Genomic DNA, 47,755 nt, shown 5'->3' on the forward strand with positions numbered 1-47,755 from the left:
AGCCTTCGGGTCGCAAGACGGCTTTAAGCCCGAATCGGTGGAAGATTATTGGACAGATCGGACATCTGACGACCGAAAAGGATCGCATTCATGACGTTTTCTGTCATGAAATGACGCAAGGGAATATGTTGTTGCAATAACGCAACACGACTCGACCTGCGCAGGCGCCGCTGGCATAGCGCGGCCATGTCCTATCGCCTGATCCGTCCGCTCTTCTTCGCGCTCGATGCCGAGCGCGCCCATAATCTGTCGATCGCGCTGCTGCGGATGATGCCGACCCCGGCGCCGCTGAAGGCCGACCCGATGCTGGCGCAGACGGTAGCGGGCATTGCCTTTCCCAATCCGGTGGGTCTGGCAGCAGGCTATGACAAGGATGGCCGGGTCGCGCACAAGATGCATGGGCTGGGCTTCGGCTTTGCCGAACTGGGGACGCTGACGCCGCTGGCACAACCGGGCAATCCCCAGCCGCGCCTGTTCAGACTGGTCGAGGACAAGGCAGTGATCAACCGCTTCGGCTTCAACAATGGCGGCCAGGGCGCCGCCGCCGACCGTATCGCCCGCTATCGCCGGCCTGTAGGCGAAGGACCGGTGATCGGCATCAATATCGGCGCGAACAAGGAAGCGACGGCAGCCGGGCGCGCCAATGCCGATTATGCCACCGGCGTTACCTGCATGGCGCCGCTGGCCGATTATCTGACCGTCAATATCTCCTCGCCCAACACGCCGGGGCTGCGCGCGCTGCAGGGCCGGGCGGCGCTGGACGATCTGCTGGGCGCGGTGATGGCGGCACGGCCCGTCGGCGGCCCGCCGATCTTCCTGAAGGTGGCACCCGACCTGGAGCCGGCCGATATCGAGGATATTGCCGCCGCCTGCATCGACCACCGGATCGACGCGCTGATCGTGTCCAACACCACCATCACCCGCCCGGCGCTGCAATCGCCCCATGCGGGCGAGACCGGCGGCCTGTCGGGCGCGCCGCTGACCGACCTGTCGCTGGGCAAGCTGCGCGACTTCCGCCGGCTGCTGGGCGACCGGCTGCCGCTGATCGGCGTGGGTGGCATCGCCAATGCGGAGCAGGCCTATGCCCGCATTCGCGCCGGCGCCTCGCTGGTGCAGGTCTATAGCGCGCTGGTCTATGAAGGCCCCTATCTTGCCAGGCGGATCAATGATGGCCTGAAGGCCCTGATGGCGCGCGATGGCGTGCGGCATATCGGCGAGGTGGTGGGGATCGACGCCTGATCCGTCCTTCCCGGACATGATCGAAACAAGACGGGTTGCGAAACGAAATGCGAGCTTTAGGGTGCCGGCCATGACCTCCCGCCTGACCGGCCTGCTGGCCCCCTTCGCTCTGATTGCCCCCCTTGCCCTGGCGCCCGTAACCGCGCTGGCACGCGAGCCGGTGGCGTTGAATGCCACCGTGTCCGCCGCCGATCCGCGCGCGGCCGCGGCAGGGCAGGAAATATTGCGCAAGGGCGGCAGCGCCACCGATGCGGCGATCGCGATGATGCTGGCGCTGAACGTGGTCGAACCGCATAATAGCGGCATCGGTGGCGGCGGCTTCCTGATGCATCATGACGGCGCGAGCGGCGTGCTGGAATCGATCGACGGGCGCGAGACCGCGCCGGCCGCTGCCCGGCCCGACCGCTTCATGGGCCCCGACGGCAAGCCCCTGCCCTTCGTCCAGGCCTGGCCGGGCGGCTATTCGGTCGGCGTGCCGGGCAATCTGCGCATGGCGTGGGAAGCCCACAAGAAATGGGGCACGCTGCCCTGGGCCGACCTGTTCCAGCCGGCGATCCGGCTGGCCGACGACGGCTTCCAGCTGGGCGAGCGCACCGCCACGGCGCTGAAGGCGCTGCAGAATATCTGGGCCGATTTCCCCGATATCCGCAGCTATTACTGGGTCGACGGGCAATTGCCGGCGGTCGGCACGACGCTGAAGAACCCGCCGCTCGCCGCCCTGTTCAAGCGGATCGCGGCGGAAGGGCCGGACGCCTTCTATCTGGGCGAGAATGCGCAGGCGATCGCCAAGGCGGTCACCACTGCGCCCAGGAACCCGGTGCCAATGACGACCGACGATCTGGCCAATTACCAGGTCAAGGATCGCAAGCCGGTATGCGGCCATTATCGCGCCTATACGGTGTGCGGCATGGGCCCGGCTTCGGCCGGCGGCGTCACCGTGCTGCAGATACTGGGCATGGTCGAGCGCTTCCCGCTGGCGCAGTGGGGCAAGGATGACCCGCGCTCTTGGCACGTCATCGGCGAAGCGATGCAGCTGGCCTATGCCGACCGCGACACCTGGCTGGGCGACCCCGAGTTCGTCCATGTGCCGATCGCCGGGCTGATTGATCCCGCTTACCTCAAGCAGCGGTCGAGCGAGATCCGGCTGAACAAGGCGCTCAATTCCTATAAGCCCGGTCTGCCCGCCGGGGCGCAGCCGCGCACCAGCGCCCTGCCCCAGCCGGAAAGCGGCACCAGCCATTTCGTCGCGGTGGACCGCAATGGCGACATCGCCGCCTGGACATCGACGATCGAGAGCTTCTTCGGCAGCCAGCTGGTGGCCAATGGCGTGGTGTTGAACAATGAGCTGACCGATTTCAGCTTCACGCCCGAGAAGAATGGCGCGCCGGTCGCCAACCGGGTGGAACCGGGCAAGCGGCCGCTATCGTCCATGTCGCCGACCATCGTCTATGACGCAAAGGGCATGCCGATCTTCACCGTCGGCGCGGCCGGCGGCAAGACCATCATCATGCAGGTCGCCAAGGCGCTGATCGCCCATTTCGACTGGGGCCTGTCGGCGCAGGATTCGATCGCGCTGGGGTTGGAATTCTTCAATGGCGAGGGGCTGGTGCTGGAACAGGGCACGTCGCTGGAAGCGATGAAGGCGCCACTGGAAAAACTGGGCCACCGCGTCACCATCTCGCGCCTGGGCCTCAAGGCCAATGCCGCCGAGCGGACCGCCGACGGCCACTGGATCGGCGCCGCCGACCCGCGCAGCCCCGGCGTGTCGCTGCAGGAATGAGGCAGGCGATCATGGCGAGCGCAGCGTCGCGCTCGCCAGTCGCGCGTCAGGCGCCCTTCTTGAGGTCGAGCCCGGCGACGTTGAATTCGAACGGGAAGCGCTGGTCCTTGGGGCCGACGGCGAGGTCGACCTTCACGCTTTTCGCCTTGGCGATCGCCTCATAGGCATTTTGCGAGGGCATGATCTCGATCCCGTCCTTCGCTTCGGTCATGCGGCCCTTCCAGCGACGGGCCTTGCCGTCATCAGTGGTGGCATCGACCGCGCAGTCTGACAGGTCGCACTGGAAGGGCGCGCCGACCAGCTTCACCGTCACCGTCTTTTCGCCGTTGGACATGGGCTGGACCATCAGCACCGAGAAGGTGTCGGCGGCGGTCATGGTCTGCACGCTGTTGGCGCTGCCGATATAGGCGACCTTCTGGCTGGCGCCGGCGGTTTCATATTTCCAGACCTGGCCGATCTGGTCGCGCTGGGTCGGTTCCTTCTTGTCCCCGCCCGAACAGGCGGCCAGCAGGCCGAGCATGGCGAGGGGCATGATATGGCGCATTGTCGCATTCTCCTTGTCAGGCAAGAACGCGGGGATGCGCGGGAGTTTCCGTCAGGCGTAGCGGGCAGCGGTCTCGCGGATCAGGGCGATCATGTTGGGAATGCCCTGGGTGCGGTTGGAGCTGAGCTGGTTTTTGAGGTCGAAGGGGGCCAGCGCACCCTCGATATCGGTCGCGCCGATTTCGGCCGGGGTGCGGTCCTGCACGGTCAGCAGCACCAGCGCGATGATCCCCTTGGTGATGGCGGCATTGCTGTCGGCAAGGAAATGGAGTCGGCCGTCATCCAGCACCGTGGGATAGACCCAGACCGCCGCCGAGCAGCCCCGCACCAGCGTCATATCGGTCTTGAGTGCGTCGGGCATATCCTCCAGCCCCCGGCCGAGATCGATCAACAGGCGATAACGATCATCGGCGTCGAGAAATTCATATTCTTCCTGGAGGTCGGCCAGAACGGGCATCGGGGCGGGCTGATCGGTCATGCCGCCCATATAGGGGGAAAAGCGGTGCGGGAAAGCCGCTTTTCCCCGCCGGCGGATCAGAGATCGACGCCGGCGGCGATGGCTTCGAGCTTGCGGATGCGTTCCTTGAGGTCGGCGACCTCGATCCGGGCGGCGGCCGAGGGCGGGGCGGCTTCCTCGCTGCGGCGGCTCAATTCCGCCCGCTTGAGGTCGAGCCAACCATTCCAGCCGCGCAGCGACGCGAAGGCGACGATGGTGAGGCCGGCGAGGCCGGCGGTGGCCATGGTGAGGTAGAAGAGGGGATCCTGCATGATGTCCTCCCTGTGTCCTTTGCCGCGATCAGTCGCGGTCCTTGAGCTTCTCGAATTCGCGCTCCAGCGCGGTCGAACTGTCGGTGGCGAGCCGTTCCAGCACGGCGACCCGGTCCTTGAGCGCCTTCACTTCGGCGCGGAGGCGTTCGGCCTCCGGATCGGGACCACGCTGGATGAACTCCTCGCCCTTGTGGCGGCGCACGACACCATATTTGGCGCGGACGACGCTGGCGACGGCGGTAATCCCGACGATGGCGACGACCATTTGAAACGGATCCATATTTGTCCTCCCTTGGGCGTGCGGGGCGATCAGTTCGCCGGGCCGCGCAGCCGCTCGATTTCGCGATTGAGCTGATGGCTTTCGTCGGTGACGATCCGCTCGACCACGGCGAGCCGGTCCTTCATCGAGCCGATTTCGGCGCGCAGCTGGGCATTTTCCTGGCTGATCAGCTTGATGCGCTCGACCAGTTCCTCATTCTTCTGCGGATAGACCGCCTTGCCCCAGCTATTTTCCAGCGGGTAGCCGTGCCGGATGCGAAGCCAGGTGGTAAAAACCCAACCTGCAACACCCAGCGATCCGACGATGACCGCAGCAGGCGCAAGAACTTCAACTGGAACCATGATCTTTACTCCCCTTGCCTGGTCAGCGTCAGCGCAGCGCGTCGATATCGCGCGCGGTCCGGGCGGCGGGATCGGTGGCGATCCGTTCGAGGACTGCGATGCGTTCTTCGAGGCGGCTGATGCGGCCAGTCAGCTTTTCGTTTTCACTTGAAAGAAGGTCGATTTTTCGACCGGCGTCGGGATCTGTTCGATGAACGGTGCCCGTCCATTCATTTTCAACCGGATAACCATGGCGGGCACGGACCCAGGTGGTGAACATCCAGCCCAGCGTCGACATGGCGATGATGGCCAGAACGAAGGTCGGTCCTGCGAAATTCATGGCCTTGAACTCCCCGTTATTGCTGCCCTGTCCTGGCGATGTCTCAGCGCAGGCTGTCGATCTCGTCGGCGAGGCGCGTGTTGCGGCTGGTATAATAGACCTCGATGTCGGCGAGGCGGCGGTCGATGTCGCGGAACTTGGAGCGGACGTCGCGGGTGGAGCGCGCCGGATTGGTGCGCACGCCCTGCCAGAATTTCTCGTCGTCCCGATCCGAATAAAGGCCCTGGGGCTTGGCATCGGCGAAATAGGCGGCGGCGAAATAGGCGATCAGCGTCCAGGGGAAGGCGCCCATGAGGGTCACCAGCACCGCGCCGACCCGGACCCAGACCACGTCGATCCCGGTATAGTCGGCGATGCCGGAGCACACGCCCATCCACTTGCCATTCTGCTTGTCGAGATAGAATTTGGTGCGGCGGGCGCTCATGTCAGTTCCTCCGGTCGAAGTCGTAATTATCGTCCTGTGCCGGACGTTGCGGGCGGAAGTCGGGATTGTCGGCTGCGACGATCCGTTCGACCGTCTGCAGCCTGTCTTCGAGACGGCGGGCGAGCAGGTGGAGTTCATCCAGCAGCCGCTCATCCTCGTCGGTGATCTTGGGCGCCTGCTTCCACTTGGTGACATAGTGGAAGATCAGCCAGGGCATGCCGATGAACAGCATGCCGCAGACCATGATAGGCAAGAAGACGTCTTCCATGGGATCAGGCTCCCTTGTTCATGCTGGCCTTGAGCGCGGCGAGATCGGCATCGACCTTGTCGGCCGACTTCAGCTCCGCGATTTCCTCTTCCAGCGTCTTGGGCTGCGCGCCCAGGCCCATGGCATCGGCGCGGCCTTCGGCCATGTCGACGCGGCGTTCGAGCATGTCGAAGCGGGCAAAGGCTTCGTTGACCTTCTCGCCGGCATAGGCTTCACGCACCCGCAGGCGGTTCTGCGCGCTTTCCATGCGGCTGACCAGGCTGTTCTGGCGGGCACGCGCCTCGCGCAGCTTGCCCTGCAGCTTGGCGATATCCTCTTCCGAGGCCTTGAGCGCCTCGTCCAGCACCTCGATCTCGTGGGAGAGATGCTCGGCCATGTCGGCGGCCTTCTGACGTTCGACCAGGGCAGCCTTGGCGAGGTCCTCGCGGTCCTTGCTGAGGGCGAGCTGCGCCTTTTCGGTCCAGCCATCCTGCAGCGCCTGCAGCTTGCCGATGTGGCGACGCATTTCCTTCTGGTCGGCGATCGTGCGGGCGGCGGACGCGCGCACCTCGACCAGCGTCTCCTCCATTTCGAGGATGATCATGCGGATCATCTTCGCCGGGTCTTCGGCCTTGTCGAGCAGGTCGGTGACATTGGCGGCGATGATGTCTCGGGTGCGGGAGAAAATACCCATTTTAACGGTGCTCCTGGTCTTCTCTTCAAGGGGGCCGGGGCGGACGAGAGGGGGCATTTCCGCCCCGGCCTGGGTCGTGCGGCCTTACGCCAGATAGCGCAGGGTCGCGGGGGTATCCTGGGTCGCGAGGACCGGGGCTTCGCTGGCGCGGGCCGGGCCGACCGCCGAAAGGATCATGGTCGATCCGAACAGGACGGCGGCAATGGCGACCGACATCAGCTGACCGATTTCGCGAACGCTGTTGCTGTTCTTTTCCATCTTCAACACTCCTTGAACCTGGCCTTCTAAAGGTGCCGCCTGTCTGTGCAGCGGCTTCGTTCCCAACACTGCAGAGGCCGTGCCAATTTTCGAAAAGCGCAGAAAACAGCCATTTTCTGATGATTTGACACGGCTGCGCAAAGATTTCGCTTGCTGAAAGTTGGGAAATTTCCCCATATTTTGGTGCATGGAGAAAAATACCCAGTTTGTCGGCCAGTCGCTGGCCTTTCTCGACGCCGTCGAACTGGCCGGGCGGGCCGCCGAACTCAATCGCCCGGTGCTGGTGATCGGCGAACGCGGCACCGGCAAGGAGCTGATTGCCGAGCGCCTGCATCATCTGTCGCCGCGCTGGGGCGAACCGCTGATCGTGATGAACTGTGCCGCCCTGCCCGAGACGCTGATCGAGGCGGAACTGTTCGGCCATGAACAGGGCGCCTTCACCGGCGCCACCAAGGCACGGCCGGGCCGGTTCGAGGAAGCCGATGGCGGCACCTTGTTCCTGGACGAGCTGGGCACGCTATCGATGGCAGCGCAGGAGCGGCTGCTGCGGGTGATCGAATATGGCGAGGTGACGCGGATCGGATCGTCGCGGTCGGTGATGGTCGATGTCCGCATCGTCGCGGCGACCAACGAGGACCTGCCCGCCGCTGCCGATGCCGGGCGCTTCCGCCCCGACCTGCTCGACCGGCTGAGCTTCGAGGTCATCACCCTGCCGCCGCTGCGCGCGCGCGAAGGCGACATAACGGTATTGGCCGACCATTTCGGCCGGCGCATGGCGGCGGAACTGAACTGGCCGCAATGGCCGGGCTTCTCCGCCGCCTGCGCGGCCGAACTGGAAGGCTATGGCTGGCCGGGCAATGTGCGCGAACTGCGCAATGTGGTGGAGCGGGCGGTCTATCGCTGGCCCGAGCCGGGGCGGCCGATCTCGTCGATTGTGTTCGACCCCTTCGCCTCACCCTGGAAACCGCGCCCGCTGATGCCGGGAGCTGCGACACCGTCAGCGGAAAGCGCGACGCCGGCACCGGTGACCGCATCGGTGATGAACGGGCATGGCGATGTCACCGATCTCAAATCGGCGGTCGACGCGCATGAGGCAGCGATCGTGCGGGCGGCGCTGGAGCGGTTCCGCTATAATCAGCGCGCCACCGCCAAGGGGCTGGGCCTGACCTATGACCAGCTGCGCCACTGCATGAAGAAACATGGGCTGAGCGCGGGATAGGGCGGCACGGAGCCGCCCTACCGGACAGGTTCAGCGGGTCGGGACGGGTTCCGGGCCCGAATAATCATAGAAGCCCTTGCCGGTCTTGCGGCCATACCAACCGGCCTCGACATATTTGACCAGCAGCGGCGCCGGGCGATATTTGGGATCGCCGGTGGTGGTGAGGAAGACGTTGAGGATTTCGAGCGCGGTGTCGAGGCCGACGAAATCGAGCAGGGTCAGCGGCCCCATCGGATGGTTGAGGCCAAGCTTGCAGCCCTGGTCGATGTCGGTGACGCTGCCGACCCCCTCACCCAGCACGAACACCGCCTCGTTCAGCATCGGCAGCAGGATGCGGTTCACGACGAAGCCGGGCGCATCGAAGGCATGGACCGTGGTCTTGCCGATCTTCGCGGCGAAACCCTCGACCGCGGCGACCGTCTCGGGCGACGTGGCAAGGCCGCGAATGACCTCGACCAGCACCATCACCGGCACCGGATTGAAGAAATGGACGCCGACGAAGCGGCTGGCATCGGGCGCGGCCTGGGCGAGGCGGGTGATCGGGATGGACGAGGTGTTGGTAGCGAGGATGGCGCCGGGCGCCAGGATCTTGCCGACATTGGTGAAGATGGTGCGCTTGACCTCTTCGCGCTCGGTCGCGGCCTCGATCACCAGCTGGGCGCCGGCGAGCGGCGCGATCTCGCCGACCGGGGTGATGCGGGCAAGTGCGGCATCGGCGTCGGCCTGGCTGATCTTTTCCTTCTCGACCGCGCGGGCCAGCAGCTTGGCGATGCCGGCCTTGCCCTTTTCGGCGCGGGGCAGGTCGATGTCGGACAGGATCACGTCATAGCCGGCCTGGGCGGCGACCTGGGCAATGCCCGCCCCCATCTGGCCGGCGCCGATCACGCCTACGGTCTTGATGTCGGTCATGTCCCATTCTCCTCACCAAATGTTCGTTCCAGTCACCCCTACCGACAAGTAAGGCCGCGCGCCAAGCCCCTTCGCGGGCGGCGAACGGGCCATCGCGACGGATGGATGGTTCGCCCGCGCTATTTTCCGCCTTTGCGCGAACCGCACGCCATGCTTAATAGCCGCCCATGCCCCTTGCCGATCCCCTGCCAGCGCCCGCATCCGGACGGTTCATCGCCGCCGTGCATCATTTCCCGCTGCGCATCTATTTCGAGGATACGGACCTGTCGGGGCTGGTCTATCACGCCAATTATCTGCGCTATATGGAGCGCGCCCGGTCCGACATGCTGCGCATCGCCGGCATCGACCAGCGCGCCAATCATGAAGGCGGCGAAGGCGTCTATGCCGTCACCGACCTGAAACTCGCCTATCGCCGCCCCGCCCGGCTGGACGATGACCTGATGGTCGTCAGCCAGGTGATGGAGGTGCGGGCCGCCAGCTGCGTCATTCAGCAAAGAGTCATGCGCGGCGAGGACATATTGACCGACGGCGTCATCACCGTCGCCTATCTGACACCCCAGGGACGACCGCAGCGCCAGCCGCGCCCCTGGATCGAGATTTTCAGCCGTTTGATGCGAGGGGAAGACATCCACCCATGAACCTGTCCATGCCTGACGTCGGCGCCGCCGTTGGCGCCGCAGCCGACGCCGCCACCATTTCGCCGCTCGCCCTGTTCCTGCAGGCCGACATCGTCGTGAAGGGGGTGATGCTGGGCCTGTTGCTGGCCAGCATCTGGACCTGGGCGATCATCATCGGCTTCAGCTTCACTCTGCGCAAGGCGAGCAAGCAGAGCCGCGCGTTCGAGGCGGATTTCTGGAAGGCGGACGATATCGACCGTTTCTATGAAGCCCGCGGCAAGGCCGAGTTCCCGGCCGCCAAGGTGATGGCCGCCGGCGTCACCGAATGGCGCCGCTCCACCGCGCAGAAGGTGATCGACCGCGACGGCACGCGCGACCGGCTGGCGACCAGCATGTCGAGCACGATCGCGGCCGAGGTCGACCGGCTGTCGGACCGGCTGAACATCCTGGCGACGGTCGGTTCGGTCGCGCCGTTCGTCGGCCTGTTCGGCACCGTGTGGGGCATCATGCGCGCCTTCACCTCGATCGCCGCCGCGCAGAACAGCTCGCTCGCCGTCGTGGCGCCGGGCATTGCCGAGGCCTTGTTCGCGACCGCGATCGGCCTGTTCGCCGCCATCCCGGCGGTGATCGCCTACAACCGGTTCAGCCATGGCATCAACCGGATGGAATCGCGCCTCAACCGCTTCGCCGACGGCTTCTACGCGACGCTGAGCCGCGAGCTTGAGGCCCAGCGCTGATGGCGATGTCCGGTCCTCCGTCCGGTCGGCGCGGGCGCAATCGCGCGCCGATGGCGGATATCAACGTGACGCCGCTGGTCGACGTCATGCTGGTGCTGCTGATCATCTTCATGGTGACCGCGCCGCTGCTGGTGACCGGCGTGCCGGTCAACCTGCCCGAGACGCGCGCCAAGGGGCTGGACCAGGATGCCAAGCCGACCGTGGTGTCGATCGATCGCGACGGCGCCATCTATGTCGACGAGGATGTGGTCAGCGACGCCGACCTGCCCGACCGGCTGGCCGAGATCGTATCGGCCAATGCCGGCAAGCCCGACGCGCCGCAGATCTTCCTGCGAGCGGACACGGCGCTGGATTATGGCCGGGTGATGCGAGTGATGGGCGAGCTCAACCGGGCCGGCCTCAACAAGGTGGCGCTGGTCAGCACCGGCGGGCAGGACGGCGCCGACGATGTCAGCGCAGGTTCAGAATAGGGGCCATAGGTCAAACCGATGGAACGCGCGGAAAAAATCGGCCTTGGCGTTGCGACGGCAGGACATGTCCTGCTGTTCGGCCTGCTGTCGGCCGGGTTCCTGGCGACGCCCAATCCGCTGAAGCTGAACAGCCCGCCGATGGATGTCAGCCTGGTGGACGAGGTGGCGCTGCAATCGACCGCGCCGCGCATCTCGACCGAGCCGCCACCACCCAGCGTCGCGCCTGAAAAGGGCCCGACCGAGGACGCTGCGCCCGCCGCCCAGCCCGAACCTGCGCCGGTGCCCGAGCCGACGCCAGCACCGCCCAAACCCAAGCCGGTGCCGCCCAAGGAGGTCGCGAAGCCCGCGCCGACCAAGCCGAAGCCAACGCCGCCGAAGAAGGAAACGCCCAAGGCCGCGCCCAAGCCCAAGCCGGCCCCTGAAAAGCCGGCGGAAAAGCCCAGGGCGAAGCCGGCGCCGGAGAAGCCCAAGGCAGCGGCCGCCGCGCCGGCCAAGGCCAGCGCCAAGCCTGCACCCAAGGCCGCCAAGCCGGCCGCAGCATCGGGATCGGGCAAGGCCGCGGCCAAGCCCAAGGGATCGCTGTTGGGCAATGATTTCCTGAAAGGGATCGACACCAGCGCCGACGCGCCGCGCAAACCCGCCGCCGCGCCGCAGGCCGCCGCCATGGGACCGCAGCAGAAGGCGGCGCTGGATGCCGAGATCCGCCGGCAGTTGAAGCCCAACTGGCGCCCGCCGTCAGGCGCGGATGCCGACCAGCTGGTAACCCTGCTGGAAGTGCGGCTGGACAAGAATGGCGCGGTGATCGGCACGCCCGAAGTGATCGACCAACTGGGCGTCACCGCCAGCAACCGGCCCCAAGCCAAGCTGCATGCGGAGCGCGCGATCCAGGCGGTGAAGCTGGCCTCGCCCTTCCGCAATTTGCCGCCCGAATATTATGAACAATGGAAATGGCTGCGGCCACTCCGTTTTGACGCGAGGCTGACCCGATGACGACGACCCTGCTCCGCCGCCTGGCCGCGGCGACCGCCGCCCTGCTCGCCTTCACCGCCATGCCCGCGCTGGCGCAGCTGTCGGTCGACGTGACCGGCGATATCGACAGCAACCTCAAGATCGCGGTGCCCGCGCTGCCGGCGCAGCAGGATGTGGCGACCCCGGCCGGCACCGCCAATGAACTGGGCCGCAAGATCGCCGAAGTGATCGCCACCGACCTCAAGGGATCGGGCCTGTTCGATCCGTCCGGCCCGGCCGGCATGCCCGCGCTCGCTTTCCCGGAAGTGACCAACCCCGTCTATGACAAATGGGGTGCCTATCAGGCGCTGGTGCAGGGCTTTGTCCGCACCACCGGCGGCGAGGCCGACATTACCGTTGGCTGCTATCTCTATGACGTGGCGCTGAAGCAGGAACTGACGCGCCAGGGCTATGTCGTGGCGCCGCGCGACTGGCGCCGCGCCGCGCATAAATGCGCCGACGCCATCTATGCCCGGCTGTCGGGCGAGAGCCCCTTCTTCGATAGCCGCATCGCCTATATTGCCGAGAGCGGCCCCAAGGATAACCGCGTCAAGCGCCTCGCCATCATGGATTCCGATGGCGCCAACCACCGCTTCATCACCAATGGCCAGTCGATTGCCCTCACCCCGCGCTTCTCGCCCGACTACAAGTCGATCGTCTATGTGAGCTATCTGGGCAGCCGGGTGCGCATCTATGTCTATGACATCGGCACCGGGCAGCAGCGGCTGGTGACCGAAAGCAACAATACGACCTTCGCGCCGCGCTGGTCGCCCGATGGCCGCAACATCCTGTTCTCGATGGCGGTGTCGGGCAATACCGACATCTATCGCGTGTCGGCCCAGGGCGGCGCGCCGGTGCGCCTGACCAATTCGCCGGGCATCGATGTCGGCGGTTCCTATTCGCCCGATGGCCGCCAGATCGTGTTCGAAAGCGACCGGTCGGGCGGACAGCAAATCTATGTGATGAATGCCGACGGGTCGAACCAGCGCCGCATCAGCCATGGCGGTGGTCGCTATGCCACGCCCGAATGGAGCCCGCGCGGCGACCTGATTGCCTTCACCAAGCTGTCGGGCGATTTCAAGATCGCGGTGATGACGCCGAGCGGCGACAATGAGCGCATCCTGACCAATGGCTGGCAGGACGAGCAGCCGACCTGGTCGCCCAATGGCCGCGTGCTGCAATTCTTCCGCACCACGCCGGGCCGCCAGGGCAGCAGCCAGGTGTGGCAGGTCGACCTGACCGGCGTGAACGAACGGCGCATCCCGACGCCCCTCAGCGGGTCCGACCCGGCCTGGGGTCCGTTGCTGCCATAAGTTTTCCACAGCTTTTCGACGCGATAGGGAACCCTATCGTCTTGACAGCGTAACGATTTTTACCAACCATGCTGTTGCCCGTCCGGGTGGCAGCTTGGCGATATCCTTAGGAGACCCCGATGAAGATCACCCGGCCCCTGCTCATGGCAACCGCCGTCCTGGCCCTCGCCGCCTGTTCGAAGAAGCCGCCGGCCGAACTGCCGCCGGCGCCGGGTGGCAGCGACACGACCCAGACGGGCGGTCCGGTCGGCCAGACCGGCCCGGTCAAGGGCAGCCAGGAAGATTTCGTCGCGTCGGTTTCGTCCGACCGCATCTTCTTTGGCCTCGACCAATATGATGTCGATGCCGAGGATCAGGCGACGCTGCAGAGCCAGGCCGCCTGGCTGCAGCAGAACCCCAATGTCCGCATCACAATCGAAGGCCATGCCGACGAACGCGGCACCCGCGATTACAATATCGCGCTGGGCGACCGTCGCGCCAATGCTGCCAAAAATTATCTCGCATCGCTGGGCATTTCGCCCAGCCGCATCAACACCGTGAGCTATGGCAAGGAACGGCCGGCAGCTCTGGGTTCGGACGAGGCAAGCTGGGCGCAGAACCGCCGCGCAGTGACCGTTACCGTCCAATATTGATCCCCGTCGGGTCGCGACTGACGGCTATGGGCCCGCCGATTTCGATCGGCGGGCCCTTATCTTTTTGGGCCGACCGCGATCTTCGCTCCATCATTGCGAAATTCGTTTCCGATATGTGGGACGACCCTATATATGGGACGAAAACAGGAAGCGAAAAAACATATGCAAGATGGCGAAGAGAAGCAGGAACAGGGCGTTAAGGGCACGCAGACGCTGATGCGCGCGCTCGATATCATGGACGAGGTGATCGACGGGCCGATCCGTGCCGCCGATCTGGCCCGCAAGCTGGGCATGAGCAAGACCACCGCGCACCGGCTGGTGCAAGCGCTGAAATCGCGCGACTATCTGGCGGTGACGCGCAACGGCTTCGCGCTTGGCCCCAAGCTGTTGCAACTGGGCGTGCTGGCGACCGAACAGATCGACTATGTCCGTGTCGCCCGGCCGTTCATGGAATTGCTGTCGGAAAAGACCGGCTTCTGCGTGTTCGTGGGCAAGCGCGAGGGCGACTGGTCGCGCCATCTGGACCGGGTGACCGGCAACCAGCGGCTGCGCGTCGCGACCGCGCCGGGCGATCGTCGTCCGGTCGCCGAAACCGGCCTGGGCAAGGCACTGCTGCTGGACGAGGATGAAGCGACCTGGGAACGGCTTTATGTCGAGGCCAAGGGCGGCGAGGCCAGCCGGGCGCAGATCGACGCCTATATTGCCGAGATGCGCATCCACAAGGCGCGCGGCGAGGTGCTGCACGACAGCGAACTGGGCGATGGCGTGCGGTCGATCGCGGTGCCGGTGCGCGATGCCAAGGGGCAGATCTGCGTCGCCATCTCGATCGCGAGCGCGGCCCATTATCTGACCGACGATGTCCGCCCGGCGCTGGCCGAGCAGGTGATGAAGTCGGCCGAACAGATCAGCGCCGCGGTGGGCTTCAGCGGCCAGCGCTGAATTTCCTTTCGTCCCAAACAAGAAAATAGGCGCGGTCACCAATGGTAACCGCGCCTGCCACATAAAAATGGAGCCTGATTCACGCCTTCGGTGAAAGCGCGAAGCGCTTCCACCTCAGACGATCAGGCTCCAAGTTTGGGGAGGACTGGAAAATTACATCCGGTAGGTCACGCCGAAGGTGAAGGTGCGACCGATGCGGGTTTCGAACAGCGTGTCCTGACGCTGGCTGTCGATATAGAGGCGGTTCTGCTCGTCGGTCAGGTTCTGCGCCTCTACGATGATCTTCAGGCGATCGGTGACATTATAGCTGGCCGACGCATCCATGTAGAAGGTCTTGGCATTGCCCTGAAGGTCGCTGCCCGGCGAGGCCGGAATGCCGCGGATGAACTTGTCGCGGAAGTTGCCGGTGGTGCGGATCGAGAATTTGTCATCCTCATAATAGAGCGTGCCCGACGCGGTGTTAGGCGACAGGCCGACCAGGTCCGCCGTGGTCGTCACGGTCGGCACGCCGTTCACGCTGGCGAGGATATAATCGATCTTCGACGTGACGTGGGTGTAATTGGCCAGCACGCCGAAATTGCTGAAGAAGCCGTCGAGGAAGGTGAAGGGGATCTGGGCATTGAGCTCGATGCCCTTGAGCTTGCCGCCCGGCGTGTTGAACGGCTGCGACACGGTGAACAGCTCATCCGGCAAGGTGTTGCTGTTTTCCAGCAGGGCGTTGGGAAGGCCGAGCTGGTTGAACGGGATCTGGCTGTTCACATTCTGGATGAAGCTCTTGATGTCCTTGTAGAAGAAGGCGGCCGAGAGCAGCGAACCGGGGCGGAAATACCATTCGACCGCGACGTCGAAGGTGTTGGCTCGGATCGGGTCGAGGAACGGATTGTTGACATTGCCGACGCGGGTGACCGGATTGACGCCGCTGGTCGGGGTCAGCAGGCCGAGTTCCGGACGGGCCATGACCTTCGCGCCGGAGAAGCGGACTAGGACATTCTCGACCGGCTCGACGACGATGTTCGCCGAGGGCAGCCAATCATCATAGCTGTTGCTGGCGGCCGCGAACTGGCCGGTCAGACCCGTCGGCGAACTGGCCTGCGCCACGGCGATATAGCCCGACGACAGCATGTCGGTCTTGACGTAGCGCACGCCGACGTCACCGCGAATGCCGAAGCCGATCGCATCGCTGAGATCGAAATTGGCCATGAGATAGCTGCTCATGACCTCTTCGCGCACGCGGCTGCGACCACCACCACATTCCACGCCGCAATAGCGGACATCGTCAAAGCCGAAGGTGTCGGCCCATTTCTCGGGATCGATCGCCGCCCAGCTGGACGGGGCGCCATGGCCCCACAGCTTGTCGACGCCGGTGATGTTGGTGGTGATATCGGCCAGCGTCGTGCCGGCCGGCAGCGCACGCACCACGGTATCGGCATTATAGGGACGCAGGAAGGTCGAGAGGAAATTGCTGCGCCGATATTGCGCGCCGCCCTTGATCGAGAAGGCGTCGCTGACCGTCCATTTGAGGTTGATGTCGGCGGTCATGTTGTCGGTGGTGTTCTTCGACGGCTTGCCCTGATAGCTGAAGCCGCCCAGCACCGTGCCATCGGCGCGGCCCGGCGCATAGTTGAAGCTGGCGGGGTCATTGACGTCGATGCCGAAGCCCAAGGTCGGGGTGGTGCCGCCCTTGCTGTAGTCGATCGAGAAACCATCGGTGTCGATCGCGTCCATGAAGGTCTGGAGACGCTTCTTGCCGTCCCAGATGGAGCGGTTGAAGCCGACGATGCCGCTCAGTTCCAGACTGTCGTTGAGGCGACGGCGGAAGTTGAGGTTGGCCTGCTTGAAGGTCGAGACGAAATGATCGACCAGCCCTTCGGAACGGACGTCGACGCCGTCGAACACGCCCTGGACCAGCGAGCCATTTTCGTCGAACTCGATATCGCGCACGGACGTCATCGGCTGGCCGTTATTGGCGGCCGAGCGGGCGAAGGAGATGGCGGCGATATAATTGTCGCGCCGGGTCACCTCGAACCGCGAATAGAGCATGTCGAGCGAGATGTCGGTGTCGTCGTCGGGGTTGAACTGGAGGGTCAGCGACCCGCCGATCCGTTCCTGATTCTGTTCCGAATTGAGGTAGCGTGGAATGCGCGGCAGGAAGGCGCCGCTGCCCGGCGTATTGGGCAGGTCGTCGCGACGCAGATCATAGATGGCCTGATAGGCGGCGCTGGTGCTGGTGCGCGGATTGCCGGTCGAGCAATTGAGCGCATCGGCGCCCTTGGCAGCATTGTCGGCCGGGTTCTGCGGCGCAAAGCCGACCGGCGAGCAGAAACCGCCATTGGTATTGGCCGACAGGATGTCCACCGCCGAATAGCCGACTTCGCGGATATGGCGCTTCTGATAGGCGACCGAGCCGAGGATGCCGAAGCCGCTGTCGCCGAACTTCTTCGAGACCAGCAGCGAAGCACGCGGGTCGACCTCCTTCGACAGCTCGTTATAGACGCCGCGCGCGGTCATCGAGAGGACGAAATCCTCCTTCTGCTCCATCGGCTTGGGCGCGCTCAGATCGACCGTCGCGCCGAGCGAGCCTTCCTCGACATCGGCCGAGGGCGTCTTGCGCACCGACAGGGCCGAGAAGATTTCGGTCGGGAAGACGTTGAAGTCGAAGCTGCGGCCATTATTGCCGGCGCCGTAAATGTCCGACGAGCCGGTCTGCGACGTGCCTTCCATGCCGTTGATGCGGGTGCGGGTGAAGGCCGGGCCAAGGCCGCGGACCGAGATGTTGCGGCCTTCGCCGCCGTCGCCGCGCTGGAGCGCGATGCCCGGCACGCGCTGCATCGATTCGGCAAGGTTGGAGTCGGGAAACTTGCCGATATCTTCGGCGACGATCGAGTCGATCGCGGCGGCTTCCTGCCGCTTCATGCTGAGCGCGCTGTTGAGCGAGGCGCGGAAGCCGGTGACGACGATGTCGGCATTTTCCTGGTCGGGCTGTGCCTGCGGCGCCTGGTCCTGCGCAAAGGCCGGCGCGCCCGCCATCATGGCGACGGCCAGCGCGATCACCGACGAACGGCGCGCGGACGCAATACGGCTGTAATGCTCGATCATGACTTCCTCCCCAATGTGCCGGCCCTCGCCAGCATTCCCACTATGTGAAATTTTGTGTCACACTATATTATATTTCACGACATTTCCATAAAAATCATAATATGATCGCAAGTTCCACACTGTGGATCACCATGACGCTGATCGCATTGGATGCAGGGAGGGATTGACCGGAATTTTTTCCCTATATATGGATCATGCTATCAATTTATGAGACCGATCCCATCGTGATCGCGACCGGATTCCTGCTTCCGCCTCTGCACGGGCGGTTTTCTTGGGGGAGCGCGTCTTGGCGCGCTCCCCTATTTGTCTCGCTCAGGATGTTTGCGTCATGCCGCTCAGCACCAGCCTTGCCCTGATCCTGATGGCAGGATCCTCCATCGCCGCGCCGCAGTCCTTCGACCTGTCGTCGGGCAGCGCCACACGGCAGACGCCCTATCAGGCTGGCGGCCATGGCATGGAGCCGGGCAGCACGGACGATGATTTCCTGTTTTCGGTGGCCGTGCCCGACGGCACCTATCGGGTGACGCTGACGCTGGGTAACCGCAAGGCGGCTGGCGACACCACGGTCAAGGCGGAGGCACGGCGGCTGATGCTGCGCAATGTCGCGACCAAGAAGGGGCAGTTGGTCGAGCGGCAGTTCCTGGTCAATGTCCGCAGCCCTGCCCTACCGCCGCCGCCCGCCAATGCGCCGGGCGGAACGTCGGTGCGGATCACTGCCGGCGATGCGCGCGAATATACGTGGGACGACCGGCTGACGCTGGAATTTCTGGGCAAGCCGCAGGTCGCTTCGGTGACGATCGAGCCGGTGAGCGCTCCAACCCTTTTCCTCGCGGGCGATTCGACCGTCACCGACCAGGCGGCCGAGCCGGCGGCGAGTTGGGGCCAGATGTTCCCGGCGATGCTGGACGGCAATGTCGCGGTCGCCAACCATGCCAAGTCGGGTGCAACGCTCAAATCCTTCCTCACCGACCTGCGCTTCGACAAGCTGTTGTCGGCGGTTAAGCCGGGTGACTGGCTGTTCATCCAGTTCGGCCATAATGACCAGAAACAGGAATGGCCGCAAACCTATGCCGATGCGGCGAACACCTACCCCGCCTATCTGCGCGCCTATATCGCCGAGGCGCGGCGGCGCGGCGCCCATGCGGTGCTGGTGACCTCCCCCGAACGGCGCAATTTCGACGAGAGCGGCCGCATCAAGGATACGCTGGGCAGCTATGCCGATGCGGTGCGCAAGCTGGCGGCCGAGGAACGAGTGCCGCTGATCGACCTGAATGCCGACAGCCGGGCCATTTATGAGGCGCTGGGGCCGCAGATCGCGCCGACCGCCTTCAACGATGGCGGCAGGGACAAGACCCATCATGATAATTATGGCGCCTGGCTGCTGGCGAGCGCGGTGGCCGAGCGGATCAGGGCACAGATTCCCGAACTGGCGCCCCATATCGTCGCGGCACCCTTTGTGCCGGCCCAACCGCCGAGCGCGGCGCAGGTGGCGATCGTGCCGAGCCGAGCGCATAGCGATGTGCGTCCGGCAGGTAACTGAGCCATGTTGCGGATGAGCCGGCGCGAGATCAGCCTGGGCCTAGCGGTCGGCGCGCTGCTGGCGCCCGGCACCGCCTTTCCCTTTGCCGGTCATGCGGCGCGGCGGTTCGACGTGCGCGATCATGGTGCGCGCGGCGACGGCATCGCGATCGACAGCGATGCGATCAATGCGGCGATCCTGGCCGCGTCGCAGGCGGGTGGCGGCACGGTGCTGCTGCCGCGCGGCCGCTATCTCTGCTTCTCGATCCGGCTGAAAAGCCATGTCACCCTGGTGATCGGCGAAGGCGCGGTGATCGAGGCGGCCGATCCGGCGCGCCATGCCGGGCGCTATGACCTGCCCGAGACGGGGATCGACCAGCTTTACCAGGATTTCGGCCATAGCCATTGGCACAATAGCCTGATCTGGGGCGAGAATCTGGTCGATGTCGCGATTCTTGGCCCCGGCATGATCCACGGCCTGGGCCTGACCCGCGACGGACCGGGCGCACGCTGGAAGAAGCAGGCCGGCGAACGGCCGCTGTCGATGCGCGGGATGAGCGACGCACAGATTGCCGAGCTGGAGCCCGATGCCGCGAAGATGAATGGCCTTGGCAACAAGGCGATTGCGCTGAAGAACGGCCGCAACATTCATTTGAGCGGCTTTTCGATCCTGAAAGGCGGGCATTTCGCAATCATCGCGACCGGCACGCAGCAATTGCGCATCGACAATCTGGCAATCGACACCGAACGCGACGGTATCGACCTGGACTGCGTGCGCGACGTGGTGGTGGAACGCTGCCGGGTCAATTCGCCCAATGATGACGGCATCGTCGTCAAGAGCAGCTATGCGCTGGGCCGGGCGATCGCATCGGAGAATATCCTGATCCGCGACTGCGACGTGTCCGGTTATGACATGGGATCGATGCTGGACGGCACGAAGCGCAGCACGCAGCAGATCGCGCCCGACCAGGACCGGGTCACCGGCCGGATCAAGCTCGGCACCGAGAGCAATGGCGGATATCGCAATATCCGGATCGAGGATTGCCGCTTCACCCGCTGCCGTGGGCTGGCGCTGGAGACGGTCGATGGCGGGGTCATGGAGAATATCGTCGCGCGGCGGCTGACCATGCGCGAGGTGACAACGGCGCCGATCTTCCTGCGTATCGGCGACCGGCGCCGCGGGCCGGATGGCACCGGTATCGGCGCGATCAGCGGCGTGGAGATCAGCGAAGTGGATGCACGCGGGATCGACCACAGATTTGCCGCGAGCATTGCCGGCCTGCCGGACCATCCGGTGCGCGACGTGACGCTGCGCGACGTACATCTGGTCTATCAGGGCGGCGGCACCGCGCAGGATGCGGCGCGCAGGCCCGCCGAACTGGCCGATGCCTATCCCGAACCCAGCATGTTCGGCGTGCTGCCAAGCTGGGCGCTTTGGGCGCGCCATGCCGAGCGGCTGACGATCGAGCGCTTTACGGCCGAAACGGCGACGCCCGACGCGCGGCCGCCCGCGCTGTTCGACGATGTGGCGGGCCTGACGATCCGCAACAGCCCGATCCTGGCGCGCTGAAACGGACATCGTCCCACCCATTCTTAGCATTTGACGAACATGTGGGACGATGTTACCCAAATATCGGTTTCGAGTTCCATAATATGGTTCACAGGGGAGAGCCGATGTCCGTCCACGCCTTCAAGATGCAGCTCAAGCCCGGCGTGGTCGCGGAATATCGCAAGCGCCATGACGAGATCTGGCCCGAATTGTCGGCGCTGCTGACCGAGTCGGGCATATATGACTATTCGATCTTCCTGGACGAAGAGACGCTGAGCCTGTTCGCGGTGCTGAAGCTGCGCGAGGACAATAGCCGCGACAGCCTGCCCGAGCATCCGGTGATGAAGCGCTGGTGGGATTATATGGCGCCGCTGATGGAAGTGCAGCCGAGCAACCAGCCCAAGGAATGGCCGCTGTCGCTGCTGTTCCACATGGATTGAGTGCAGGAACAGGCTGACATCCATGCGTAGCTTCATCGCCGCCCTCGCCCTTGGCACCATGCTGGCCACGCCTGCGCTCGCGCAGCAGGCCAAGCCGACTGCCAACCTCTCCGCGCCGGTCAAGACGTTTGGCCGCGTGTCCTATGACGCGCGATCGCTAATGATCGACGGCAAGCGGATGGTGATCTGGTCGTCGGAATTCCATCATTTCCGCCTGCCCTCGCCCGATCTGTGGCGCGACATCCTCCAGAAGATGAAGGCCAGCGGCTTCAACAGCGTCGCCGTCTATTTCGACTGGGGTTTCCACAGCCCGAAAAAGGGCGTGTATGATTTCAGCGGCATCCGCGACATCGACCGGCTGCTGACCATGGCGGAGGAGGAAGGCCTCTACGTCATCACCCGCGCCGGTCCCTATGTGAATGCGGAATTGTCGCGCGGCGGCTTTCCCGGCTGGCTGGTCAACCAACGCGCCCGCGCCCGCACCGATGATCCCGACTATATGGCGGCGGCCGACGAATGGCTGACGAAGGTCAACGCGATCATCGCCAAGCACCAGATCAACAATGACCCGAGCCGCAAATATGGCGTGATCCTGCACCAGATCGAGAATGAGCTGGCGATGACCACGCCGGCCCAGCGGCGCTACATGGATCATCTCTATGCCAAGGCACGGGCCGACGGCATCACCGTGCCGCTGTTCCACAACGACCAGGGTCGCAACGGCTATTGGGCGCCCGAAAGCAGCAAGGTCGAGAAGGTCGTCCATGGCCCGAACGACATGTATGCGTTCGATGGCTATCCCGGCGGCACCTGTACCGTGGACGGCAAGCCGACGCGCGGGTCGGCCGCGCCCGACTGGGGCTATTATGGTCCCGGCGGGGCCAAGGGCGGCGCCTCCGCCTCGCCCGACACGCCTGGATTCCTGGCCGAATTCGGTGGCGGCTGGTTCGACTATTGGGGATCGAACGGCGGCTATGAGTGCAACGCGATCCAGCGTGGCAAGCGGTTCCAGCGCGTCTTCTATGGCACGAACCTGGCCAATGGCATCGGCATCCAGAGCTTCTACATGGGCTATGGCGGCACCAGCTGGGGCTGGCTGCCCGCGCCGGTGGTATTCAGCAGCTATGACTATGGCTCCGCCATTTCCGAGCCGCGCGAGGTGCGCGAAAAGGCGCTGGAGATGAAGCAGCTGGGCGGCCTGATCGCCTCCGTTCCCGACATGGCCGGCATGATCCCGGCCGGGACGCCGGAGATCAGCTCGCCCAATATCCAAATCTATCACAACAAGAGCCCGGAAACGGACGCGCGTTTCCTGATGGTGACGCACAAGCCGTCCAACGGGCAGACAAGCGACAGCTTCAGCTTCACCGCCGACCTGCCCGATGGCCGCTATAGCGTGCCGATGCAGCTCAATGGCTTCGACGCCAAATGGCTGGTCGCGGGCGTGACGCTGGGCGGGCAGCGGCTGGTCTATTCCAGTTCCGAACTCCAGTCGGCGCAGCAGATCGACGGCAACGACCTGATCCTGCTCTATGGCCGCGCCGGCGAGCCGGGCGAGACCGTGCTGCGCTACGCTTCCGCACCCAAGGTTACGGTAGTTGAGGGGCAGGCGAACAGCGCGTTCGATGCCGCCAAGGGCGACCTGAAGCTGGATTACGATCATCAGGGCCGCGCCGTGGTGCGGATCGAGGGGGGCGGGCGTCCGCCGCTGACCCTGATCCTGGCCGACGAGGCCGAGGGCGCGCGCTACTGGCGCGAGAAGGACATGCTGGTGCGCGGACCGGCGCTGGTGCGCAGCGCTGTCGCCAGGGGCGGCTCGCTGGCGCTGATCGGTGACACAAGTGCAGCCAGCCCGCTCGAAATCTGGGCGCCCAGGGCGGTCCGCTCGGTCAGCTGGAACGGCGCGAAGGTGACGACGAAGGCGACAGCCATCGGCAGCATCGCCGCGGTCCAGCCGCTCGCCGGCCCGGCCGATGTCGCGCTGCCGGCGCTCAACGACTGGCGCATGGCACAGGGTTCGCCCGAGGCGCAGCCCGGTTTCGACGACAGCAACTGGCAGGCGATCGACAACCGGTCCTATGCCAGCACCACCGCCAAGCCCGACGGCCAGCCCAATATGCTGATGGACGCCTATGGCTTCCATGACGGCGATGTCTGGTATCGCGGCCGCTTCACCGGGTCGCCTGATGCCAAGGCGCTCTCGCTTTATTATGGCGCGGGCGGATCGGGACTGGTGCAGGCCTGGGTCGACGGCAAGTTCCTGGGCGAAGGCGAGACGCCCGGCGGCCTGCCCCGACCGATCACCACCGGCACGGCGCGCTTCGCCCTGCCGGCGGAGGCGCAGGCGGCGGGCGAGCATGTCCTATCCGTCATGGTCCGCAACAATGGCCATAACTGGGATCTGGACAGCGACGATTTCCACAAGGAAGCGCGCGGCCTGGTGTCCGCATCGCTGGAGGGCGGCCCGAGCGGGCGCAGCTTCGCGGTGCCGATCAACTGGAAGATCCAGGGCAAGCAGGGCGGCGAGGATCTGCCCGATGTCGCCCGTGGTCCGGCCAATAATGGCGGCCTTTATGGCGAGCGGATGGGCTGGCACCTGCCCGGCTTCAACGACAGCGCATGGGCCAAGGCCAGCGTGCCCGCGACCCAGGCGGCGGCCGGGACGAGCTGGTATCGCACCAGCTTTGCCCTCAGCGTGCCCAAGGGACAGGACGCGACCATTGGCCTCAGCTTCGGCGACGCCAGCAAGCCGCGTTCGCCGGTCCGTTACCGTGTGCTGGTCTTCGTCAACGGCTGGAACATGGGGCAGTTCATCGCCCATGTCGGGCCGCAGCGGACCTTCCCCATTCCCGAAGGCATCCTGAACCACAGGGGCCAGAACCATGTCGCGCTGGCCGTCACGTCCGACGGTCAGCCGGGCGATGCGCTCGAAACCGTGCGCCTCGTCACCCTACGCAATGTGAAAGGCGGTCTGCCGGTGCAGATGGTGACCGCGCCAAACGCACCTTCAGACCTCAAGGAGACCAAGTAAGTGGCCGCTCTCACCCATGATGTACCGCGCCAGCAGGTCGTCGAATCCATCGACCGGCTGATGGACAATCTCGTCAATATCAAGGACGAGACAGGCGAATTCCTGCTCCATCTGGAAGATGGCCGCATCATCGACACCAAGGGCTGGGCCGGATGGGAATGGACCCATGGCGTCGGCCTGTTCGGCATGTGGCGCTATTTTGAACAGACCGGCGACCAGAAGGCGCTGGGCATCATCAAGCAATGGTTCGAGGATCGCTTTGCCGAAGGCACGCCGACCAAGAATATCAACACGATGGCCCCGTTCATCACGCTGGCCTATCTGTATGAATATGAGCCCGATCCGCGCTACATCCCCTATCTGGACGTCTGGGCCGAATGGCTGATGGCGGCCGATGGCCTGCCCAAGACCGAAGAAGGCGGGTTCCAGCACATCGTCTATAATGACGTGAATCCCGGCGAGATGTGGGACGACACGCTGATGATGTCGGTGCTGCCGCTGGCCAAGATCGGCCTGCTGCTCGATCGTCCGGCCTATGTCGAGGAAGCCAAGCGCCAGTTCCTGGTCCATATCAAATATCTCTATGATACCAAGACCGGCCTGTGGTTCCACGGCTGGGACTTCAACGGCCGCCACAATTTCGCCGAAGCGCTGTGGGCGCGCGGCAATTGCTGGGTGACGATCGCCATCCCCGAGATCATCGAGATCCTGGACCTGAAGGAAGGCGATTTCTTCCGCACCTTCCTGATCGACACGCTGGCCGCCCAGGTGAAGACCCTGGCCGAGACGCAGGACGCCGAAACCGGCCTGTGGCACACGCTGATCGTCGATCCGACAAGCTATCTGGAAGCATCGGCCACCGCCGGCTTTGCCTATGGCATCCTGAAGGCCGTGCGTAAGGGCTATCTGCCCCGCCATTATGAAGCGGTCGGCATCAAGGCGGTGCGCGGCGTGCTGGCGAACATCGACGAGACCGGCGAGCTGCAGCAGGTGAGCTTCGGCACGGCGATGGGCGACACGATGCAATTCTACAAGGACATCGCGCTCACCTCCATGCCCTATGGCCAGAGCCTGGCCATGTGCGCACTCGGCGAGTTCCTGCGCACCTATATCTGAGTCACGGGAAACGGGGATCGAGGGGTAAATGGAAGGACCGTTCGATCGCCGTTTCCTGCTGAAAGGTGCCGCCGGCATATCCATGCTGGCGGCACTGCCCGCCTTTGGCCGCGCCCTGCCTCAGGGCGTCGTCAATGTCCGCGATTTCGGCGCGAAGGGCGATGGTGGCCATATCGACAGCCCCGCGATCGACCGAGCGATCGCCTTTGCCGCGGAGCGCGGCGGCGGGACCGTCTATGTGCCCCCCGGCCGCTATGCCTGCTATACCATACACCTGAAGAGCAACATCACCCTGTGGCTGGACCGGGGCGCCACACTGCTGGCCGCGTCGGTGCCGCTGACCGGCCTTGCCAGCGGCGGCTATGATGCGGCCGAGCCGCAGGATCCGGCGATCGCCCCCTATCAGGATTATGGCCATAATCACTGGCGCAACAGCCTGATCCATGGCGAGGGGCTGCATGATATCGCGATCTGCGGCGACGGGCTGATCTGGGGCAAGGGGCTGAGCCGGGGGCATCCCGACACGGATCGGCCGGCCGCCGAACTGCCCGGCGTCGGTAACAAGGCGATCGCGCTCAAAAACTGCCGCAATGTCGCGCTGCGGGACTTTTCCATTCTGGAGGGCGGGCATTTCGCCCTGCTGGCCACCGGGGTCGACAATCTGCTGATCGACAACCTCACCGTCGACACCAACCGCGACGGCTTCGACATCGACTGCTGCCGCAATGTGCGGGTGAGCAACTGCACGCTCAATACTCCCTATGACGACGCGATCGTGCCCAAGTCCAGCTATGCGCTGGGCTATCCCCGCGCGACCGAGAATGTGACCATCACCAATTGCCATGTCAGTGGCTCCTATGTCGTCGGCACGCTGCTGGACGGGACGTTCCGGCCGCTGTCGCGCAATCGCGACACCTGGCTGCTGGGCCGGATCAAGTGCGGCACCGAAAGCAATGGCGGGTTCAAGAATATCACGATCAGCAATTGCGTGTTCGACCAATGCTGGGGGCTGGCGCTGGAAACGGTGGACGGCGCGGTGATGGAGGATGTGACGATCAGCAACATCGCCATGCGCGGCTGTCACAGCCCGGCCCTGTTCCTGCGGCTGGGTCGGCGGATGCGCGGGCCGGCCGGCGCGGCGGTGGGATCGATGCGGCGGGTGCTGATGGACAATATCACCTGCCAGAGCGGGTCGATGCTGCCGTCGATCATCGCGGGGGTGGCCGGTCATCCGGTCGAGGACGTCCAGATCAGCAATATCTTCATCGACCAGCCGGGCGGCGGCGACGCGGCGATGGCCGCGATCGACCCACCGGCGAAGGAAGAGGATTATCCCGATCCCGACCGGTTCGGCCCCCTGCCGGCAAGTGGCTTCTTCATCCGTCATGCGCGCAATCTGGACCTGAGCCATGTCGAGGTGCGGACGCGGGCGGCGGACGCGCGGCCGGCCTTCTGGCTGAAACATGTCGAGGGGTTTGACGGATCCTATCTGAAGATGCCGGGCGGCGCGGGTGCCTTCCAGCTGGAGCATGTGACCGGCTTTCGCAGCAGCGCGATCCGCGACCTGCCGGACCGGCGGATCGACACAACCAACATGGTGCGTTTCTGATGCGCTGGTGGCTGGCGCTGCTGCTGCTTGGCGCGACGCCGGCGCAGGCGGCGGACTGGGTGCGGTCGGTGGCGCAGCGGGGGGATTTCCCGCTGGTGGCCCAGGGGCAGGCGGCGCGGATCGTCTCCGACCCGGCCGACGACACCGTGGTGCGGATCGCCGCCGAGGATCTGAAGCAGGATATTGGCCGGGTCACCGGGGCCGCGGAGGGCGGCGCGGCGCAGGTGTGGATCGGCACGCTGGGGCATAGTGAAGCGATCGACCGGCTGGTGGCGGACAAGCGGATCGATGTCGCGAAGCTGAAGGGCGCGTGGGAGAGCTTCCTGATCCTGCCGGTCGAGCGGCCTGCACCCGGCGTGGCCCGCGCGCTGCTGATCATCGGCAGCGACCGGCGCGGCACCGCCTATGGCGCCTATGAACTGTCGCGCGCGATCGGCGTGTCGCCCTGGCACTGGTGGGCGGACGTCACGCCGCTGCATCGCGACGCGCTCTATGTCGCCAGGGATGCCCGGCGGTTCGGGCCGCCTTCGGTCAAATATCGCGGCATTTTCCTGAATGACGAGGATTGGGGGCTGGTGCCCTGGGCGGCGGGAAAGCATGCGCCCGGCGAGAAGCCGTTGGGGCCAAAGACTTATGCACAGATATTCGAGCTGCTGCTGCGGCTGAAGGCCAATCTGCTGTGGCCGGCGATGCACAAGGTGACGACGCCGTTCAATGCCGACCCGGCCAATGCGGCGCTGGCCGATCGCTATGCCATCATCATGGGGTCGAGCCATGCCGAGCCGATGCTGCGCAACAATGTCGGCGAATGGACCGCGCCGGCCGAGGATTTCGATTATCTGAAGAACCCCGACGGGGTACGGCGCTATTGGGACGCGCGGGTGCGCAGCAATGCCCGTTATGAGAGCATCTGGACGCTGGGAATGCGCGGCATCCATGACAGCGGCATGGTGGGGCCCAAGACGGTCGAGGAACGGCGCGCCACGCTGGAGGCCATCTTTGCCGACCAGCGGGCGATGCTGGCCAGGGCCGGTGCGGCGGACGCCCCGCAGGTCTTCACCCCCTATAAGGAAGTGCTGGACGTCTATCGCGCGGGCCTCAAGGTGCCCGACGATGTGACGCTGATGTGGCCGGACGATAATTTCGGCTATATCCGCCACTTCCCCGATGCCGCCGAGCGGGCGCGCAAGGGCGGATCGGGCGTCTATTATCACCTCTCCTATCTGGGTGCGCCGCTCTCCTACCTATGGTTATCCACAACCCCGCCGGCGCTGATCCGGGAGGAAATGGGCCGCGCCTGGGATGCCGGCGCACGGCAGGTCTGGGTCGCCAATGTCGGCGATTTGAAGCCGGCGGAGCTGGCCACCGACTATTTTCTGAGCCTCGCCTGGGCTGTGGATAAGGTGCGGGCAAAGCCTGTGGATAAGTTTGTGGAAGACTGGGCGGCGGAGAATGTCGATGCTGCGCAGGCGCCCGCCATTGCGGGGATTTTGCGCGATTATCACCGGCTGAATTTCGCCCGGCGGCCCGAGCATCTGCAGTGGAACCTGCCTGTGGATAAGTATCGGCAAAGCCCGCTGACGATCGACGAGGCGGATGCACGGCTGGCGGCGTTCGCGGCGATGGAGGCGGCGACGGCGAAAGTGGAGCCAACGATCCCGGCCGAGCGGCGCGACGCTTTCTACGAATTGCTGGCCTATCCGGTGCGGGCATCGGCGGCGGCCAACCGGCGTTTCTTCGCAGCCGAGGCGCATGACCGGCTGCGCGACAGCGACCTGGCCGAGGCAACGCGGCGCGGCAGGATCGCGCATGAAGCGGACAGCGAAATTGACAGGTTGACGACCTATTACAACCGCGAACTTGCGGGCGGAAAATGGCGCGGAATCATGGCGGTGGAGCCGGCGGACGGGCAATGGCGCAGCTATCGCCAGACGCCGGTGATCCTGCCGCCGATCGATGCGCTGGCGCCGCCGGCCGGGCCGGCAAAGGCGCAAGCGGCCGCCCCTGACCTGCCGCTGCTGACGCCGGACCGATTCGCCGGATGGACGCGCGTGGAGGGGCTGGGCCGTCATGGCACGATGCTGGCGCCCGGCCCCAAGGCCGGGGCGAGCCGCGCGACGGTCGACCTGCCGCCGGGTGAGTGGACCGCGCTTGTGGATATCCTGCCGACCTATGCCGATAGGGATGGCGACGCGCTGCACCTGACCATCGGCATCGACGGCGTGACGCAGGCGCTGGAGAGTCGGCGCGAGACCGGCAGTCGCGACTGGGCGATGGGAGTGCTGGACAATCGCGCGACCATGACGTTAACGCAACGACTGAGCGGCGGGCGCCATGTCGTGACGCTGGAGCGCGCCGATCCCGGCGTGCTGATCGAGGCAGTCCGCTTCGTGCCAGCGACCGCAGAAAAGGCGGATGGCGGCTTGCATTAGTCTCATATCGTGTGATAGCCGTTCACTATGTGGCATATATCTCATATGCCCGCGCGCGTCAGAACAAGAGCCCAAGCGCCGATCATTGCCCTAGGCGGAGGACCTGAATTGCCCGAGACTGCCCCATCCACCGCGCGTCCCGTCCGCCTGCAAAATTACCTCGCCTATGGCTCCAACGACGTGCTGGGCGCGGGATCGATGGCGGTCATTTCCGGCTGGGTGCTGATCTTCTATACGCAATTCTGTGGCCTTAGCGCCGGGCAGGCGGCGACCATCTTTGCCGTCGCGCGCATCCTGGATGCCTTCGCCTCGCCGATGATCGGCTATATTTCCGACCATTTCGGCGGCACCTGGCTGGGCCGCAAGTTCGGCCGCCGTCGCTTCTTCATCCTGGCGGCGATCCCGCTGCTGCCGAGCTTCGCGCTGATGTGGCTGCCGGGTCAGGGCTTCTGGTATTATCTGGTCAGCTATGTGCTGTTCGAGCTGGTCTATGCGATGGAGATCATTCCGTTCGAGACGCTGGCGGCGGAAATGTCGACCGACTATCGCACCAAGGCGAAGTTCGCCGGGTCGCGCATCCTGTTCGGCCAGGCATCGGCAATCCTGGCGGGCTTCCTGCCGCTGTGGCTGATCAACGCGCTGGGCCGCGACAGCGCCGACACCTTCTTCTACATGGGCATCATCTTTGCCGCCCTGTTCATGGTGACGGCGGGGCTGCTCTATTTGTTCAGCTGGGAACGGCATCTGCCCGGATCGGCCGAGGCGATCGGCCAGCACCCGGTCGGCGCGGGCGGGCCGGGACAGGCGTTGAAGGCGCTTTATCGCAACCTGTTTTCCACCATGCGCATCCGCGCCTTCCGCCTGCATCTGGGCATGTATCTGGGCGGCTATATCAGCCAGGACATCTTCAACGCGGCCTTCACCTTCTTCGTGATCTTCGCGCTGGCCGGATCGACGGCGATCGCGTCGGGCCTGCTGGGCACCATGTATATCGTCCAGTTCGTGGCGGTGATCATCGCCATCAACCTGGCGCTGCGGGCGTCGCCGGCCAAGGCCTATCAGGTCGCCGCCGCCGACTTCGCCGTCGGCTGCCTGACGCTGATCGGCCTGTGGTTTGCCGGCGTGCCGGCGACCAGCCCGTGGATCTGGCTGCCGATCATCCTGTGCGGCCTGGGCCGCGGCGCGCTCAACTATATTCCCTGGGCGACCTATAATTATATGGCCGATGTCGACGAGATCGTGACCGGCCAGCGCCGCGAGGGCAGCTTCGCCGGGGTCATGACCTTCGTCCGCAAGGCGACGCAGGCAGCGGCCGTCGCTGGCGTGGGCTTCATCATGCAGGCCGGCGGCTTCGTGTCGGGCGCGGCGGAACAGAGCCATGGCGCGATCCTGACCATGGCGCTGCTGCTGGGCGTGGGCACGGTCGGCTGCCTGGGGCTGGGCATCTGGGTTTCGACCAAGTTCCGCCTGAGCCCGGCGACGCACGACATATTGATGCGCGAGATCGAGCATCTGCGCAGCGGTGCGCGCACGCCGACGTCGCCGGTCGCGGCCGAAGTGGTCGAGGATCTGTCGGGCTGGCGCTATGACCAGCTGTGGGGCCGCAACCCGGTCGCGCAATAAGGGCCGGTCGGACAATAAGGGAGAGGGACATGGGCAAGAGGATGCTATTGGGTGCGGCGCTGCTGGCGATGGTCGCCGCGACGCCGGCGCAGGCCCAATATTGGTCGCGCAGCTGGATGGCGGCGCCCTTGGTCAACCGCGCCCCGCCCGAGAAGCATCCCGATCTCAACGACCGCACCGTCCGCCAGGTCGTGCGCCTGTCGAGCGGCGGGCAGCGCATCCGCATCCGCCTGTCGAACGAGATGTCGGTCAATCCGCTGCTGGTGGGCAGCGTGCATGTCGCGCTGGCCGGCGAGAATGGGGCGATCGTGCCGGGCAGCGACCATGTCGTGACCTTCAACCAGGCGCAGGGCGCGACCATCCCCGCGCGCGCGCCGCTGCTGAGCGATCCCATCGACCTCGCGGTCAAGCCGCTGACCCGCATCACCATTTCCATCCATCTGCCGCAGGGCGCGGCGGATGCGACCGTCCACAGCTATTCGGCGGCGACGACCTGGACCGCGCCGGGCGACCAGACCGGGGCGGAGACGCTGACCAGCCCGACCGTCATCGGGCCGCGCGTGGTGATTTCGGCGGTCGAGGTCGACAATGCCAAGCGCGGCACGGCGATCGTGACGCTGGGCGATTCCATCACCGATGGCGTGCGCGCCACTCCCGACAGCAACCGTCGCTGGCCCGACCTGCTGGCCGAACGGCTGCAGAAGGCGGGCCGCAAGAGCGTCGGCGTCGCCAATGCCGGGATCAGCGCCAATCGGCTGCTGAGCGAGGCGGACGGCTATAATGCGCTGGCGCGGTTCGACGGCGACGTGCTGGCGGTGCCGGGCGTCACCCATGTCGTCATCCTGGAAGGGGTGAATGATCTGGGCGGCGCGGCGCGCGACAAGCGTCCGATGCTGACGCCGCAGACGGTGATCGGCGCCTATCGCCAGATGATCGCGCGGGCGCATGACCGCAATATCAAGGTCATTCTGGCGACCATCCTGCCATACAAGGGCGCAGGCTATTGGAGCGCCGAAGGGGATGCGGTGCGTATCGCCGTCAACGACTGGATCCGCACGACCAAGGAGGCCGACGGCTTTGTCGACCTGGCCAAGGCGGTGGCCGACCCGGCCGATCCGTCGCGCATGGCCAAGCCCTATGATGTCGGCGACGCGCTGCACCCCAATGACGAAGGCTTCCGCGTCATGGCCGATGCGTTCGACCTGAGGCTGTTCAAATGATCGCGTCGCTGCTGTTGATGGCCGCCGCCGCGAGCGGGCCGGTGGCACCCAAGCCGCTACTGCGCGATCCGGTGCATGATGGCGCGGCTGATGCGTCGACCGTCTATGACCGCAAGAGCGGCGAATGGGTGATGTTCTACACCAATCGCCGCGCCGACCTGCCCATGGAGGACGCCAAGGATGTCCGCTGGGTCCATGGCACGGCGATCGGCACGGCGCGGTCGAAGGACGGTGCCAAATGGCGCTACAGCGGCACCGCGACGATCCCGACCAGTTGCACCGGCGAGACGCTGTGGGCGCCCGAAGTGCAGTGGCTGGAAGGCCAGTGGCATATGTGGCTGACGGTGGTGCCGGGCGTCTATCGCGACTGGAATGCGCCGCGCTTCATCGTCCATCTGACCAGCCCGGACCTCAAGAGCTGGACCTGTGGCGAGCGGCTCGACCTTGGCTCCGATCGGGTGATCGATGCCAGTGTCCTCGCCCTGCCGGGCGGGAGCTATCGGCTGTTCTTCAACGACGAGCGGATGAACAAGGCAATCCGCACCGCCGACAGCAGCGACCTCATCCACTGGAGCGTCAAGGACCGGCTGACCGACACGCCGGGCGAAGGGCCCAAGGCGTTTCGCTGGAAGGGCAAATATTGGCTGATCTCCGACGCGTGGAAGGGGCTGCTGGTGATGCGCTCCGACGACGGGACGCACTGGACGCGCCAGCCGGACTATATATTGGCGACGCCGGGCAAGGCGCCGACCGACCGGGCCAAGGGCCAGCATCCCGACATCATCGTGTCGGGCGACCGGGCCTATATCATCTATTTCGTCCATCAGGAGGGCGAGGACGAGGCGAAGGCCAATCCCGACTGGAAGCGCCGGTCGGTGCTGCAGATCGCCGAACTGACCGAGAAGGACGGGATCGTCAGCGTCGATCGCGATGCGCCGGCGCATATACGACTAAAGCCCTGATCGCCGCGATTTTCCTTGTCCGTAAAAGCGGCTAGGAAGATCGGCGATGCAGAAAGCCGCGAAGAAGAAGCCGCCCACGATCCGCGAGGTCGCCGCCCGTGCCGGCGTGTCGATGATGACCGCGTCACGCGCGATCAACGGCAAGGCGCTGGTCAGCGCCAAGTCGCAACAGGCGGTCGAGCAGGCGGTCAAGGATCTGGGCTATGTGCCCAATGCGTCGGCGCGCGCGCTGGTGGGCAGCGCCGACCGGCGGGTGGCCTTGCTGCACAGCAATTCGACGACGTCGGCCTATCTGGGCGAGCTGCTGCTCGGCGCGCTGGGCGAGGCGCCGCAGCGCCATCTGCATCTGGTGGTCGAGCAATGCGCGCCCGGCGCCTTTGCCAAGGAGATCGTCGATCAGGTGTCGAAAGCGCATGTTGCCGGCGTCATCCTGCCGCCGCCGCTGTGCGACTGGGCCGAACTGGTCGAGGCGTTGCAGGCGCGTGACATCGCCGTGGTCGGCATCGCGCCCGATGGCGATGTGCCCGGCATGCTGGCGGTGGGGACCGACGACCGCCATGCCGCCTATGACCTAACCCGGCACCTTATCGACCTGGGCCATCGGCAGATCGGCTTCATCTCCGGCAATATCCGCCACCGCGCCAGCGCCCGGCGCCTGCAGGGCTTTCGCGACTGCCTGGCCGACCGGGGGATAAGGCTGGACGAGCGCTGGATCGTGCCGGGCGACTTTTCCTATCGATCGGGGCTGGACGCAGCCGAGCAATTGCTGAGCCTCGACACGCCGCCGAGCGCCATCTTCGCCTGCAATGACGATATGGCGGCCGCCGCGATCACGGTAGCGCATCAGCGGCGGATCAACGTGCCGGGCGACATCACCATCTGCGGTTTCGACGACACGCCGCTGGCGAGCGCGATCTGGCCGGCGCTGACGACGATCCGCCAGCCGATCCGCGACATGGCGCGCGAGGCGATCGGCCTGCTGGGCGCCCATTTCAGCAGCCAGGACGATGGCGCCGGCGAAGAGGCGCTGGGCCGGGTGAAGCTGGATTATCAGCTGATCCGGCGCCAGTCGGATGCCGTGCCCTCACGACATTAGAATTGCCGGAAGGTGACAGCGAAGTTTACAGGAAGCCGACCTGCCTGAGCCAAGCTTCGCACAGGCGCGGCCAGAGCGAGACCGGCTGATCCTGCGTGTCGAGCGCGAAGCCATGGGGGGCGTCGGCGAAGATGTGCAGTTCCGCGCTGCCGCCCGCATCCTGCCAGGCGCGATCCAGGCGATGGGCGTTTTCGACCGGCACCACCGGATCATTTCCGGCATAGACGATGAAGGCCGGCGGCGGGCCGGGCAATAGTTGCGCGTCGGGCTGAAGCGCGTCGTAGAGCGCCTGCTTTTCCACCGGCGGCAGCGGCGGCTTGTCGGCGACGATGGTGCGCCCTTTGGCATTGGTGGAGATGGGCGCATAGCCGATCACCATGACATCGGGCCGCTGTGGCGCGACATCGCCCCAGTCCGCCGGATAATGCGCGGCGAGGCAGGTGGCGAGATGGCCGCCCGAGGAGAGGCCGACGACGCCGACGCCATCGGGCGCCAGGCCGGAGGCGCGGATCATGCGCATCGCGGCAAGCGCATCGTCGAGCGGCGCGGACGGGCCGGTGCCGGCATGGGGGAAGCGGTGGACGAGGACGAAGGCATGATAGCCGAGCGACGTCAGCCATTGCGCGACCTGAACCCCTTCGCGTCCGGCCATCAGCGCGACATAGCCGCCGCCGCCCAGGATGAGCATGGCGCGGCCATTGGGCCGGTCCGGCGCATAGCCGAGCAGCACCGGGCGATCGACGGCGGTGACGACCGCCTGTTCGGGCGCGGCATTGGCGTCTTCCAGCGCGAAGGCGCCGCTTGGCGCATCGCGCAGCGGCCAGACCAGATCAGCAGCGAGCATCGGATACTCCCATCGGGCAGCCATGGGTGGGATAGGCCTCGCCATCCAGTTCCACGGCCTCGCGCACGACCTCCAGCCGATCGCCGGCGTCGCGCATTTCGTAAAATTTGGCGATCGCCCGCTTGAACGGGCGGTGGAGGACCAGCATCAGCTTGCCATCGAAGCTGTGGAACAGCATGCCATGGCCGCTGTCCTGCATGATGAGCGGGCCAAGCTGTTCCCACGGGCCGGCGAGCGTGCCGGATGTGGAGCGGGCCTGCGCCTGGACATAGCCGCCCTTCCCCCAGCTCGACCAGAGCATCAGCAGGGTGCCGTTTTTGGTGCGATAGAGTTCGGGACCGTCGGTGACATAGCCCATGTCCCCTTCGGGCTGTTTCTGGCCAATCACCCAGTCGGCCTCATTGGCGCGGAACAGCAATTGCGGCTTGCCGGCGGGCGAGAGATCGTCCTTCAGCGGCAGCGCCTCCATCGTGCCGACGCCCATCTGCAGCCATTCATGGGCATAGACCATCCAGGGCTTTCCGGCCGGATCGACATACAGGCTGCCGTCGAGCGTCATGGCATCAGGTCCGGTGACCGGCTCACCCTTGTGGATAAGTTGGTAAGGACCATCGACGCGATCGGACACCGCCAGCAAGGTGGCGCGGCGATAATTGGGGCGCTTGCCGCTGGCCGGGATTGCCGCCTTGTCATTGTGGAAGGTGGCGAAGAGATAATAGCGCCCCTTCCAGCGATGCACCTCCGGCGCCCAGCCGCCGTCATTGGCCCAGCTGTCCTTCGGCAGGGCGAAGACCAGCCTGGGTGTCTGCCAATGGGCGAGGTCGGTGCTGGCATAGGCCATGATGCCGATGCGCGGATCGCCGGTGACGGCCGGGTCATTCTTCGAGAAGAGCCAGTAGGTTCGGCTCGCCTGTTCCGCCACGACGAAGGGGTCATGGATGCGCAGATGCGAGGTCAGCAGCGGCGCATCGGCCGCCGCCACCGGGGCGGCGAGCGTCAGCAGCAGGGCGGCGAGCCAGCGGCGCATCAGCTGGCCAGCCTGTTGCCATAGCCGATGATGAGGGTGGCGAGGATCAGCAGGCCGACGCCGCTCCACACCATGCGGCGGACCGCCGGCGCAGCATCCTTCCACTCGCGGAAGGCAAAGCCCCAGCAGGTACCGAAGATGATGATCGAGGCCATGTGCAGCGTCCAGCTGGAGAAGCCGAAGCGGCCCATCTGGCTTTCACCCATGGTGTAGAAGAAGAACTGGAAATACCAGGCCGTACCCGCCACCGCGCAGAGCAGGAAATTGAGCAGCAGCTTCGGGCGCTGGCCCGAGGCATCGGGCGCGCCGGCCCACTGGCCCGCCGACTTGTTCCTGGCGATCAGCCAGCCGCACCAGAGCGCGTTGGTGATGAGGCCGCCGAACATGACGAGGCAGAGGGTGGGAAGACCGGTCCAGAGCGGACCAGTGCCGGCGGCGGCCGAGAGCGCCTTGACCGGCTCACCGGCGGCAAGGCCGAAGGCGAAACAGCTCGACATGATGCCGGAAAAGATGGCGACGGCGATGCCCTTTTTGAAATCGAACTCGGCGACGACGGCCGCCTTCTGCTCTGTCGAGAGCGCGGCATCCTTGCGGGCGCCGGCGCGGGCGACGACGACGATGCCGAGCACGGTGACGGCAAGGCCCAGCAGGACGATCTGGCCATGCAAGGTGCCGGCAATCTCCGTCATGAAGCTGCCGTCGAAGATCGGCGGGATCAGCGTGCCGAAGACGGTGCAGAGGCCCAGCACCACCGCCATGCCGAGCGAGAGGCCGAGATAGCGCATGGTAAGGCCATAGGTGAGGCCGCCAAAGCCCCAGAGAAAGCCGAAGAAGATGCACCAGCCGACCACGGATGAGGGCACCTGTGCCATCACGCCCATCAGGTCGTTGGTCTGGACCGAGGCGAAGAACCAGGGCGCGATCACCCAGGAGAAGATGCCGCCGGTGAGCCAGAAAATCTCCCAGTTCCAGCGCTTCACGCCACGGAAGGGGACATAGAAGCTGGCCGAGGCGAAGCCGCCGAGCCAGTGGAAGAGAACGCCGAGCAGGGGATTGGGGGTCATAGCGCAAGTCCCAGACGATAGAGGCGATTGGCGTTGCCGGCGAACATGGCGCGGCGATCGGCTTCGGGGAAATCCGACACGATGGCGTGATAGGATTCCATATAACGGTCGATCGGGCCGAACAGCTTGTCGGTCGGCGTGTCGCTGGCAAAGGCACAACGATCGACGCCGAACATGTCGATCGCCTCATGCACCAGCGGCGCGATGCCCGCCATGGTCCAGTCGCGGCGGATGAAGCCCATGCCGGACAGCTTGACCGCGACATGAGGCAGCGCGGCGAGCGCCTTCATGCCCCGGCGCCAGTCGTTGAGGCCATCCGGATCGGTCAGCACCGGCATGCCCATATGGTTGATGATGACCGGGATGTCGGGATGCCGCTCGATCAGCGGGACGAGGCCGGGCATCTGCCCCGGATAGCATTGCAGGTCGAAGGAGAGGCCATGTTTGGCGAGCAGGCCATAGCCCGCCTGCCATTGCGGATCGACGGTGAGGTCGACCGGGCCATAGGTGCGCTGGGGATCGGCATGCCAGTTGACGATATGGCGGATGCCCCTGACGCGGGGATGGGCGGCCTGGGCGGCCAGCAGCGCATCGACATCCGGGTCGTTGAGGGCGGCGAAGGCAACGAAGCCGGTAGGGAGGCCGTCGACGGCGGCAAGCGTGTCGAGCCACTGGGTCTCGCGCAGCGCGCTGTCCGCGGCCGCGCCGGCATCGACATGGACGGCGCCGATGACGTTCCAGCGGGCGAGGTCTTCGCGATAGTCGGCCACGCCATAATTGCGGGCGATCGGCTCCACGCTGCCATTGGGGCCATCGTCCGAAAAGGGCGGGCTCAGCCAATCGTAGCGAATATGATGGAGATCCCACAGATGGATATGGGCATCGACAAAGGGGATCATGCGTCCTCTCCCATGAACAGTTCAGCAGCCTCTTTTCCGTTCGGGCCGAGCGTGGCGAAGGCTTCGACTTCGCTCAGCCTGCCCTTCGACAGGCTCAGGGCGAACGGGGGAGACTGGCGTAAATCGCGGCGCGCCGGGCTCTTGAATGGCCGGTCGCGCCGCGGATAGGCTTGGATCAGAAGGTGGTGCGGCCGCCCGAGGTGTCGAAGGTCGACGCCGTGGTGAAGCTGCATTCCTCGCTGGCCATGAAGCAGACCATGGCGGCCGATTCCTCGACCAGGCCAAGCCGGCCCATCGGGATCTTCGAGCGCATATAGTCGACCTGGCTCTGCGGCAGCTGTTCCAGGATCGGGCTTTCGAAGGTGGCCGGGGTCAGGGCATTGGCGATCACGCCCTTGCCCGCCAGTTCCTTGCCGATGCTCTTGGTGAGGCCGATGACGCCGGCCTTGCTGGCCGAATAGGCGCTGGCGTTGGGATTGCCTTCCTTGCCTGCGACCGAGGCGAGGTTGACGATCCGGCCATAGCCGTTTTCGAGCATGAAGGGCACGACTTCGCGGTTGCAGTAGAAGAGGCCGTTCAGGTTGATGTCGATCACTCGCTGCCAGCTGTCGACCGGATAGTCCCACACCGTGGCGGTCGCGCCAGTGATGCCGGCCGAGCAGACGAGGACGTCGATCTTGCCCAGCGCATCCGCGCTGGCCTTGGCGGCGGCGGCGACGGCGGCCTGATCGGAGACGTCGAGCGCAACCACATGGGTCGCGCCGACTTCTTGGCTAGCAGCGGCGAGGGCGTCGGCATTCAGATCCCACAGGACCACCTTGCCGCCTTCTTCGACGATGCGCTTGGCAACCAGCTTGCCCAGGCCCGATGCGCCACCGGTGACGATGGCGCAGCGACCTTCATAGCGTCCGGAAAAGACGCTCATCCGAGCACCTCGTCACCCAGGTGGCGCCATTCCACGACATTCTGCTTCTGGCTGCCGAGCTTGGCGATGCCCAGTTCCATGACGTCGCCGGCCTTGAGGTAGACGGCTTCGGGCTTCTTGCCCTCGCCCACGCCCGGAGGGGTGCCGGTGATCATCAGGTCACCGGGGTAGAGGGTGATATATTCGCTGACATAGGAGATGAGCTGGGCGACGTTGAAGATCATCGTCCTGGTGTTGCCGGTCTGCATCCGATCGCCATTGACGTCGAGATACATGTCGAGATCCTGCGGGTTGCCGATTTCGTCGGCGGTCACCAGCCAGGGGCCGACCGGGCAGAAGGTGTCATGGCCCTTGCCCTTGCTCCACTGGGTGCCGCGCTGCTTCTGGTTGAAGCGTTCCGACACGTCGTTGACGAGGACATAGCCCGCGACCTTCGACAGCGCGTCTTCTTCCGACACGAAGCGGCAGGTTTCGCCGATGACGACGCCCAGTTCGACTTCCCAGTCGCCATGGGTCGAACCCTTGGGCAGCATCACTTCGTCATTGGGGCCATTGAGCGACGACAGCGCCTTCATGAACATCATCGGCTCGGTCGGGATCGGCAGGTTGGATTCGATCGCATGGTCCTCATAGTTGAGGCCGATGGCGACGATCTTGCCGATGCCCTTGACCGGCACGCCATAGCGCGGGTCGCCATCGACGACGGGGAGCGAGTCCACGTCGACGCCCTTGGCGGCGGCGAGGCTCTCGATCGTCAGGTCGGCGACGACGCCGGACAGGTCGCGAATCTTGCCCTCGGCATCGATCACGCCGGGCTTTTCCTGGCCACGCTGGCCGAAACGAACAAATTTCATGGGATCAGTCTTTCTCTGTTCAGGCGATCAGTGGGTATAGGGACGGTGCATCGCGATGTCGGGGTTCAGGTCAACGCCGAAGCCCGGCTTGTCGAGCGCGGTCACCTTCATGCGGCCATTTTCGGGCACCGGTTCACCCAGCAATTGCGGGTGGAACATCGGCACCACCTCCGTCGGCCCCGGATGCATCATCAGGAACTCGGCGAAGGGCGAGTTGTGGCGGGTGATGACGAAATGATAGCTGTAGACCGACGAGCCATGCGGCACGACCATCTTGCCATGGGCGTCGGCGAGCGCGCTGATCTTGAGCAATTCGGTCACGCCGCCGCACCAGCCGACGTCGGGCTGGATGACGTCGCAGCAATCCATTTCCATCAGCATGCGGAAGCCCCAGCGGGTCGCTTCATGCTCGCCGGTGGTGACCAGCATGCCCTTGGGCACGTTGCGCTTGAGTTGCTGGTAGCCCCAATAATCGTCCGGGCTGATCGCTTCCTCGATCCACTTGAGACCCAGCTCATGCGCGGCGATGGCAAGGCGGGTGGCATAGTCGACGTCAAGCGCCATCCAGCAGTCCCACATCAGCCAGAAATCATCGCCGACCTTGGAACGCATGTCGGCCAGTTCGGCGATATTCTTCTTGAGGCCCTCAATGCCTTCGGCCGGGCCATGGTGCAGCGCCATCTTGCCGCCGATGAAGCCGAATTCCTTCGCCTTGTCCGGGCGCGCGCCGGTGGCGTAGAATTGCAGTTCGTCGCGGACCGCGCCGCCGAGCAGATGATAGACCGGTTCCTGGCGCAGCTTGCCGAGCAGATCCCAGAGCGCGAGGTCGACGCCGGAGATGGCGTTGATGACCAGGCCCTTGCGGCCATAATATTGGGTCGAGAAATACATCTGGTCCCAGATCTTCTCATAGTCGGTCGGCGACCGGCCTTCGAGGAAGCGGGCGAGATGCTTTTCGACGATATAGGCGGCGGGCTCGCCACCGGTCGTCACGGCGAAACCGACGGTGCCGTCTTCCGCCTCGATCTCCACCACCAAGGTGCCGAGCACATTGATGCCGAAGCTCTGCCGCGACTGGCGATATTCGGGATATTTCGACATCGGCGTCGCGATGTGATCGTCGATCCAGTGGCCTTCGCCCTGGTCATGATAATCGGCACCGCCGCCGCGCACGGTGAAGGCGCGGACATGCTTGATCTTCGGCAACGTCACGATGGGCACGCTGAAACTCCCTTGGGCCAGACCCATCGCAAGGGGATGGGCAATAACACTTCCACCATATGGACAAAATGCGCACAACGTGGGGCAATTGAGGGGAAGAATCGCGTCCAGCCTCTCCTACACCCTTGTTTTTCTCATTTTGTGGGATAGAGTGTTAGTAGATGAGACAAAATACGTCAAACCCGGAATCGGGTCCGCGAGAGGAAAAGTCGAAGACGCAGGGGTCGCAGACCCTTCAGCGCGGGCTGGACCTGCTCGACCAGGTGATCGACGGGCCGGTGAAGCTCGCCGACCTGTCCGAGCGCATGGGCCTGACGCGCTCCACCACCCATCGCCTGGCCAATGCGCTGGTCGAGCGCGGTTTCCTGACCTTCCTGCCGCGCGAGGGCTATCAGCTTGGCCCCAAGCTGCTGCAGCTCGGCTTCCTGGCGCAGAGCCAGGCCGACGTGGTGCAGATTGCCCGCCCCCATCTGGAAGCGCTGGCCGCCGCGAGCGAGGATGTGGTGCATCTGGGCCGGCTGGACGGCGACCAGGCGCTCTATCTGGACAAGATTCCCGGCCGCCGCCGGGTCGAGATTTCGAGCCGGATCGGCGATCGCCATCCGCTGACATCGACGGGCCTGGGCAAGGCGCTGATGCTGGACGACCCGGAGGCGGGCTGGACCCGGCTGCTGGAAAGCGAGCGGGAGAACGGCACCCATGATGCCGACCCGGCCACATGGCTGGAGCGGATGCGCGGCTATGTCGCGGCGGGGCGCGCGTTCGACCTGGAAGAGAATGAGGACCAGATACGCTGCGTCGCCGCGCCGATCCGCGATGCGTCGGGCGCGATCGTCGCCGCAATCAGCCTGTCGAGCGCCGCCCAATATATGGACGATGAGCGCATGGCATCGCTGAGCGACGAGGTCCGTGCCGCCGCGCAGAAGGTCAGCGCCGACCTGGGCTGGACCCCCGGCGTCAAATCCCCCCGCCGCCCGGTGCGGCGCTAATCCAAGGAAATGCTCGCATGAAGCTGCTTGAAGGCAAGACCGTCCTCGTCACCGGCGCATCGACCGGCATCGGCCGGGCGGCCGCCATCGGCGCCGCCCAGCATGGCGCCGACGTCGTCATCAACTATGCCCATAGCGACGGCCCGGCCGCCAGCTGTGTCGCCGAGATCGAGGCGCTGGGCCAGCGCGCGATCGCGGTGAAGGGCGATGTCGCCGATCCGCAGACCGCGCAGGACTTCGTCGCCAAGGCGGTCGAGGCGTTCGGCAAGGTCGACGTGATGGTCAGCAATGCCGGCATCTGCCCGTTCCACGGCTTCCTCGACATGCCGGTCGACGTGGTGGAGCGGACCTTCAAGGTCAATCTGCACGGCGCCTATTTCATGGTGCAGGCGGCCGCGCAGCAGATGGTGAAGCAGGGCCATGGCGGGTCGATCGTCGCGGTCTCCTCCATCTCCGCACTGGTCGGCGGCGAATTTCAGACGCACTACACCCCGACCAAGGCCGGCGTGCATTCGCTGATGCAGTCGACGGCGATTGCACTGGGCAAATATGGCATCCGCTGCAACAGCGTGCTGCCCGGCACCATCCTGACCGAGATCAACAAGGATGACCTGGCCGATGTCGAGAAGCGCGAATATATGGAAAAGCGCACGCCGCTCGGCCGCCTGGGCGCACCCGAAGACCTGGCCGGGCCGATCGTCTTCCTGGCGTCGGACATGGCCGCCTATGTCACCGGCGCAGCGCTGCTGGTCGACGGCGGCATGTATGTGAACCTGCAATAAGATATTGAGCGCCGTCATTCCCGCGAAAGCGGGGATGACGGTATTCAGGAAACAGGACATCGCCGATGAGGATCGCCACCAAAGCCGCCGCCGCCCTCGCCCTGCTGGCCACGCCCCTGCCGGCGCTGGCGACGCAGCCGGGCGACACGATCCTGATCGCCAGCGATTCGACCGCGGCCAATTACAAGAAGGGCAATTATCCCCAGACCGGCTGGGGCATGATGCTGGGCTGCGGCCTGGCGCCCGAGGTGCGGGTGTCCAACCATGCGATGGGCGGCCGGTCGACCCGTACCTTCATCGAGGAAGGGCGCTGGATCAAACTCATGAGCGAGCTGATGCCCGGCGACACGGTGCTGATCCAGTTCGGCCATAATGACGCCTATCGCGCCAAGCCGCAGCGCTGGGCGCCGGCGCAGACCGACTATCGCAACAATCTGCTGCGCTTCATCTGGGACGTGCGCGGCGCGGGCGGCACGCCGGTGCTGGTGACGCCGGTGACGCGGCGCAGCTTTGGCGCCGATGGCAAGGCCAAGGCCGACTTCGCCGAATATTCCGCCGTGATGCGCGAACTGGCGGCGAGCGCCCATGTGCCGATCATCGATCTGGAAGCGCTGTCGCGCGCCTGGGTCGACCGGGCCGGGCCGGACAAGGCGAAAGCCTATTTCCTCCACTACAAGGCGGAGGACAAGATGCCCGGCTTCCCCAAGGGGATCGACGACGATACCCATTTCAGCGAACTGGGCGCGCGCAATGTCGCCGATCTGGTCGCCGGCGGCCTCAAGGCGCTGAACCTGCCGATTTCGGCCAAAGTGCTGACGAGCCGGCCGGCGCTCAAGCGGACCACGCCGCTGGGAAGGACCGAATGCCAATGACCATGCTTGACCGTCGCGGCCTGTTGACCGGTGCTGCCGTTGCTGCCGCGCTTGCGCCGATGGGCGACGCGCTGGCGCAGAGCTTTCCGCTGTCCCAGGGGTTTGTCCGCTTTCCGATCTGGCCGGGCAAGGCGCCGGGCAGCGAGCATGTGACGGTGAAGGAAGTGGAGACGCTGCGCCGGCCCGACAGCGGGCCGGACGATGGCGTGTTCGCCCATATCGTCACCCCGACCCTGACCCTGTTGCGGCCGGCAAAGCCCAATGGCGCGGCGATCATGCTGATCCCCGGCGGCGGATACAGCCGGGTGGCGATCGGCCATGAGGGCTATTCGATCGCGCGCCGCTTTGCCGAGGCGGGCTATGTCTGCTTCGTGCTGCTCTATCGCCTGCCCGCCGATGGCTGGGCCGCCGGGGCCGAAGCGCCGCTGCAGGATGCGCAGCGCGCGCTGCGGCTGGTGCGCAGCCTGGCGGGCAAGGAGAAGTTCGACGCCAATCGGGTCGGCGTGATCGGCTTTTCGGCCGGCGGGCATCTGGCCGCCTGGCTGACCAGCCGGACGCCGGTGGAAAGCTACAAGCCGGTCGATGCCGCCGATCGCGAGCCGATCAAGGCCGCCGTCGCCGCCTATATGTATCCGGTGATCCAGATGGAGGGGCCGTTCGTCCACAAGGGGTCGCGCACGCAATTGCTGGGCGAGAATCCTTCGCCCGAACGGATGCGTGCCTATTCGCTGGACCAGGATGTGAGCGCGCAGACGCCGCCGGTGTTCCTGGCCCATGCGATCGACGATCCGGCGGTGCCGGTCGACAACAGCATCGCCATGCTGGCGGCGCTGCGGGCGCAGAAGATCCCGACCGAATGCCATTTGTTCGAAAATGGCGGCCATGGCTTCGGCATCACGGCCCAGGCCAAATCAGCCGCGCCCTGGCCCGATCTGTTCCTGGCCTTTGCCAAGAGGCATGGCGTGTGACCCAGCATAAGGTTGCCCTGTTCGTCACCTGCCTGGTCGACATGATGCGCCCGCGCATCGGCTTTGCCGCGATCCGCGCGCTGGAGGCGGCGGGCTGCGACGTGATCGTGCCCGAGGGCCAGACCTGTTGCGGCCAGCCGGCGCTCAACAGCGGCGACACCGATCATGCGATCGCGCTGGCGAAACAGACGATCGTCGCGCTGGAACCCTATGAAGCGGTGGTGGTGCCGTCGGGGTCGTGCGGCGGCACGATCCGTTGCCATTATCCAGAGCTGTTCGAGCATGATCCCGCATGGCTGCCGCGTGCGCAGGCGGTGGCGGCCAAGACATGGGAGATCATGGCCTATCTGGACGAGATATGCGGGTGGAAGCCCGAGGGCGTGCAGATGGAGGCCAAGGCGACCTATCATGACAGTTGCTCGGGGCTGCGCGAGCTGGGCGTCAAGGCGCAGCCGCGCCGGTTGCTGAAGCCGATCGCCGGGCTGGAGCTGACGCCGCTGGCGGGCGAGGAGACCTGTTGCGGTTTCGGCGGCACCTTCTGCGTCAAATATCCCGCGATTTCCAACGCGATCGTCGGCGAGAAGGCGGACGCGATCGAGGCGACCGGCGCCGACCTGCTGCTGGCCGGCGACCTCGGCTGCCTGATGAACATGGCGGGCAAGCTCAACCGCCAGGGCAGCAAGGTGCGGGCGTTCCACGCGATCGAACTGATCGCCGGCATGGGCGATGGCCCGGCGATCGGGGAAGAGGCATGAGCGGCGCACCGGCCGAAGCGACCAGTTTCAAGGACCGCGCCGACGCGGCGCTGGCCGACCGCATCCTGAAGGTCGCGGTCGAGCGGACGGCAGGCACGGCCGAGGCCAAGCGCGCGGTCGCGGTCGACGCCTTTCCCGATTTCCAGGCAGCGCGCACCCGTGCGGCGGCGATCAAGGACCATGTCGTCGCCCATCTGGGCCATTATCTGGAGCAGTTCGAGGCGAACGCCATCGCCGCCGGGGCGAAGGTCCATTGGGCGCGCACCGCCGACGAGGCCTGCGACATCGTCATCGCCCTGTGCAAGGCGGCGAAGGCCAAGAGCGTCGCCCGCTCCAAGTCGATGCTGGGCGAGGAGATCGGCCTGCCCCATGCGCTGGCCGAAGCGGGCATCGGCCGGGTCGAGACCGACCTTGCCGAACATATCATCCAGCTGGCCGACGAGCGGCCCTCACACATCATCTGGCCGGCGATGCACAAGACCCGCGAGCAGGTGTCCGCCCTGTTCAAGGCGAAGCATCGCACGCCGCATGAGGAAGAGACGATCGCCGCTATGGCGGAAAGCGCGCGGCGCGAGCTGCGCACGCAGATGCTGGGCGCGGATGTCGGCATTTCCGGCGCCAATTTCCTGATCGCCGACACCGGCGCGATCTGCACTGTCACCAATGAGGGTAATGCCGAGCTGTCGCTCGTCCCGCCGCGCGTCCATATCGTGACCGCCGGGATCGAGAAGATCGTGCCCAGCATGCCCCATGCCGTGCATATGCTGCGGATGCTGGCGCGGTCGGCGACCGGCGCGGCGTTGACCCAGTACACGACCTTCTACACCGGCCCCAAGCGCCCCGGCGACCGGGACGGGCCGGAAGAGATGCATATCGTGCTGGTCGACAATGGCCGCACCCAGATGCGCGAGGAAGGGCTGGCCGAGATGCTGCGCTGCATCCGCTGTGGCGCCTGCATGAACCATTGCGTGGTGTTCCGGCAGATTGGCGGCCATGCCTATGGCGGCACCTATCCGGGGCCGATGGGCGCGGTGCTGACCCCGGTGCTGGACGGGCTGAAGCAGAGCCGCGATCTGCCCAATGCCTGCACCATGAACGGCAAGTGCCAGGAAGTGTGTCCGGTGCGCATCCCGCTGCCGACGCTGCTGCGCGGCTGGCGGGAGAAGAGCTGGCGCGAGGGGCTGGAGCCGCAATCCTTGCGCGCGGGGCTGGGCCTATGGGCCTGGGTCGCGACCCGGCCACGGCTCTATCGGATCGGCACCAGCATGGCGGTGCGGGCGATGCGGCTACTGGGCAGCAAGGGCTGGATCAGCAAGTTGCCTCTGGCGGGCGGCTGGACCCGCTATCGCGACATGCCCAAGCCGGCGGCGCAGACCTTCATGGAGCAATATCGCAAGGAAAACGGCCGATGAATGCGCGCGAAGCCATCCTCAGTCGGCTGAAAGATGACAGCGACATTGACATAGCGGCGGAGGCTGCGGCGCTGCTCGGCACGCCGGAACGGCCGGCGGTCGATGTCGCCCATGTCGAGGCGGAATTTCTGGCGCGGCTGGCGCTGCCCAGCGTCAGCGCCAGTCATGACGTTATCGAAACGATATCGGATCTGCCCGCTGCGGTCGCGCGCTATCTGGACGCGCAGGGCGAGGCGCGCGCGCTGTGCCTGCCGCCCGACCCGCGCCTGTCGGGCTGCGACTGGAGCGGCTTTGCCCTGCATCAGGGCGCCGCGCCCGACGAAGCGGCGGCGCTGGCGATCGCGCGCAAGGGGATTGCCGAGACCGGGTCGCTGGTCTTCGAGACCAGCCCGCAGGCGCCGATGCTGCCCAATTTCCTGACCCTGCACCATCTGGTGCTGCTGCGCGTGGCGGACATCGCCCCCTGGCTGGAGGAAGCGCCGCTGGCCGGGCCGCAGCCGCGCGCCCATTATTGGGTCACCGGCGTGTCGGGTACGACCGATATCGAGGGTACCTATGTGCGCGGCGCCCATGGCCCTCGTTTCCTGCACGTCATCCTGTTACGCGGCGACTTTCCTCATATGTCGGAACAATAGTCCACATTCCGGGAAAACAGGCTTACATTCGCCGCCTGCGCCGTTATAAGCTTCCGCAAAGTTTAGATGGAGATTTCCG

Annotated in this window: 48 protein-coding genes; 28 read left to right on the forward strand and 20 right to left on the reverse strand. The window is 65.4% G+C overall.

What is annotated here, in order from left to right; genetic code table 11:
- The first annotated feature begins 186 nt into the window (after positions 1–186).
- Positions 187–1,239: a quinone-dependent dihydroorotate dehydrogenase gene (locus tag ACUCV3_RS24780; protein WP_482241288.1), complete on the forward strand. Its 1,053-nt coding sequence runs from the start codon at positions 187–189 to the stop codon at positions 1,237–1,239.
- Positions 1,240–1,309: 70 nt separating this feature from the next.
- Positions 1,310–3,019, forward strand: a complete 1,710-nt coding sequence (ggt, locus tag ACUCV3_RS24785; RefSeq protein ID WP_482241289.1) for a gamma-glutamyltransferase — start codon at positions 1,310–1,312, stop codon at positions 3,017–3,019.
- A 46-nt stretch (positions 3,020–3,065) separates the two neighbouring features.
- Here ggt and ACUCV3_RS24790 read toward each other — a convergent pair whose 3' ends face one another.
- From ACUCV3_RS24790 to ACUCV3_RS24835, 10 genes are all read right to left on the reverse strand, one after another.
- Positions 3,066–3,563, reverse strand: a complete 498-nt coding sequence (locus ACUCV3_RS24790; protein ID WP_482241290.1) for a hypothetical protein — start codon at positions 3,561–3,563, stop codon at positions 3,066–3,068.
- Between the two features lie 51 nt (positions 3,564–3,614).
- Positions 3,615–4,049: a SufE family protein gene (locus ACUCV3_RS24795; RefSeq protein WP_482241291.1), complete on the reverse strand. Its 435-nt coding sequence runs from the start codon at positions 4,047–4,049 to the stop codon at positions 3,615–3,617.
- A gap of 47 nt (positions 4,050–4,096) precedes the next feature.
- Complete coding sequence (locus ACUCV3_RS24800) at positions 4,097–4,330, reverse strand: hypothetical protein (protein ID WP_010339237.1); 234 nt, start codon at positions 4,328–4,330, stop codon at positions 4,097–4,099.
- Between the two features lie 28 nt (positions 4,331–4,358).
- Positions 4,359–4,610 (reverse strand): hypothetical protein, encoded by a 252-nt coding sequence (locus ACUCV3_RS24805; protein WP_037519415.1) that lies wholly within the window; start codon positions 4,608–4,610, stop codon positions 4,359–4,361.
- 29 nt (positions 4,611–4,639) lie between these two features.
- A complete protein-coding gene (locus tag ACUCV3_RS24810; RefSeq protein ID WP_037508090.1) occupies positions 4,640–4,951 on the reverse strand; it encodes a hypothetical protein in 312 nt (103 codons plus the stop codon).
- Between the two features lie 28 nt (positions 4,952–4,979).
- The gene (locus ACUCV3_RS24815; RefSeq protein ID WP_004209379.1) at positions 4,980–5,270 is read right to left on the reverse strand and encodes a hypothetical protein; all 291 of its coding nucleotides are present in this window, start codon (positions 5,268–5,270) and stop codon (positions 4,980–4,982) included.
- Positions 5,271–5,313: 43 nt separating this feature from the next.
- Positions 5,314–5,694: an envelope stress response membrane protein PspC gene (pspC, locus tag ACUCV3_RS24820; RefSeq protein WP_004209378.1), complete on the reverse strand. Its 381-nt coding sequence runs from the start codon at positions 5,692–5,694 to the stop codon at positions 5,314–5,316.
- Position 5,695: 1 nt separating this feature from the next.
- Positions 5,696–5,962, reverse strand: a complete 267-nt coding sequence (pspB, locus tag ACUCV3_RS24825) for an envelope stress response membrane protein PspB (RefSeq protein ID WP_004209376.1) — start codon at positions 5,960–5,962, stop codon at positions 5,696–5,698.
- 4 nt (positions 5,963–5,966) lie between these two features.
- Entirely contained in the window at positions 5,967–6,635 is a 669-nt protein-coding gene (gene pspA / locus ACUCV3_RS24830) for a phage shock protein PspA (RefSeq protein WP_004209375.1), read from the reverse strand.
- Positions 6,636–6,719: 84 nt separating this feature from the next.
- Positions 6,720–6,893 (reverse strand): hypothetical protein, encoded by a 174-nt coding sequence (locus ACUCV3_RS24835; protein WP_007708701.1) that lies wholly within the window; start codon positions 6,891–6,893, stop codon positions 6,720–6,722.
- A gap of 187 nt (positions 6,894–7,080) precedes the next feature.
- Between ACUCV3_RS24835 and pspF the strand changes: the two genes are divergently transcribed.
- Positions 7,081–8,112 carry a phage shock protein operon transcriptional activator gene (pspF, locus tag ACUCV3_RS24840; RefSeq protein WP_482241292.1) on the forward strand — a complete coding sequence of 344 codons (1,032 nt, stop codon included), beginning with the start codon at positions 7,081–7,083 and terminating at the stop codon, positions 8,110–8,112.
- 30 nt (positions 8,113–8,142) lie between these two features.
- Here pspF and ACUCV3_RS24845 read toward each other — a convergent pair whose 3' ends face one another.
- Complete coding sequence (locus tag ACUCV3_RS24845; RefSeq protein ID WP_169862395.1) at positions 8,143–9,021, reverse strand: 3-hydroxybutyryl-CoA dehydrogenase; 879 nt, start codon at positions 9,019–9,021, stop codon at positions 8,143–8,145.
- A 167-nt stretch (positions 9,022–9,188) separates the two neighbouring features.
- Here ACUCV3_RS24845 and ACUCV3_RS24850 point away from each other — a divergent pair, with 167 nt between their 5' ends.
- From ACUCV3_RS24850 to ACUCV3_RS24880, 7 genes are all read left to right on the forward strand, one after another.
- Positions 9,189–9,659, forward strand: a complete 471-nt coding sequence (locus ACUCV3_RS24850; RefSeq protein ID WP_004209371.1) for a YbgC/FadM family acyl-CoA thioesterase — start codon at positions 9,189–9,191, stop codon at positions 9,657–9,659.
- Positions 9,656–10,375 (forward strand): protein TolQ, encoded by a 720-nt coding sequence (tolQ, locus tag ACUCV3_RS24855; protein ID WP_004209370.1) that lies wholly within the window; start codon positions 9,656–9,658, stop codon positions 10,373–10,375. The genes ACUCV3_RS24850 and tolQ overlap by 4 nt, the downstream gene beginning before the upstream one ends.
- Positions 10,375–10,845: a protein TolR gene (tolR, locus tag ACUCV3_RS24860; protein ID WP_004209369.1), complete on the forward strand. Its 471-nt coding sequence runs from the start codon at positions 10,375–10,377 to the stop codon at positions 10,843–10,845. Before tolQ ends, tolR begins: the two co-directional genes overlap by 1 nt.
- 18 nt (positions 10,846–10,863) lie before the next feature.
- A complete protein-coding gene (locus ACUCV3_RS24865) occupies positions 10,864–11,835 on the forward strand; it encodes a cell envelope biogenesis protein TolA (RefSeq protein ID WP_482241293.1) in 972 nt (323 codons plus the stop codon).
- Entirely contained in the window at positions 11,832–13,166 is a 1,335-nt protein-coding gene (gene tolB, locus ACUCV3_RS24870) for a Tol-Pal system beta propeller repeat protein TolB (RefSeq protein ID WP_037519409.1), read from the forward strand. Before ACUCV3_RS24865 ends, tolB begins: the two co-directional genes overlap by 4 nt.
- Before the next feature lie 119 nt (positions 13,167–13,285).
- Positions 13,286–13,798, forward strand: coding sequence for a peptidoglycan-associated lipoprotein Pal (gene pal / locus ACUCV3_RS24875; protein ID WP_004209366.1), 513 nt, complete (start codon positions 13,286–13,288; stop codon positions 13,796–13,798).
- Positions 13,799–13,960: 162 nt separating this feature from the next.
- Entirely contained in the window at positions 13,961–14,737 is a 777-nt protein-coding gene (locus tag ACUCV3_RS24880) for an IclR family transcriptional regulator (protein WP_004209365.1), read from the forward strand.
- Between the two features lie 153 nt (positions 14,738–14,890).
- Here ACUCV3_RS24880 and ACUCV3_RS24885 read toward each other — a convergent pair whose 3' ends face one another.
- Positions 14,891–17,833 (reverse strand): TonB-dependent receptor, encoded by a 2,943-nt coding sequence (locus tag ACUCV3_RS24885; RefSeq protein ID WP_010339245.1) that lies wholly within the window; start codon positions 17,831–17,833, stop codon positions 14,891–14,893.
- A 328-nt stretch (positions 17,834–18,161) separates the two neighbouring features.
- Between ACUCV3_RS24885 and ACUCV3_RS24890 the strand changes: the two genes are divergently transcribed.
- From ACUCV3_RS24890 to ACUCV3_RS24940, 11 genes are all read left to right on the forward strand, one after another.
- The gene (locus tag ACUCV3_RS24890; protein WP_482241294.1) at positions 18,162–19,373 is read left to right on the forward strand and encodes a rhamnogalacturonan acetylesterase; all 1,212 of its coding nucleotides are present in this window, start codon (positions 18,162–18,164) and stop codon (positions 19,371–19,373) included.
- 12 nt (positions 19,374–19,385) lie between these two features.
- Entirely contained in the window at positions 19,386–20,921 is a 1,536-nt protein-coding gene (locus ACUCV3_RS24895; RefSeq protein WP_482241307.1) for a rhamnogalacturonidase, read from the forward strand.
- Between the two features lie 104 nt (positions 20,922–21,025).
- Entirely contained in the window at positions 21,026–21,340 is a 315-nt protein-coding gene (locus ACUCV3_RS24900) for an L-rhamnose mutarotase (RefSeq protein ID WP_270091855.1), read from the forward strand.
- A gap of 22 nt (positions 21,341–21,362) precedes the next feature.
- Positions 21,363–24,371 (forward strand): glycoside hydrolase family 35 protein, encoded by a 3,009-nt coding sequence (locus ACUCV3_RS24905; protein WP_482241295.1) that lies wholly within the window; start codon positions 21,363–21,365, stop codon positions 24,369–24,371.
- Positions 24,372–25,487, forward strand: coding sequence for a beta-galactosidase BglB (gene bglB / locus ACUCV3_RS24910; protein ID WP_017500975.1), 1,116 nt, complete (start codon positions 24,372–24,374; stop codon positions 25,485–25,487).
- A 28-nt stretch (positions 25,488–25,515) separates the two neighbouring features.
- Positions 25,516–27,096, forward strand: a complete 1,581-nt coding sequence (locus tag ACUCV3_RS24915; RefSeq protein WP_482241296.1) for a rhamnogalacturonidase — start codon at positions 25,516–25,518, stop codon at positions 27,094–27,096.
- On the forward strand, positions 27,096–29,528 hold the full coding sequence (locus ACUCV3_RS24920) for a glycosyl hydrolase 115 family protein (protein WP_482241297.1): 2,433 nt from the start codon (positions 27,096–27,098) through the stop codon (positions 29,526–29,528). Before ACUCV3_RS24915 ends, ACUCV3_RS24920 begins: the two co-directional genes overlap by 1 nt.
- A 108-nt stretch (positions 29,529–29,636) precedes the next feature.
- Positions 29,637–31,151, forward strand: coding sequence for an MFS transporter (locus tag ACUCV3_RS24925; RefSeq protein WP_017500972.1), 1,515 nt, complete (start codon positions 29,637–29,639; stop codon positions 31,149–31,151).
- 29 nt (positions 31,152–31,180) lie between these two features.
- Complete coding sequence (locus ACUCV3_RS24930; RefSeq protein ID WP_482241298.1) at positions 31,181–32,371, forward strand: SGNH/GDSL hydrolase family protein; 1,191 nt, start codon at positions 31,181–31,183, stop codon at positions 32,369–32,371.
- On the forward strand, positions 32,368–33,333 hold the full coding sequence (locus ACUCV3_RS24935) for a glycoside hydrolase family protein (protein WP_278394187.1): 966 nt from the start codon (positions 32,368–32,370) through the stop codon (positions 33,331–33,333). The genes ACUCV3_RS24930 and ACUCV3_RS24935 overlap by 4 nt, the downstream gene beginning before the upstream one ends.
- Positions 33,334–33,379: 46 nt before the next feature.
- Positions 33,380–34,429, forward strand: coding sequence for a LacI family DNA-binding transcriptional regulator (locus tag ACUCV3_RS24940; RefSeq protein ID WP_004209352.1), 1,050 nt, complete (start codon positions 33,380–33,382; stop codon positions 34,427–34,429).
- Between the two features lie 25 nt (positions 34,430–34,454).
- Here ACUCV3_RS24940 and ACUCV3_RS24945 read toward each other — a convergent pair whose 3' ends face one another.
- From ACUCV3_RS24945 to rhmD, 8 genes are read right to left on the reverse strand one after another with little or no spacing between them, the layout of a single operon-like run.
- Complete coding sequence (locus tag ACUCV3_RS24945) at positions 34,455–35,273, reverse strand: alpha/beta hydrolase (RefSeq protein WP_482241299.1); 819 nt, start codon at positions 35,271–35,273, stop codon at positions 34,455–34,457.
- Positions 35,260–36,300, reverse strand: a complete 1,041-nt coding sequence (locus ACUCV3_RS24950; RefSeq protein ID WP_482241300.1) for a glycoside hydrolase family 43 protein — start codon at positions 36,298–36,300, stop codon at positions 35,260–35,262. Before ACUCV3_RS24950 ends, ACUCV3_RS24945 begins: the two co-directional genes overlap by 14 nt.
- Complete coding sequence (gene rhaT / locus ACUCV3_RS24955; RefSeq protein WP_482241301.1) at positions 36,300–37,364, reverse strand: L-rhamnose/proton symporter RhaT; 1,065 nt, start codon at positions 37,362–37,364, stop codon at positions 36,300–36,302. The genes ACUCV3_RS24950 and rhaT overlap by 1 nt, the downstream gene beginning before the upstream one ends.
- The gene (locus ACUCV3_RS24960; protein WP_482241302.1) at positions 37,361–38,263 is read right to left on the reverse strand and encodes an amidohydrolase family protein; all 903 of its coding nucleotides are present in this window, start codon (positions 38,261–38,263) and stop codon (positions 37,361–37,363) included. The genes rhaT and ACUCV3_RS24960 overlap by 4 nt, the downstream gene beginning before the upstream one ends.
- Positions 38,260–38,496: a hypothetical protein gene (locus tag ACUCV3_RS24965; RefSeq protein ID WP_313228658.1), complete on the reverse strand. Its 237-nt coding sequence runs from the start codon at positions 38,494–38,496 to the stop codon at positions 38,260–38,262. Before ACUCV3_RS24965 ends, ACUCV3_RS24960 begins: the two co-directional genes overlap by 4 nt.
- On the reverse strand, positions 38,439–39,188 hold the full coding sequence (locus ACUCV3_RS24970) for an SDR family NAD(P)-dependent oxidoreductase (protein ID WP_097385001.1): 750 nt from the start codon (positions 39,186–39,188) through the stop codon (positions 38,439–38,441). Before ACUCV3_RS24970 ends, ACUCV3_RS24965 begins: the two co-directional genes overlap by 58 nt.
- Positions 39,185–40,042 (reverse strand): 2,4-didehydro-3-deoxy-L-rhamnonate hydrolase, encoded by an 858-nt coding sequence (locus ACUCV3_RS24975; RefSeq protein ID WP_063976044.1) that lies wholly within the window; start codon positions 40,040–40,042, stop codon positions 39,185–39,187. The genes ACUCV3_RS24970 and ACUCV3_RS24975 overlap by 4 nt, the downstream gene beginning before the upstream one ends.
- A 27-nt stretch (positions 40,043–40,069) precedes the next feature.
- Positions 40,070–41,290 carry an L-rhamnonate dehydratase gene (gene rhmD / locus ACUCV3_RS24980; RefSeq protein ID WP_482241303.1) on the reverse strand — a complete coding sequence of 407 codons (1,221 nt, stop codon included), beginning with the start codon at positions 41,288–41,290 and terminating at the stop codon, positions 40,070–40,072.
- A 134-nt stretch (positions 41,291–41,424) separates the two neighbouring features.
- Between rhmD and ACUCV3_RS24985 the strand changes: the two genes are divergently transcribed.
- The 7 genes from ACUCV3_RS24985 to ACUCV3_RS25015 all read left to right on the forward strand — a co-directional run bounded on the left by ACUCV3_RS24985 (position 41,425) and on the right by ACUCV3_RS25015 (position 47,676).
- A complete protein-coding gene (locus tag ACUCV3_RS24985; RefSeq protein ID WP_004209343.1) occupies positions 41,425–42,252 on the forward strand; it encodes an IclR family transcriptional regulator in 828 nt (275 codons plus the stop codon).
- A 17-nt stretch (positions 42,253–42,269) separates the two neighbouring features.
- Positions 42,270–43,034, forward strand: coding sequence for an L-rhamnose 1-dehydrogenase Lra1 (gene lra1 / locus ACUCV3_RS24990; protein ID WP_004209342.1), 765 nt, complete (start codon positions 42,270–42,272; stop codon positions 43,032–43,034).
- Between the two features lie 65 nt (positions 43,035–43,099).
- Positions 43,100–43,906 carry a rhamnogalacturonan acetylesterase gene (locus ACUCV3_RS24995; protein WP_482241304.1) on the forward strand — a complete coding sequence of 269 codons (807 nt, stop codon included), beginning with the start codon at positions 43,100–43,102 and terminating at the stop codon, positions 43,904–43,906.
- The gene (locus tag ACUCV3_RS25000; protein WP_482241305.1) at positions 43,903–44,874 is read left to right on the forward strand and encodes an alpha/beta hydrolase; all 972 of its coding nucleotides are present in this window, start codon (positions 43,903–43,905) and stop codon (positions 44,872–44,874) included. The genes ACUCV3_RS24995 and ACUCV3_RS25000 overlap by 4 nt, the downstream gene beginning before the upstream one ends.
- Complete coding sequence (locus tag ACUCV3_RS25005; protein WP_482241306.1) at positions 44,871–45,629, forward strand: (Fe-S)-binding protein; 759 nt, start codon at positions 44,871–44,873, stop codon at positions 45,627–45,629. Before ACUCV3_RS25000 ends, ACUCV3_RS25005 begins: the two co-directional genes overlap by 4 nt.
- Positions 45,626–47,041 carry a lactate utilization protein B gene (locus ACUCV3_RS25010; protein WP_048936817.1) on the forward strand — a complete coding sequence of 472 codons (1,416 nt, stop codon included), beginning with the start codon at positions 45,626–45,628 and terminating at the stop codon, positions 47,039–47,041. Before ACUCV3_RS25005 ends, ACUCV3_RS25010 begins: the two co-directional genes overlap by 4 nt.
- The gene (locus ACUCV3_RS25015) at positions 47,038–47,676 is read left to right on the forward strand and encodes a LutC/YkgG family protein (protein ID WP_048936818.1); all 639 of its coding nucleotides are present in this window, start codon (positions 47,038–47,040) and stop codon (positions 47,674–47,676) included. Before ACUCV3_RS25010 ends, ACUCV3_RS25015 begins: the two co-directional genes overlap by 4 nt.
- The last annotated feature ends 79 nt before the right edge of the window (positions 47,677–47,755 follow it).

The sequence above is a fragment of the Sphingobium sp. VMM genome, assembly GCF_056790315.1.

Coding starts and splice junctions, on each gene's coding strand:
- ACUCV3_RS24780 (WP_482241288.1), top strand. CDS start 187: ATGTCCTATCGCCTGATCCGTCCGCTCTTCTTCGCGCTCGATGCCGAG.
- ggt (WP_482241289.1), top strand. CDS start 1,310: ATGACCTCCCGCCTGACCGGCCTGCTGGCCCCCTTCGCTCTGATTGCC.
- ACUCV3_RS24790 (WP_482241290.1), bottom strand. CDS start 3,563: ATGCGCCATATCATGCCCCTCGCCATGCTCGGCCTGCTGGCCGCCTGT.
- ACUCV3_RS24795 (WP_482241291.1), bottom strand. CDS start 4,049: ATGGGCGGCATGACCGATCAGCCCGCCCCGATGCCCGTTCTGGCCGAC.
- ACUCV3_RS24800 (WP_010339237.1), bottom strand. CDS start 4,330: ATGCAGGATCCCCTCTTCTACCTCACCATGGCCACCGCCGGCCTCGCC.
- ACUCV3_RS24805 (WP_037519415.1), bottom strand. CDS start 4,610: ATGGATCCGTTTCAAATGGTCGTCGCCATCGTCGGGATTACCGCCGTC.
- ACUCV3_RS24810 (WP_037508090.1), bottom strand. CDS start 4,951: ATGGTTCCAGTTGAAGTTCTTGCGCCTGCTGCGGTCATCGTCGGATCG.
- ACUCV3_RS24815 (WP_004209379.1), bottom strand. CDS start 5,270: ATGAATTTCGCAGGACCGACCTTCGTTCTGGCCATCATCGCCATGTCG.
- pspC (WP_004209378.1), bottom strand. CDS start 5,694: ATGAGCGCCCGCCGCACCAAATTCTATCTCGACAAGCAGAATGGCAAG.
- pspB (WP_004209376.1), bottom strand. CDS start 5,962: ATGGAAGACGTCTTCTTGCCTATCATGGTCTGCGGCATGCTGTTCATC.
- pspA (WP_004209375.1), bottom strand. CDS start 6,635: ATGGGTATTTTCTCCCGCACCCGAGACATCATCGCCGCCAATGTCACC.
- ACUCV3_RS24835 (WP_007708701.1), bottom strand. CDS start 6,893: ATGGAAAAGAACAGCAACAGCGTTCGCGAAATCGGTCAGCTGATGTCG.
- pspF (WP_482241292.1), top strand. CDS start 7,081: ATGGAGAAAAATACCCAGTTTGTCGGCCAGTCGCTGGCCTTTCTCGAC.
- ACUCV3_RS24845 (WP_169862395.1), bottom strand. CDS start 9,021: ATGACCGACATCAAGACCGTAGGCGTGATCGGCGCCGGCCAGATGGGG.
- ACUCV3_RS24850 (WP_004209371.1), top strand. CDS start 9,189: ATGCCCCTTGCCGATCCCCTGCCAGCGCCCGCATCCGGACGGTTCATC.
- tolQ (WP_004209370.1), top strand. CDS start 9,656: ATGAACCTGTCCATGCCTGACGTCGGCGCCGCCGTTGGCGCCGCAGCC.
- tolR (WP_004209369.1), top strand. CDS start 10,375: ATGGCGATGTCCGGTCCTCCGTCCGGTCGGCGCGGGCGCAATCGCGCG.
- ACUCV3_RS24865 (WP_482241293.1), top strand. CDS start 10,864: ATGGAACGCGCGGAAAAAATCGGCCTTGGCGTTGCGACGGCAGGACAT.
- tolB (WP_037519409.1), top strand. CDS start 11,832: ATGACGACGACCCTGCTCCGCCGCCTGGCCGCGGCGACCGCCGCCCTG.
- pal (WP_004209366.1), top strand. CDS start 13,286: ATGAAGATCACCCGGCCCCTGCTCATGGCAACCGCCGTCCTGGCCCTC.
- ACUCV3_RS24880 (WP_004209365.1), top strand. CDS start 13,961: ATGCAAGATGGCGAAGAGAAGCAGGAACAGGGCGTTAAGGGCACGCAG.
- ACUCV3_RS24885 (WP_010339245.1), bottom strand. CDS start 17,833: ATGATCGAGCATTACAGCCGTATTGCGTCCGCGCGCCGTTCGTCGGTG.
- ACUCV3_RS24890 (WP_482241294.1), top strand. CDS start 18,162: ATGCCGCTCAGCACCAGCCTTGCCCTGATCCTGATGGCAGGATCCTCC.
- ACUCV3_RS24895 (WP_482241307.1), top strand. CDS start 19,386: ATGAGCCGGCGCGAGATCAGCCTGGGCCTAGCGGTCGGCGCGCTGCTG.
- ACUCV3_RS24900 (WP_270091855.1), top strand. CDS start 21,026: ATGTCCGTCCACGCCTTCAAGATGCAGCTCAAGCCCGGCGTGGTCGCG.
- ACUCV3_RS24905 (WP_482241295.1), top strand. CDS start 21,363: ATGCGTAGCTTCATCGCCGCCCTCGCCCTTGGCACCATGCTGGCCACG.
- ACUCV3_RS24915 (WP_482241296.1), top strand. CDS start 25,516: ATGGAAGGACCGTTCGATCGCCGTTTCCTGCTGAAAGGTGCCGCCGGC.
- ACUCV3_RS24920 (WP_482241297.1), top strand. CDS start 27,096: ATGCGCTGGTGGCTGGCGCTGCTGCTGCTTGGCGCGACGCCGGCGCAG.
- ACUCV3_RS24930 (WP_482241298.1), top strand. CDS start 31,181: ATGGGCAAGAGGATGCTATTGGGTGCGGCGCTGCTGGCGATGGTCGCC.
- ACUCV3_RS24935 (WP_278394187.1), top strand. CDS start 32,368: ATGATCGCGTCGCTGCTGTTGATGGCCGCCGCCGCGAGCGGGCCGGTG.
- ACUCV3_RS24940 (WP_004209352.1), top strand. CDS start 33,380: ATGCAGAAAGCCGCGAAGAAGAAGCCGCCCACGATCCGCGAGGTCGCC.
- ACUCV3_RS24945 (WP_482241299.1), bottom strand. CDS start 35,273: ATGCTCGCTGCTGATCTGGTCTGGCCGCTGCGCGATGCGCCAAGCGGC.
- ACUCV3_RS24950 (WP_482241300.1), bottom strand. CDS start 36,300: ATGCGCCGCTGGCTCGCCGCCCTGCTGCTGACGCTCGCCGCCCCGGTG.
- rhaT (WP_482241301.1), bottom strand. CDS start 37,364: ATGACCCCCAATCCCCTGCTCGGCGTTCTCTTCCACTGGCTCGGCGGC.
- ACUCV3_RS24960 (WP_482241302.1), bottom strand. CDS start 38,263: ATGATCCCCTTTGTCGATGCCCATATCCATCTGTGGGATCTCCATCAT.
- ACUCV3_RS24965 (WP_313228658.1), bottom strand. CDS start 38,496: ATGCAGCTTCACCACGGCGTCGACCTTCGACACCTCGGGCGGCCGCAC.
- ACUCV3_RS24970 (WP_097385001.1), bottom strand. CDS start 39,188: ATGAGCGTCTTTTCCGGACGCTATGAAGGTCGCTGCGCCATCGTCACC.
- ACUCV3_RS24975 (WP_063976044.1), bottom strand. CDS start 40,042: ATGAAATTTGTTCGTTTCGGCCAGCGTGGCCAGGAAAAGCCCGGCGTG.
- rhmD (WP_482241303.1), bottom strand. CDS start 41,290: ATGGGTCTGGCCCAAGGGAGTTTCAGCGTGCCCATCGTGACGTTGCCG.
- ACUCV3_RS24985 (WP_004209343.1), top strand. CDS start 41,425: ATGAGACAAAATACGTCAAACCCGGAATCGGGTCCGCGAGAGGAAAAG.
- lra1 (WP_004209342.1), top strand. CDS start 42,270: ATGAAGCTGCTTGAAGGCAAGACCGTCCTCGTCACCGGCGCATCGACC.
- ACUCV3_RS24995 (WP_482241304.1), top strand. CDS start 43,100: ATGAGGATCGCCACCAAAGCCGCCGCCGCCCTCGCCCTGCTGGCCACG.
- ACUCV3_RS25000 (WP_482241305.1), top strand. CDS start 43,903: ATGACCATGCTTGACCGTCGCGGCCTGTTGACCGGTGCTGCCGTTGCT.
- ACUCV3_RS25010 (WP_048936817.1), top strand. CDS start 45,626: ATGAGCGGCGCACCGGCCGAAGCGACCAGTTTCAAGGACCGCGCCGAC.
- ACUCV3_RS25015 (WP_048936818.1), top strand. CDS start 47,038: ATGAATGCGCGCGAAGCCATCCTCAGTCGGCTGAAAGATGACAGCGAC.